The 57,145-nt window shown below is 75.8% G+C and carries 51 protein-coding genes and 1 riboswitch (1 of these 52 cut by a window edge); of the genes, 18 read left to right on the forward strand and 33 right to left on the reverse strand.

The genetic code is table 11. The features are described 5' to 3' along the window. The first annotated feature begins 94 nt into the window (after positions 1-94). The 4 genes from ACI8AB_RS11780 to ACI8AB_RS11795 all read left to right on the forward strand — a co-directional run bounded on the left by ACI8AB_RS11780 (position 95) and on the right by ACI8AB_RS11795 (position 4,965). Complete coding sequence (locus tag ACI8AB_RS11780) at positions 95-667, forward strand: dihydrofolate reductase family protein (RefSeq protein WP_387989105.1); 573 nt, start codon at positions 95-97, stop codon at positions 665-667. 17 nt (positions 668-684) lie between these two features. After that, entirely contained in the window at positions 685-1,380 is a 696-nt protein-coding gene (locus ACI8AB_RS11785) for a CPBP family intramembrane glutamic endopeptidase (RefSeq protein WP_456950285.1), read from the forward strand. A 182-nt stretch (positions 1,381-1,562) separates the two neighbouring features. Further along, positions 1,563-2,816: an alpha/beta fold hydrolase gene (locus ACI8AB_RS11790; protein WP_456950286.1), complete on the forward strand. Its 1,254-nt coding sequence runs from the start codon at positions 1,563-1,565 to the stop codon at positions 2,814-2,816. Positions 2,817-3,207: 391 nt separating this feature from the next. Continuing rightward, the gene (locus tag ACI8AB_RS11795; RefSeq protein WP_456950287.1) at positions 3,208-4,965 is read left to right on the forward strand and encodes a CDP-glycerol glycerophosphotransferase family protein; all 1,758 of its coding nucleotides are present in this window, start codon (positions 3,208-3,210) and stop codon (positions 4,963-4,965) included. Positions 4,966-4,983: 18 nt separating this feature from the next. On the opposite strand, the gene ACI8AB_RS11800 is transcribed toward ACI8AB_RS11795, so the two are convergent. The 4 genes from ACI8AB_RS11800 to ACI8AB_RS11815 form a co-directional block, all read right to left on the reverse strand. Next, the gene (locus ACI8AB_RS11800) at positions 4,984-8,313 is read right to left on the reverse strand and encodes a SpoIIE family protein phosphatase (RefSeq protein ID WP_456950288.1); all 3,330 of its coding nucleotides are present in this window, start codon (positions 8,311-8,313) and stop codon (positions 4,984-4,986) included. A gap of 216 nt (positions 8,314-8,529) precedes the next feature. Then, entirely contained in the window at positions 8,530-9,066 is a 537-nt protein-coding gene (locus ACI8AB_RS11805; RefSeq protein WP_456950289.1) for a DoxX family protein, read from the reverse strand. A 38-nt stretch (positions 9,067-9,104) separates the two neighbouring features. Continuing rightward, complete coding sequence (locus tag ACI8AB_RS11810; protein ID WP_456950290.1) at positions 9,105-9,524, reverse strand: hypothetical protein; 420 nt, start codon at positions 9,522-9,524, stop codon at positions 9,105-9,107. Position 9,525: 1 nt separating this feature from the next. Further along, positions 9,526-10,221, reverse strand: a complete 696-nt coding sequence (locus tag ACI8AB_RS11815; RefSeq protein ID WP_456950291.1) for a hemerythrin domain-containing protein — start codon at positions 10,219-10,221, stop codon at positions 9,526-9,528. Positions 10,222-10,508: 287 nt separating this feature from the next. On the opposite strand from ACI8AB_RS11815, the gene ACI8AB_RS11820 reads away from it, so the two are divergent. Continuing rightward, a complete protein-coding gene (locus ACI8AB_RS11820; protein ID WP_456950292.1) occupies positions 10,509-10,955 on the forward strand; it encodes a hypothetical protein in 447 nt (148 codons plus the stop codon). A 118-nt stretch (positions 10,956-11,073) separates the two neighbouring features. Here ACI8AB_RS11820 and glnA read toward each other — a convergent pair whose 3' ends face one another. After that, positions 11,074-12,507 carry a type I glutamate--ammonia ligase gene (gene glnA / locus ACI8AB_RS11825; protein WP_387989145.1) on the reverse strand — a complete coding sequence of 478 codons (1,434 nt, stop codon included), beginning with the start codon at positions 12,505-12,507 and terminating at the stop codon, positions 11,074-11,076. Positions 12,508-12,675: 168 nt separating this feature from the next. On the opposite strand from glnA, the gene ACI8AB_RS11830 reads away from it, so the two are divergent. Further along, the gene (locus ACI8AB_RS11830; protein WP_456950293.1) at positions 12,676-13,098 is read left to right on the forward strand and encodes an RDD family protein; all 423 of its coding nucleotides are present in this window, start codon (positions 12,676-12,678) and stop codon (positions 13,096-13,098) included. Next, positions 13,095-13,592: a GNAT family N-acetyltransferase gene (locus tag ACI8AB_RS11835; protein ID WP_456903971.1), complete on the forward strand. Its 498-nt coding sequence runs from the start codon at positions 13,095-13,097 to the stop codon at positions 13,590-13,592. The genes ACI8AB_RS11830 and ACI8AB_RS11835 overlap by 4 nt, the downstream gene beginning before the upstream one ends. Before the next feature lie 63 nt (positions 13,593-13,655). Here ACI8AB_RS11835 and ACI8AB_RS11840 read toward each other — a convergent pair whose 3' ends face one another. The 5 genes from ACI8AB_RS11840 to ACI8AB_RS11860 all read right to left on the reverse strand — a co-directional run bounded on the left by ACI8AB_RS11840 (position 13,656) and on the right by ACI8AB_RS11860 (position 21,221). Beyond that, positions 13,656-14,492: a DUF4191 domain-containing protein gene (locus ACI8AB_RS11840; RefSeq protein ID WP_387989154.1), complete on the reverse strand. Its 837-nt coding sequence runs from the start codon at positions 14,490-14,492 to the stop codon at positions 13,656-13,658. A gap of 51 nt (positions 14,493-14,543) precedes the next feature. Next, positions 14,544-15,518, reverse strand: coding sequence for a lipoyl synthase (lipA, locus tag ACI8AB_RS11845; protein WP_456950294.1), 975 nt, complete (start codon positions 15,516-15,518; stop codon positions 14,544-14,546). A gap of 82 nt (positions 15,519-15,600) precedes the next feature. Continuing rightward, the gene (locus ACI8AB_RS11850) at positions 15,601-16,767 is read right to left on the reverse strand and encodes a hypothetical protein (protein WP_456950295.1); all 1,167 of its coding nucleotides are present in this window, start codon (positions 16,765-16,767) and stop codon (positions 15,601-15,603) included. 88 nt (positions 16,768-16,855) lie between these two features. Next, positions 16,856-18,994, reverse strand: a complete 2,139-nt coding sequence (locus ACI8AB_RS11855; protein ID WP_456950296.1) for a GGDEF domain-containing protein — start codon at positions 18,992-18,994, stop codon at positions 16,856-16,858. Between the two features lie 4 nt (positions 18,995-18,998). Beyond that, the gene (locus ACI8AB_RS11860; protein WP_456950297.1) at positions 18,999-21,221 is read right to left on the reverse strand and encodes a putative bifunctional diguanylate cyclase/phosphodiesterase; all 2,223 of its coding nucleotides are present in this window, start codon (positions 21,219-21,221) and stop codon (positions 18,999-19,001) included. Between the two features lie 269 nt (positions 21,222-21,490). Here ACI8AB_RS11860 and leuS point away from each other — a divergent pair, with 269 nt between their 5' ends. Then, entirely contained in the window at positions 21,491-24,385 is a 2,895-nt protein-coding gene (gene leuS / locus ACI8AB_RS11865; RefSeq protein WP_456950298.1) for a leucine--tRNA ligase, read from the forward strand. Between the two features lie 80 nt (positions 24,386-24,465). Here the strand turns inward: leuS and ACI8AB_RS11870 are convergent, their stop codons facing one another. Genes ACI8AB_RS11870 through ACI8AB_RS11885 form a run of 4 tightly spaced genes read right to left on the reverse strand, consistent with a single transcriptional unit; the run spans position 24,466 to position 27,518 of the window. After that, positions 24,466-24,849 (reverse strand): PPOX class F420-dependent oxidoreductase, encoded by a 384-nt coding sequence (locus ACI8AB_RS11870; RefSeq protein WP_387989172.1) that lies wholly within the window; start codon positions 24,847-24,849, stop codon positions 24,466-24,468. Further along, positions 24,849-25,508, reverse strand: a complete 660-nt coding sequence (gene lipB / locus ACI8AB_RS11875) for a lipoyl(octanoyl) transferase LipB (RefSeq protein ID WP_456950299.1) — start codon at positions 25,506-25,508, stop codon at positions 24,849-24,851. Before lipB ends, ACI8AB_RS11870 begins: the two co-directional genes overlap by 1 nt. Positions 25,509-25,530: 22 nt before the next feature. Continuing rightward, complete coding sequence (locus ACI8AB_RS11880; RefSeq protein WP_456950300.1) at positions 25,531-26,265, reverse strand: Type 1 glutamine amidotransferase-like domain-containing protein; 735 nt, start codon at positions 26,263-26,265, stop codon at positions 25,531-25,533. Next, positions 26,265-27,518, reverse strand: a complete 1,254-nt coding sequence (locus tag ACI8AB_RS11885) for an NAD(P)/FAD-dependent oxidoreductase (protein WP_456950301.1) — start codon at positions 27,516-27,518, stop codon at positions 26,265-26,267. Before ACI8AB_RS11885 ends, ACI8AB_RS11880 begins: the two co-directional genes overlap by 1 nt. 118 nt (positions 27,519-27,636) lie before the next feature. On the opposite strand from ACI8AB_RS11885, the gene ACI8AB_RS11890 reads away from it, so the two are divergent. Then, positions 27,637-29,262: a serine/threonine-protein kinase gene (locus tag ACI8AB_RS11890; protein WP_456950302.1), complete on the forward strand. Its 1,626-nt coding sequence runs from the start codon at positions 27,637-27,639 to the stop codon at positions 29,260-29,262. A 14-nt stretch (positions 29,263-29,276) separates the two neighbouring features. Here ACI8AB_RS11890 and ACI8AB_RS11895 read toward each other — a convergent pair whose 3' ends face one another. The 4 genes from ACI8AB_RS11895 to ACI8AB_RS11910 all read right to left on the reverse strand — a co-directional run bounded on the left by ACI8AB_RS11895 (position 29,277) and on the right by ACI8AB_RS11910 (position 35,243). Next, positions 29,277-30,188, reverse strand: coding sequence for a TIGR01777 family oxidoreductase (locus tag ACI8AB_RS11895; RefSeq protein ID WP_456950303.1), 912 nt, complete (start codon positions 30,186-30,188; stop codon positions 29,277-29,279). 72 nt (positions 30,189-30,260) lie between these two features. Then, positions 30,261-32,150, reverse strand: a complete 1,890-nt coding sequence (gene sucB, locus ACI8AB_RS11900) for a 2-oxoglutarate dehydrogenase, E2 component, dihydrolipoamide succinyltransferase (RefSeq protein ID WP_456950304.1) — start codon at positions 32,148-32,150, stop codon at positions 30,261-30,263. A gap of 60 nt (positions 32,151-32,210) precedes the next feature. Further along, on the reverse strand, positions 32,211-33,590 hold the full coding sequence (gene lpdA, locus ACI8AB_RS11905; protein ID WP_456950305.1) for a dihydrolipoyl dehydrogenase: 1,380 nt from the start codon (positions 33,588-33,590) through the stop codon (positions 32,211-32,213). A 141-nt stretch (positions 33,591-33,731) separates the two neighbouring features. Then, complete coding sequence (locus tag ACI8AB_RS11910) at positions 33,732-35,243, reverse strand: leucyl aminopeptidase (protein ID WP_456950306.1); 1,512 nt, start codon at positions 35,241-35,243, stop codon at positions 33,732-33,734. Between the two features lie 102 nt (positions 35,244-35,345). Here ACI8AB_RS11910 and gcvT point away from each other — a divergent pair, with 102 nt between their 5' ends. Then, a complete protein-coding gene (gcvT, locus tag ACI8AB_RS11915) occupies positions 35,346-36,455 on the forward strand; it encodes a glycine cleavage system aminomethyltransferase GcvT (RefSeq protein WP_456950307.1) in 1,110 nt (369 codons plus the stop codon). Between the two features lie 23 nt (positions 36,456-36,478). Here gcvT and ACI8AB_RS11920 read toward each other — a convergent pair whose 3' ends face one another. Genes ACI8AB_RS11920 through ACI8AB_RS11935 form a run of 4 tightly spaced genes read right to left on the reverse strand, consistent with a single transcriptional unit; the run spans position 36,479 to position 38,830 of the window. Then, positions 36,479-37,615, reverse strand: coding sequence for a YihY/virulence factor BrkB family protein (locus ACI8AB_RS11920; protein ID WP_456950308.1), 1,137 nt, complete (start codon positions 37,613-37,615; stop codon positions 36,479-36,481). A gap of 41 nt (positions 37,616-37,656) precedes the next feature. Then, the gene (locus ACI8AB_RS11925) at positions 37,657-37,932 is read right to left on the reverse strand and encodes a DUF4235 domain-containing protein (protein WP_387989205.1); all 276 of its coding nucleotides are present in this window, start codon (positions 37,930-37,932) and stop codon (positions 37,657-37,659) included. Then, complete coding sequence (locus ACI8AB_RS11930) at positions 37,929-38,396, reverse strand: DUF3618 domain-containing protein (protein WP_456950309.1); 468 nt, start codon at positions 38,394-38,396, stop codon at positions 37,929-37,931. Before ACI8AB_RS11930 ends, ACI8AB_RS11925 begins: the two co-directional genes overlap by 4 nt. Then, positions 38,393-38,830, reverse strand: a complete 438-nt coding sequence (locus ACI8AB_RS11935) for a phage holin family protein (RefSeq protein ID WP_387989211.1) — start codon at positions 38,828-38,830, stop codon at positions 38,393-38,395. The genes ACI8AB_RS11930 and ACI8AB_RS11935 overlap by 4 nt, the downstream gene beginning before the upstream one ends. 124 nt (positions 38,831-38,954) lie before the next feature. Between ACI8AB_RS11935 and ACI8AB_RS11940 the strand changes: the two genes are divergently transcribed. After that, positions 38,955-39,167 (forward strand): hypothetical protein, encoded by a 213-nt coding sequence (locus tag ACI8AB_RS11940; RefSeq protein ID WP_387989214.1) that lies wholly within the window; start codon positions 38,955-38,957, stop codon positions 39,165-39,167. Between the two features lie 30 nt (positions 39,168-39,197). Here the strand turns inward: ACI8AB_RS11940 and ACI8AB_RS11945 are convergent, their stop codons facing one another. Further along, positions 39,198-40,181 carry an aldo/keto reductase family protein gene (locus ACI8AB_RS11945; RefSeq protein WP_456950310.1) on the reverse strand — a complete coding sequence of 328 codons (984 nt, stop codon included), beginning with the start codon at positions 40,179-40,181 and terminating at the stop codon, positions 39,198-39,200. A gap of 21 nt (positions 40,182-40,202) precedes the next feature. After that, entirely contained in the window at positions 40,203-40,817 is a 615-nt protein-coding gene (locus ACI8AB_RS11950; protein WP_387989220.1) for a DUF3043 domain-containing protein, read from the reverse strand. A 143-nt stretch (positions 40,818-40,960) separates the two neighbouring features. Here ACI8AB_RS11950 and ACI8AB_RS11955 point away from each other — a divergent pair, with 143 nt between their 5' ends. Further along, positions 40,961-41,317 (forward strand): HesB/IscA family protein, encoded by a 357-nt coding sequence (locus tag ACI8AB_RS11955; protein ID WP_089402984.1) that lies wholly within the window; start codon positions 40,961-40,963, stop codon positions 41,315-41,317. A gap of 64 nt (positions 41,318-41,381) precedes the next feature. Here ACI8AB_RS11955 and asnB read toward each other — a convergent pair whose 3' ends face one another. Genes asnB through ACI8AB_RS11970 form a run of 3 tightly spaced genes read right to left on the reverse strand, consistent with a single transcriptional unit; the run spans position 41,382 to position 44,047 of the window. After that, positions 41,382-43,316: an asparagine synthase (glutamine-hydrolyzing) gene (gene asnB / locus ACI8AB_RS11960; protein WP_456904093.1), complete on the reverse strand. Its 1,935-nt coding sequence runs from the start codon at positions 43,314-43,316 to the stop codon at positions 41,382-41,384. Between the two features lie 31 nt (positions 43,317-43,347). Continuing rightward, complete coding sequence (locus ACI8AB_RS11965; RefSeq protein WP_387989226.1) at positions 43,348-43,692, reverse strand: DUF3817 domain-containing protein; 345 nt, start codon at positions 43,690-43,692, stop codon at positions 43,348-43,350. Next, positions 43,682-44,047, reverse strand: coding sequence for a metalloprotease (locus tag ACI8AB_RS11970; RefSeq protein WP_387989229.1), 366 nt, complete (start codon positions 44,045-44,047; stop codon positions 43,682-43,684). The genes ACI8AB_RS11965 and ACI8AB_RS11970 overlap by 11 nt, the downstream gene beginning before the upstream one ends. 255 nt (positions 44,048-44,302) lie before the next feature. Between ACI8AB_RS11970 and ctaC the strand changes: the two genes are divergently transcribed. Next, positions 44,303-45,175 carry an aa3-type cytochrome oxidase subunit II gene (ctaC, locus tag ACI8AB_RS11975; protein ID WP_456950311.1) on the forward strand — a complete coding sequence of 291 codons (873 nt, stop codon included), beginning with the start codon at positions 44,303-44,305 and terminating at the stop codon, positions 45,173-45,175. 54 nt (positions 45,176-45,229) lie between these two features. Next, entirely contained in the window at positions 45,230-45,634 is a 405-nt protein-coding gene (locus ACI8AB_RS11980) for a cytochrome c oxidase subunit 4 (RefSeq protein ID WP_456950312.1), read from the forward strand. Positions 45,635-46,364: 730 nt separating this feature from the next. On the opposite strand, the gene qcrB is transcribed toward ACI8AB_RS11980, so the two are convergent. From qcrB to ctaE, 4 genes are read right to left on the reverse strand one after another with little or no spacing between them, the layout of a single operon-like run. Beyond that, entirely contained in the window at positions 46,365-48,065 is a 1,701-nt protein-coding gene (gene qcrB, locus ACI8AB_RS11985; RefSeq protein WP_456950313.1) for a cytochrome bc1 complex cytochrome b subunit, read from the reverse strand. Next, positions 48,065-49,177: a cytochrome bc1 complex Rieske iron-sulfur subunit gene (qcrA, locus tag ACI8AB_RS11990; protein WP_456950314.1), complete on the reverse strand. Its 1,113-nt coding sequence runs from the start codon at positions 49,175-49,177 to the stop codon at positions 48,065-48,067. The genes qcrB and qcrA overlap by 1 nt, the downstream gene beginning before the upstream one ends. Then, positions 49,174-50,055, reverse strand: a complete 882-nt coding sequence (qcrC, locus tag ACI8AB_RS11995) for a cytochrome bc1 complex diheme cytochrome c subunit (protein WP_387989243.1) — start codon at positions 50,053-50,055, stop codon at positions 49,174-49,176. The genes qcrA and qcrC overlap by 4 nt, the downstream gene beginning before the upstream one ends. Positions 50,056-50,062: 7 nt before the next feature. Continuing rightward, positions 50,063-50,677, reverse strand: a complete 615-nt coding sequence (gene ctaE, locus ACI8AB_RS12000; protein WP_456903167.1) for an aa3-type cytochrome oxidase subunit III — start codon at positions 50,675-50,677, stop codon at positions 50,063-50,065. A gap of 144 nt (positions 50,678-50,821) precedes the next feature. Between ctaE and ACI8AB_RS12005 the strand changes: the two genes are divergently transcribed. Beyond that, complete coding sequence (locus ACI8AB_RS12005) at positions 50,822-51,235, forward strand: hypothetical protein (RefSeq protein ID WP_387989249.1); 414 nt, start codon at positions 50,822-50,824, stop codon at positions 51,233-51,235. Continuing rightward, positions 51,232-52,290, forward strand: coding sequence for an anthranilate phosphoribosyltransferase (gene trpD, locus ACI8AB_RS12010; RefSeq protein ID WP_456950315.1), 1,059 nt, complete (start codon positions 51,232-51,234; stop codon positions 52,288-52,290). Before ACI8AB_RS12005 ends, trpD begins: the two co-directional genes overlap by 4 nt. Before the next feature lie 21 nt (positions 52,291-52,311). Here trpD and ACI8AB_RS12015 read toward each other — a convergent pair whose 3' ends face one another. Together ACI8AB_RS12015 and ACI8AB_RS12020 are read right to left on the reverse strand one after the other, a co-directional pair. Then, positions 52,312-52,596 carry an Lrp/AsnC family transcriptional regulator gene (locus ACI8AB_RS12015; protein ID WP_387989255.1) on the reverse strand — a complete coding sequence of 95 codons (285 nt, stop codon included), beginning with the start codon at positions 52,594-52,596 and terminating at the stop codon, positions 52,312-52,314. A 10-nt stretch (positions 52,597-52,606) separates the two neighbouring features. Next, on the reverse strand, positions 52,607-54,559 hold the full coding sequence (locus ACI8AB_RS12020) for a DEDD exonuclease domain-containing protein (protein WP_456950316.1): 1,953 nt from the start codon (positions 54,557-54,559) through the stop codon (positions 52,607-52,609). A 165-nt stretch (positions 54,560-54,724) separates the two neighbouring features. Here ACI8AB_RS12020 and ACI8AB_RS12025 point away from each other — a divergent pair, with 165 nt between their 5' ends. Further along, a complete protein-coding gene (locus tag ACI8AB_RS12025) occupies positions 54,725-56,455 on the forward strand; it encodes a D-alanyl-D-alanine carboxypeptidase family protein (RefSeq protein WP_456950317.1) in 1,731 nt (576 codons plus the stop codon). Positions 56,456-56,566: 111 nt separating this feature from the next. After that, positions 56,567-56,854: a hypothetical protein gene (locus tag ACI8AB_RS12030; protein ID WP_456903171.1), complete on the forward strand. Its 288-nt coding sequence runs from the start codon at positions 56,567-56,569 to the stop codon at positions 56,852-56,854. 156 nt (positions 56,855-57,010) lie between these two features. Further along, a riboswitch (cyclic di-AMP (ydaO/yuaA leader) is annotated at positions 57,011-57,145 on the forward strand (it continues 43 nt past the right edge of the window).

The raw sequence follows: 57,145 nt of genomic DNA on the forward strand, positions 1-57,145 counted from the left end.
CCGGGGACCCCTCGGGGTCCCCGGCCCGTCGCCGCTTGCGCACCGGTGCCGCACCACGGGAGCGTGACGTCGGCGACGACGGTGGAGGTGGGACGTGCGCGACCTCGTCTACTACGTCGGGGTGTCGATCGACGGCTTCATCGCCGGCCCCGACGACGAGGTGGACTTCTACCCGCTCACCGAGCCGTTCACCGAGTGGATGGCGACCGAGTACGCCGACGCGCTGCCCACGCACGTGCGCCGGGCGCTGGGGGTCGACGCCGCGCTCCGGCGCCGGTTCGACACGGTCGTCATGGGCCGGCGCACCTACGACCCCGGCCTCGCCGCGGGCATCGTCAGCCCCTACGCCCACCTGCGGCAGGTCGTCGTCTCCCGGTCGCTGGAACCCCCGGCCCCGGAGGTCACCGTCGTCCGGGAGGACCCGCTGGCCGCCGTGCGCGCCCTCAAGGAGGCGCCCGGCCTCGACGTCTACCTCGCCGGCGGCGGGCAGCTCGCCGGTGAGCTGCTCCCCGAGATCGACCGGCTGGTGCTCAAGCAGTACCCGGTGGTGGCCGGTGCCGGCCGGCCGCTGTTCGACACCGGGTTCGCCCCCACCGGGTTCGTCCTGGACGACGTGCGGACCTTCCCCGGCGGCCCCGCCGTCCTCACCTGGTCGCGCTCGCGCTGACCCGGCCGGGGGAGCACGTGACCGCCCGCCGCTCCGACGCCCGCCGGGCCGCCGGCCTGGCCGTGCTGCTCGCGGCCTGGAACGACCTGCTGGTGCCGCGGCTGCCCGAGCGGGCGTACGCGCCGGTGAACGCCGCGGCCGCGGCGACGCTGCTCGCGGCGGCCCGCGCCGGGGGGATCACCTGGGCCGAGCTCGGCCTGGACCCGCGGCGGCTGGGGGCGGGGGCACGGGAGGGCGGGGCCTGGGCCGCCGTCGTCGGCGCCGGGTACGCCACCGCGCTCGCCGTCCCGGCCCTGCGGCCCCTGCTCGCCGACGCCCGCGTGACCGGGCTCGGCGCGCGGGCGCTGGCCGTCCGGGTGCTGGTGCGCATCCCGGTCGGCACCGTGCTGTGGGAGGAGGTCGCCTTCCGCGGCGTCCTGCCCCCGGTGCTGCGGCGGGTGCTGCCCGCGCGGCAGGCGCGGGCCGCGGCGGCGGCGCTGTTCGGCCTGTGGCACGTGACCCCCACCGTGCGCACGCTCGCGCTCGACGCGCCGGCCGCGGACCGGCCGCGCCGGGCCGGCGCGGTCGGCGCCGCCTGCCTCGGCACGGCGGGCGCCGGCGTGCTGTTCGCCCGGCTGCGCGAGCGCAGCGGCAGCCTGCTGGCACCGGCGCTGCTGCACCTGGCGGCCAACGACCTCGGGGCGCTGGCGGCCGCGGCGGCCGGGCGCCGCTGAGGTCAGCCCAGCAGCCGCTCCACATCGGCCCACGAGTCCGCGACCGCGGCGACGCCGTCCTCCCGAGCCCCTCGCCGTGGGCCGGCAGGCGGCACGACCGCGCTGTGGATCACCCCTCGGCGCGGGGTAGGAGGACCGGGCCCTGAGCCCACGGGGTGTCCCACCTCTCCTCCGGAGGACCCGTGCCCGTCCTGACCTCCCTCCGCCCCGCCGGCCCGCCTCCGCGCCACGTGCGGACCGCCGTGCCCGCGATCGGCGCCCGGGTCCACTCCCGCACCTGGCGCTCCGGTGCGGGCGGCGAGCGGGTGCCGGTCGTGCTGCTGCACGGGCTGGGTCTGTCCAGCCGGTACCTGGTCCCGCTGGGACGGCGTCTGGCCGCCCTCGGGCACGACGTCCTCGCGCCCGACCTCCCCGGGTTCGGCCGCTCGCCGCGGGACCCGCACCTGCGCTGGCCCGGCGGCCCCGACGTCGCCACGCAGACCGGCCACCTGCTGGCCTGGCTCGACGCCTGCGGGATCCGCCGGGCGAGCTTCTTCGGCAACTCGATCGGCGCGCAGGTCGGTGTCGAGCTCGCCGCCCGCCACCCCGAGCGGGTGGAGCGCCTGGTGCTGTCCGGCTCGACGCCGGACCCCCGCTACCGCCGGCCCTGGCGGCAGTACCCGCAGGTGCTGCGCAACCAGGTCTTCGAGGTCCCCACGCTGCAGCCGGTGATGCAGGTCGAGTACCTGTCCACCGGCGTGGCCCGGATGGTGCAGCAGCTCGTCCGCAGCGCCGACGACCCGATCGAGCAGCGGCTGCCCGACGTCGCCGCGCCGACCCTGGTGGTGCGCGGCCGGCACGACCGGACCCTGGGCCAGGAGTGGGCCGAGGAGGTCACCCGGCTGCTGCCCGACGGCCGGCTGGTCGTGATCGAGGGCGCCGCGCACAACGCCCACTGGTCGGCGCCGGACGTGACCGCCCGGCTGGTGGACGTCTTCCTCTCCGGCGAGCTGGACCGCCGCGAGCCCATCGACGACGACGTCGTGCTGCCCCGGTCCCGGCCCGGTGACCCGCTGGCCCCGGTCCGGCCGCTGCCGCCGACGGTGCACGCCGTCCTCGACGTGGTGAGCACGCTGGCACTGCTCACCGTGCCGTGGACCCGGCCGTGGGGGCCGCGGACCCGCCTGCTGCTGGCCGCCTCCGGTGCGGCGGGGCTGGCCGACACGCTGCTGACGGACCACCCCGCCGGGCTGCTGCGCGTGCTGCCGCTGCCGGTCCACCTCAACCTGGAGGCGGCGGCCGGCTGGCAGCTGCTGGTCGCGGCCGCGACCTGGCTGCGGGGCGAGCCGGTGGCGGGGCGGTGGGCCGCCGCCGCCCAGGGCACCTACGAGCTCCTGCGCGCGGCGACGGCGCAGGCACCGGCCGGCCCGGCGCGGCTGGTCCCGGCCGGGCGCTGACCGGGACCCGGTCGTTCCGGGTCGGTTTCGTCCGCGACAGGAGGGGCATGGTGGGGCGGCACGGCCGGGTGCAACACGCCGCCTGACGAGCCGGGCACGCCCCCGGGTGGCGACCCATCGTGAGCACCAGTACGTCGCGGCGGCGGCCGTCGACGGCCGTCCCGACGATCACCGGCATCCCGTGGCAGCCACCGTCGGAGCACCAGCTGCGGGGCATGGACGCCGACGCCACCCTCGACCTCGGTTGGGGAGGCACGGTGCGCTACCTCGTGGCGGAGGACCGGCGCACCGGGCGGGTCGTCGGCACGGTCACCGGGGTCGACCACGTCCGGGCGTTCGGGGACCCGCGCCCTGCGCGCGGCTGCTCGCCGACGAGGCGCTGCGCCGCGGGGTGCGGGTCGAGGTCACCGACGCCGACCAGGGCGAGCTGCGCCTCACCCTCGGCGCCCGCGGCGCGCTCACCTGCGGGTCGATGCTCGAGCCCACCTCGGCCGTGGCCCTGAGCCGCTGCGCGGACCCGCGGGTGGCCCGCCGGGTCGCCGCCCGCGCCGGGGTCCGCGTGGCTGCCGACGCCGTGCCGGCGGGGGAGGAGCTGCGGGTCGTCGTCGTCGGCTCCGCGGTCGTCGCCGCGGGGGTGCGCCGGCCAGCCACGGTGGTCGGCGGCGGGGTCTCCGACGTCGCGGCGCTGGTCCGCCGGGCCGGCCGGCGCCGGGAGCGGGCCACCGGCGGGCGGTCCCGCATCCCGCTCGACGAGGGGACGGCCGCCGCCGTCGCCGAGGCCGGCTGGGCGATGGACGACGTCCCGCCGGCCGGCGAGCGCAGCACCGTCCGGCCGGGCCCTCGGGCTGCCCGTCGCGGGCCCGGACCTCCGCGTCCCCGACGCCGGGGCACCGGGGTACGTCCTCGTGGGCGCCACCCCGCGGCCGGACCTCACCGACCACCTCCCGCGACCGGTCGCCGCCCGCGTCCTCGACCTGCTTTTCCCCGAGACCCGCAGCCGCTGACCCCCTCGGTCCCCGACCGGGGCCGGATCGGTACCGCACGCCCCGACGACCCGAGGACACACGTGAAGATCGTCTACCGCAGCTTCGACGGCCGGTACTCCGACAACCCCCGCGCGCTGCACGAGGCGCTGCTCGCCCGCGGCGACGACGTCGAGCACGTCTGGATGCGCGCCGAGGCGCACGCCGACGAGTTCCCGGCGGACGCCGCGACCGTCCCGGTCGAGGGGGACGAGGCGGTCGCGGCGCTGGAGTCGGCGGACCTGGTCGTGTCGAACACCCACCTGTCCGTGGACTGGGACAAGCGGCCGGGAGCGACCTACCTGCAGACCTGGCACGGCACGCCCCTGAAGGCGGTGCACCGCGACGTCACCTTCGACCCGGAGGTCCCCGCGGTGATCGACCGGGACATCGCCCGGTGGGACCTGCTGCTGGCGCAGAACCCCGACGGCAGCACGCTGCTGCCGCGGGTCTTCGGCTACCACGGGCCTGTGCACGAGACCGGCTACCCGCGCAACGACGTGCTCTCCCGGCCGGACCCCGCGCGGGCCCGCGAGCTGGTCCGCGCCGAGCTCGGCGTCCCCGCCGACCGCACCGTCGTGCTGTACGCCCCGACGTGGCGCGACGACGAGCTGGCCGACGAGGAGGGCCCCTCCCACCGCCTGCGCCTGGACCTGCGGCGCTTCGCCGACCGGTTCGGGTCCGACCACGTCCTGCTGGTGCGGCTGCACTACCAGGTCACGGACGCGCTGGACGGCGTCGACGTGCCGCACGTGGTCGACGTGTCCGACCACCCCGACATCCGGGACCTGCTGCTGGCGGCGGACGTGCTGGTCACCGACTACGCGTCCCTGCAGTTCGACTTCGCCGTCACGGGCAAGCCGATCCTCTACTACACCTACGACCTCGACCACTACCGCGGCGACCTGCGGCACTTCTACCTCGACCTCGAGGAACTCGCCCCCGGCCCGCTGCTGGGCACCGTCGACGAGGTGCTCGACGCGCTCGGCGACCTCGACGCGCTGGCCGAGCGCCACCGCGAGCGCTACGACCGGTTCCGGGAGCGGTTCTGCTCGCGCGAGGACGGCCACGCCACGGAGCGCGTGCTGGACCTGGTGTTCCCCGCCCCGGCGGCCGCGGCCGGGTGAGCCGGGGCAGCGGGGACGTCAGGGGGCGGCGCTCCCGTCCCCGCCGGCCAGGACGTCGGTGAGCCCGGTGAGGTCGAGCAGCCGCCGGGCCGACCCGCCGGGCGGCAGCACCACCTCCAGGTGGCCGGCCGCGGCCCGGGCCGCCTCGAGCAGCAGGCCGGCGCCGACGCTCGCGACGAAGCCCAGCCGGGTGAGGTCCAGCAGGAGCGGCCGGCCGCCGGTGGCCTCGGCGAGCAGGGCCGCCCGGACCTCCGCGACGCCGGCGAGGTCGAGGTCGCCGGTCAGTTCCAGCCGGCGGCCGCGCGGCGCCTCCCCGGCCCGCAGGGACGCGGGGACGCCCGCCACCGGGGCCACCCCCGGCGCGGGCGGCGGCACCGGGGCCGGGGGCGCCAGCCGGAACCGCAGCGCCGTGCCCCGCGGACCGGGGACGACGTCGACGCCGCCGCTCAGCGCCGTGATCATGTCCAGCCCGCGGCCGCGGAAGCCGGGGTCGGCGGCCGCCGGCTGCCAGGTGCCGCCGTCGGTGACCGTGGCCGCCACCCCGCCGTCGGGGTCGGCGACCAGCTCGACCTGCACCCGGCCCGGTTCGGTGGCGTCGCGGTAGGCGTGCTCGACGGCGTTGGCGGCGGCCTCCCCGACCGCCAGCTGCAGGTCCCCGGTGGTGTCGGGGGACAGCGCGGCCGCGTGTGCCCAGCGGGACACCTCCCGCCGCAGCCGCGCCAGCTGCAGGGGATCGGCGGTCAGGTCGAGGCGCAGGGGAGCGGGGTGCCGCCGGGCGGCGAGCACGGCGACGTCGTCGTCGGCGCCGTGGCCGCCGCCGAGCAGGTCGGTGAGGACGCCGTCGAGCAGCGCCGGCAGCGGCGCCGTCGCCCGTGCCGCGGCCGCGGCCGCCAACCGCGCGAGCCCCTCGTCGAGCAGGCTGCCGCGCCGCTCGACCAGCCCGTCGGTGTAGAGCAGGAGGGTGGCGCCGGCGGGCAGGACGCTGACCGCCTCCGGACGCCGCCCGGAGCCGGACACGCCGAGCGCCGGGCCGTGCCCACCGTCGAGCAGCACGGCCGACCCGTCGGGGGTGACCAGCAGCGGCGGGGGATGGCCGGCGGTGCTGGCGGTCAGCCGGCCGGTGGCCGGGTCGAGGACCAGGCAGGCGACGGTGGCCAGCGCGGCGCCGTCGATCCGCCCGGCGAAGCCGTCGAGGAGCTCCAGCGCCCGCGCCGGCCCCTCCCCGGTGAGCAGCACGCCGGACAGCGCGCTGGACAGCCGCCCCATCACCGCCGCCGCCGAGGCGCCGTGGCCGACCACGTCGCCGACGACCAGCGCAGTCTGGCCGCCGGGCACGGGCACCACCTCGTGCCAGTCGCCGCCGGCGGACGTGCCCGTGACCGCGGGGAGGTAGCGGGCGGTCACGCCCAGCCGGTCGGAGGTGGGCAGGCGGGCGGGCAGCAGGCTGCGCTGGAGGGTGTCGGCCATCTCCCGGCGCACGTCGGCCAGCGCGGCCCGCTCCAGCGCCCCGGCGACCTGTCCGGCGACGGTGAGCAGGAACGCGCGCTCGGCGGCGTCGAAGGCCCGTGGCCGGTCGAAGACCACCGCCACCGCGCCGACCAGGCGGGGACCGGCCAGCAGCGGCAGCGACGCCGTCGCCTGGGTCTCCGGCCGCAGGAACGGCGCCATCTCCGGGTAGCCGGACACCAGGGCCTCGCGGTCGGGCAGCCACACCGGGCGGCGGGTGCGGGCGGCCTCGGCCAGCGGGGCCGGCGCGGACAGCCGGATGGTGCTGAACCCGGCGGTCCACCCGGGGGAGTCGCCGTGGACGTCGACGGTGTGCAGCAGGCCGTCCTCGCCGAGGGCGCACACCGCGACCACCGCCGCGCCCAGCGACTCGTGCAGGCGCGCGGTGAGCTCGGCACCGGCCTCCGCGGCGGTGCCGGCGGCGGCCAGGGCCACGGCGAGGTCGTGCAGCTGGCGCTGCCGCTCGGCCAGCCGCTCGGCGGCCACCGTCGTCGCGACCAGCCGGCCGAGGTCGCCGGCGAGCGCCCGGTCCGCGTCGTCGAAGCGGCGGCCGGGGTCCGCGACGGCCAGGGACAGCAGCCCGACCCGCTCCCCGCCGGTCACCAGCGGCACCACCAGGCGGGGGCCGACCGGCAGCGGGTCGGCGGGCAGCCGGACCGGCGAGCGCCCGGTGGCCTCGTCCCGCAGCGCCTCGGTCACCGTGCCGACGACGAACGGCTGCCCGGCCTCCACGGACGGGCGCAGCTCCTCGGGCACGACGAGCAGCGGCACGCCCGTGAGTCCCCGCGCCGCGTCGGCCGGGGCGGCGGCGACGACGCTGTGGCGGTCGTCGTCGCCGCGCAGCCAGACCAGGGCCCGGTCGGCCAGCTCCTCGACGGCGAGGGCGGCCACCGCGGCCAGCCGGTCCTCCACCGCACCCGGAGCGGCCAGCGCCTGGCCGGCGGCCGCCAGCAGCTCCGCGGCCCGCTCCCGGCGCCGGGCCGCGGTGACGTCGAACAGGACCGCGTGCAGCGTGCGGGCGGTGCCACCCTCGTCCCGGGCGACGTGGCCGAGGTGCTGCAGCCACACCCACCGGCCGTCGGCGGTGCACACCCGGTAGGTCAGCGTGAAGTCCACCGTGCCCGCGTCGACCTCGCGGCGCACCCGGTCCAGCACGGCGTCGTGGTCGTCGGGGTGCAGGATCCGCGACCACAGTCCCTCGTCGGCCAGCCACCGCGAGGCCGGGTAGCCGAGCAGCTCCTCGGCCCGCTCGTTGACGAAGGTCAGTCGCAGCGTGGCCGGGTCGCGCTCCCACACGACCGCGTTGAGGCCGGCGACGGTCGCCTGCAGCCGGGCCACGCTCGCCTCCGCGGCCCGCCGGGCGATCTGCTCCGCGATCCGGCGGGCGGCCTGCGCGGCGAGGGCGGTCTCCGTGGCGCGCCGCTCGGTGACGTCCAGGACGCTGCCACGGACCAGCCGCCGGTCGGGGTCGGGCAGCCGCAGCAGGGTGACCTCGCACGGGACGTCGGTGCCGTCGGCGCGGCGGTGGGTCCAGTCGAAGCGGGGCCGCTCGCCGGCCAGCGCCCGGTCGAGCTGCGCCGCCGCCGCTTCCCGCGAGGACCGCCCGTCGGGCTGCTCCGGCGGGCTGACCTCGACCGGCCCCACCCGCAGCAGCTCCGCCCGGCTCATGCCGAACAGCTCCTCGGCGGCCCGGTTGACCGTGACGAACCGGCCCGCGTCGAGGTCGAGGATCACGACGGCGTCCGGGGCGTACTCGACCAGCGCCCGGTACCGCCGCAGCTCCGCGCGGTCGTCGCCGTGCGCTGCGTCGTCAGGATGGTGCGACGCGTCGGACGCGTCCACGACGTCTCCCGTCGGTCGGGTGCCCGCTCCGCGTCTGAGCCGCTCCCCGGGATTCTGCCCCGCGCGACGCCGTCTGCGAACCCCCTGGTGGGAACCTCGGCCCCGGTGGGGCTCCTGGCCGCCGCCTCGCGACGGGACGCGGTCCCCGTCAGCAGCAGGAGGGCTCCCGCCCGCGGTCCCGGGGCGACGACGCCGGGCCGGGGCCCGGGCCCGCGGTCACGACGTCGCCCCGGCCAGGACCGTCTCCCGGTCGCGGAGCGGTGGCGCCGCCGCGTCCCGCAGCTGCGCGGCCCGGCTGCGGGCGAGCTGCCACGCACCGGGGACGGCCCAGAAGGTCCAGCCGATGTAGACGAACTGGAGGGGCAGCCGCAGCCACGGGTGCGAGGCGCCGGGGAGGCCCTCGATCCGGACGCCCGCCGCGGCGACGTAGACGTTGGCGGGGAACACGGCGACCAGGTAAGCCGCGAGGGCGAGAGCCACCTCCCGGCGCCGGCGGTGGGGTGCCGCCAGCCCCACGCCGAACAGCACCTCGAGCAGCCCGGTCCAGAGGATCACCCGCTCCCGCGCGGGCACGAACTCCGGCAGGTGCTGCACGAAGGGCTCGGGCTTCACGACGTGGGTGACCCCCGAGAAGGCCATCGCGGTGGCCATCGCCACCCGCGCAGCGTCCGGCGGCGGGCGGCGGCGGTGCAGCCGCGAGGGGAGCAGCCGGGCCAGGGCGTAGGTCCCGACCAGGACGACGAGGAGCACCATCGCTGGACCTCCCGGTCCGTTCTCCGGGTGACCGTCCCCTAGGGGACCGGGGACGGCGGCGGTGAGGAGCCGGCCGGTCGCAGCAGGCGCTCGACCGCGTCGTCCCACGCCACGGGGAGCTCGTCGCCGCGGACCGTCCACGACTCGAACCGCGTGGGCCTCATGTGCGGGCGCAGCGTCGCCATGACGGCCGCGTGCGGCATCTCCCGCGCGAAGCGGCCGAGCGCCGCGTCGTCGGTCCACGCGGACAGGGTCCAGAACGTCCTGGCGAGCGGCTGGGCCCGCAGGCTGTAACCGACCAGCCCCTCGGTGCGCTCCAGCTGACGGACGACCGCGACGGTCAGCCCGAGGAAACGCGGGACCTGGGCGAACGACCGGAGCGGCAGCCGGCTCGCCAGCACCACGTACTCGTCACCCGGGACCGGGGAGAGGCGGCGACGCCACGGCACGGTGGGCACGTCACGCCTCCGGTCGCGGTGACGCCGGGGGAGCCGGGACCCGCAGGGGGCGGGCCAGGCGCTCGTAGCGGGGGCGGAGCGCGAGCCGGTACAGGACCCGGAGCAGCATCGGCTGAGCGGCCAGCAGCTCCGCGCGCTCGGCCGGGGTCGCGTGGTCGAGCACCCACGGCCCGGCGAACACGACGGCGCGCGCGCCGACGACCTTCCACGCGGCCTTGCCCAGGGCCGTGAACTCCTCGGCCGTGAACTCCCGCTGGTACCGGGAGAAGGCGACGTCCTCCTCGTGGGGGAGGTGCACACCGAGGATCTCCTGCAGTGCCTCCGCGGCACGGACCGCCTCCTCCAGGTCCCGCTCCCAGCTGCCGCCCCCCGCCGCGGCGGGCAGTGCCTGCAGGCTCTGGCCCATGACCGCCAGGCGATCGGCCAGCACCCGGTGTTCTCCCTCCAGTTCGCCGTCCGCATCGGCGAAGGTCGGGTCCCGCTCCAGCAGCGCGGGATAGACGACCGCCTCCTCGGCGGTGTGGTGGTCGTGGATGGCGCCCTCGTACCTCGCGTACCAGGCGGCCAGCGCGGACAGCTGGTCCGCGTCGGCCGGGCGGGCCGAGGCGACGAGCGTCCGCAGCCGCTCCGCGTCCGTGCGCATCGCACGGTGCTCCAGGTAGCTGGGGCGGAGGTCCGGCCGGGTGTCGGCGGTCATGGGAGGCCCCGTCTCTCCCCCGTGGACGACCTGCTGCACGTCAGGGATTGCCGCGTGCCCACCCTGCCAGCGGGGCGTGGCGCGCGGAACCGACTTTGGACTCTGACCCACGCCTGCTGCGCGGACGCGGCGGTCCGCGAGCCGGCCGGACGGGAGGCCGAGGGCCGGCCCGGGTCGTCCCGGGTGACCGGGGTCGGCATCGGGTGCGGCGACCACACCGGTACCCACCGCGCGAGGTCCCGCCTACCCTGCGGTCGTCGATCGGCCGAGCAGGAGGTCCCGCCGTGATGGTCGGCCGCACCACGAGCCGGCGGGTCGTCGAGCCGCCGGGACCCACCGACAGGAGCGGCCGGAGGCTCGGGCTGGCCACCGCCGGCATGCTCCTGCTCGACGGCGTCGGCGGCGGCCTCGCCGTGGCGTCCGGCTGGAACACCCCGGCCGAGGCCTGGAGCGGACGGGCCGTCGCCGCCGCGCCCGCGCCGGTGATGGTCGCGCAGGCCGCACTCGCCGCGGCGGCGGTCCGCCGGCCGGGCCGGCGGGGGGCCGCGGCGGCCGGACTGCTCGCCGCCGTGTGCCTGCTCAGCAGCCTCTCCGGCTTCTTCGACGGTCAGCTCGGGAGACCGGGGCTGCCTCGCCACATCCTCGGTGTGCAGCTCCTGCTGGTCGGGGTGACCTCGGGTGTCGGGGCGCTCGCGGCGGTCCGGGCCCGCCGTCTGCTCCACAGCCCGGGGTGACCCGGAGGTGGTCGTCCGCGCCGAGCGCGGGGGCGAGGACGCGACAGGGGCCGGTGAGCCCGCTCGCGCGGGTCACCGGCCCCTGTCGCGTGCCGGGAGGGATCAGATGTCGTAGTACTCAGATGTCGTAGTACATGGCGAACTCGTGCGGGTGCGGGCGGAGGCGGATCGGGTCGATCTCGTTCTCCCGCTTGTACTCGATCCACGTCTCGATCAGGTCGGGCGTGAAGACGCCGCCGTCGATCAGGTACTCGTGGTCGACCTCGAGCCGGTCGAGGACGGCGTCCAGCGACGCCGGGACCTTCTCGATGCCCAGGGCCTCCTCGGGCGGCAGCTCGTAGAGGTCCTTGTCCACCGGCGCCGGCGGCTCGATCTTGTTCTTGATGCCGTCGAGGCCGGCCATGAGCATCGCCGAGAAGGCGAGGTAGGGGTTGGCCGACGGGTCGGGCACGCGGAACTCGATGCGCTTGGCCTTCGGGTTGTCGCCCGAGATCGGGATGCGGCAGCAGGCCGAGCGGTTGCGGGCCGAGTAGACGAGGTTGATCGGCGCCTCGTAGCCCGGCACCAGGCGGTGGTAGCTGTTCACCGTCGGGTTGGTGAAGGCCAGCAGCGACGGGGCGTGGGCCAGCAGGCCGCCGATGTAGTGGCGGGCGGTGTCGGACAGGCCCGCGTAGCCGGTCTCGGCGTGGAAGAGCGGCTCGCCGTCCTTCCAGAGGCTCTGGTGGCAGTGCATGCCCGAGCCGTTGTCGCCGAACAGCGGCTTGGGCATGAAGGTGACGGTCTTGCCGTGCGCCCAGGCGGTGTTCTTGATGACGTACTTGAACAGCATCAGGCTGTCGGCGGCGCGCAGCAGGGTGTCGAACTTGTAGTTGATCTCGGCCTGACCACCGGTGCCGACCTCGTGGTGACCGCGCTCGAGCTCGAGGCCCACGCCGGTGAGGTTGGACATCATCGTGGCGCGCAGGTCGCTGTAGTGGTCGAAGGGCTCGACCGGGAAGTAGCCGCCCTTGGCGCGGGTCTTGTAGCCCAGGTTGGGGCCGCCGTTCTCGCCGGTCAGGGCGCCCGAGTTCCAGGAGCCCTCGACCGAGTCGATGTGGTAGTAGCCCTCGTTGATGCCGGTCGAGTGCCGGATCGAGTCGAAGATGTAGAACTCCGCCTCGGGGCCGAAGTAGGCGGTGTCGGCGATCCCGCTGCTGGCGAGGTACGCCTCGGCCTTCTTCGCCACGTTGCGCGGGTCGCGGCTGTAGGCCTCGCGCGTGATCGGGTCGTGGATGAAGAAGTTGACGTTCAGCGTCTTGTGCTTCCGGAACGGGTCGAGGAAGGCGCTGTTGGCGTCGGGCAGCAGCAGCATGTCCGACTCGTTGATCGCCTGGAACCCGCGGATCGACGACCCGTCGAAGCCGAGGCCGTCGGAGAAGGTGTCCTCACCGAACGTCGACGCCGGGATGGTGAAGTGCTGCATGACGCCGGGCAGGTCGCAGAAGCGCACGTCGACGTACTCGACGTCGTTGTCGCGGATGTAGGCGGCGACCTCGTCGGGACTGGTGAACATCGATCCTCCGGTGTGGGGCGGACAGCCGACTCGCAAGCTATGACCGGGGAGTTGCCCCGGGGTGTCCCGTCTGTTTCGGGGCGGTAACAACGGCTCCGGCGTGTCGCACCGGACGCCGTCGCGCGCGAGCGGCCGGGCGTGCGGCGGGCGGGTCCTACGCTGGTGGGCATGGTCAGGGACGCACAGCCACCCTCTCAGGAGCGCCGGCGGGGTGCGTCGCTGGGCCTGCCGGAGAGCGGGCCCGGGTCGCTGGCGCCGTTCGGCACCCGGGTGCTGGCGTTCCTGGTCGACGCCTTCCTCTCCGCCGTCGTCGCGGGCCTGTTCACCGCCCCGGACCTGCCGGGCAACTGGAGCCTGCTGTCGTTCGCGGTGGTCTACGTCGTGTTCCTCGTGGCGGTCGGGCAGACGCCGGGGATGCGGCTGCTGGGCCTGCGGCTGGCGCACCCGCACCCCGCGTCCCGGCTGGCGCCCTGGCGGGCCGTCGTCCGCACCGGGCTGCTCATGCTGCTGGTGCCGGCGCTGGTGGTCGACGCCGACGGCCGCGGCCTGCACGACCGCGTCACCGACACCGCCGTCGTCCTCGACAGGTGATCGTCCGGCGCGAGCGGCCGGCCGACGCCGCCGCCGTCGACGCGGTGCACCGGGCGGCGTTCCCCACCGACGTCGAGGCCCGGCTGGTGCGGGAGCTCCGCGCGGACGCGGGCTTCCTGCCGCACCTGTCGCTGGTCGCCGCCGACGGGGACGACGTCGTCGGGCACGTGGTCGCCACCCGCGGGTGGATCGACCCCCTCGACGCCCCGGCGCTGGGGCTGGGCCCGCTCGGCGTGCGGCCGGACCGGCAGGGGAGGGGGGTCGGGACGGTGCTGGTGCACGCGCTGGTCGCCGTCGCCGAGGCGGCGGGGGAGCGCCTGGTGGCGCTGCTCGGCGACCCGGCCTTCTACGCGCGGGCCGGCTTCGTGCGCGCCTCGGACCTGGGCGTCGAGCCGCCGGACCCCGCCTGGGGCGGGCACTTCCAGGCCCGCCGGCTGGCCGGTCCGGAGCAGCGCGGCACCTTCCGCTACGCGGAGCCCTTCGGCCGGCTGTGACGGCCTCCCCGCAGGGGGCCCGCCGCGAGCGTGCGGGCCGGTGGGGCGCGGGGAGGTCCTCCCTCAGCGGCGGCGGACCTGCCGCTGGCTGACGGTCATCTGCCGGCCGCCGGGCAGCGGGCCGCCGGGGACCGGCGGGCGCGCGCCGCCGAGCGCGGCCAGTCGCCGGCCGAGGGTGTTGACCTCACCGGCGGACAGGTTGCGGGGCAGCTTCATCACGTGGGCGCTGAGCTTGCGGAGGGGGACCTGCCCCTCCTCCTCGCCGACGGTGACGTCGTAGATGGGGGTGTCGCCGACGACGCGGGCGATGCGCTTCTTCTCCTGCGCCAGCAGGCCGCGGACGCGGACCGGCGAGCCCTCGCCGACCAGGATGACGCCCGGGCGGCCGAGCACCCGGTGCACCGCGTCCAGCTGGGCGGTGCCGGCGACCCCGGCGGACACCCGCCAGTCACCGCGCATGCCCTCCAGCACCCACGCGGCGGCGCCGGGCTGGCCCTCCACCTGGCGGTAGGCCGAGCCCTGCGCGCGGCGGCCGAAGACGATCATCGCCGCCAGCACACCGAGGACGACCGCGATCGGCAGGAAGAGGAACGGCGCCCCGAACAGGATGGCCAGCAGCTCGACCACACCGGCCACCGCCACGAAGGCGATGAGCATGTACCACGGCAGCTTCGGGTCGTTCTTCCGCGTCAGCGAGTAGGCCTGCTTGATCATGCGGACCTGGTTGCCGACCTTCTTCAGCCGGCCGACCTTCGGCTCGCCGTCCTTGCCGGTCTTCGCGGGCTTGCCCGCCTTCCCCGCCGCGGTGGCACCGCCCGTGGACCGGCCGCGCCCCGCGGCGGGGCCCCGGCCGGCGTTGCCGGCGGGAGCGGGGGAGTCTGTGGGCTTGCTGCGTGCCATGTCCCCAGGATAGGGGCGTCGCGCAGCGGTCCCGGGGAGCCCGCGGGGCGGTCAGCCCCGAGTGGTGAGGCCGCGGGCCTCGACGGCCTGCTGGTAGAGCCGCCCGGCCCGGTAGGAGCTGCGCACCAGCGGCCCGGCGAGCACGCCCGGGAAGCCGATCCTCTCCGCCTGCTGCTGGAAGCCGACGAACTCGTCGGGCTTGACCCAGCGGACCACGGGGTGGTGCCGCGGCGAGGGCCGCAGGTACTGGGTGATCGTCAGCAGGTCGCAGCCGGCCTCGTGCAGCGCGCGCATGGTCTCGACCACCTCGTCGGGCTCCTCGCCCATGCCGAGGATGAGGTTGGACTTGGTGACCAGCCCGGCCTCGCGGGCGGCGGTGATCACCGCCAGCGACCGCTCGAAGCGGAAGCCGGGGCGGATGCGCTTGAAGATCCGCGGCACGGTCTCGACGTTGTGCGCCAGCACCTCGGGCCGGGAGGAGAACACCTCGGCCAGCTGGCCGGGGTCGGCGTTGAAGTCGGGGATGAGCAGCTCGACGCCACAGCCGGGGACGGCGGCGTGGATCTGGCGGACGGTCTCGGCGTAGAGCCACGCGCCGCCGTCGGGCAGGTCGTCGCGGGCGACGCCGGTGACGGTGGCGTACCGGAGCTGCATCGTCGCGACGCTCTCGGCGACGCGGCGGGGCTCGTCGGCGTCGAACTCGGCGGGCTTGCCGGTGTCGATCTGGCAGAAGTCGCAGCGCCGGGTGCACTGGTCGCCGCCGATGAGGAAGGTGGCCTCCCGGTCCTCCCAGCACTCGTAGATGTTGGGGCAGCCGGCCTCTTCGCAGACGGTGTGCAGGCCCTCGCGGCGGACCAGCGACTTGAGTTCGGTGTACTCCGGGCCGGTCTTCAGCCGGGTCTTGATCCACTCCGGCTTGCGCTCGATCGGGACCTGGCTGTTGCGCACCTCCAGGCGCAGCAGCTTGCGGCCCGAGGGACCGATCCGGGACGGCTCGGAGGTACTGGTCGCCACCGTCTCGCTCATGATCCCCACCGTACTCCCGGACGGCGATCGCCCCCGCCGCCTCGAGGGCGGCGGGGGCGATCGGCGTGCTGACGCCGGGCCGTCAGGCCTGGCCGGCGGCGGGCCCGGCGGTCGGGCCCTCGTCCGCCCCGCCGCCGCTGGTGAACGGCTCGGGAGCGGTCCGGGTCGGGTCGGTGGCGCCGGCGTCGTCGTCGCCGGCCACGTTCTGGGCATCGCGGATGCCCATGTCGGACTCGGGGGGCGCCGAGTCGCCGGCGACGAACATCGCGTCGGAGACGGTCTTGCCGGAGTCGTCGTTGCTCGGGGAGCTGGGCACGGGGTCCTCTCGGTAGCTGGGCACGGGCCCGTCGCCGGCGGGGGCCGGCGTCCACGGGTCCTCGGTCTTGCGGCGCAGGAACGAGAACGCCGCCGCGCCGACCGCCAGCGCGAGGAGCACCCACGGCCAGCGGCGCGGCTCGGATCCCGTACCCACCTTCCGCCTCGCCTGCGCAGCCTTCCTCGCGGTCTTCCGCGTGGCCTTCCGGCCGGCCTTCGTCGCCTTGCGGCCGGGATTCGCGGCGGCGCCGACGAGCTCGGCCCGGCGGTGCTCGAGCTCGCCGAGCGCGGTGCCGACGCCGGCCACCAGGCTGTCGCGGGCGCTGCCCAGGGCCGGGACGACGGTGTCCCTCGCGGCGGCCACCCGGGGGGCGACCTCGGTGGCCAGCGCCTTGCGGGTGGCGGCCGAGGCGGCCTCCACCCGGGGCGCGAGGTCCGCGGCGGCCTTGGCGGCGGCGGCACCGGCGGCGGTCAGCGCCGAGGTGACCGCCGGGCCGGCGGACTCGCGGGCGGCGGCCACGCGCGGGGTCAGCGCGTCGACGGCCGCGTCGACGCGCTCGCGGGCGGCGTCGAGGACGGGGTTGGCGGCCTCGCGGGCGGCCACGACGCGCGGGGTGAGCGCCACGACGGCGGCGTCGACGCGCTCGCGGGCGGCGTCGAGGACCGGGCTCGCGGCGCCACGGGCGGCGTCCACCCGCGGGGCCAGGGCCTCGCGGGCCGAGGCGACGGCGGGCGCGGCCACCGCGACGGCGGCGGCGACCCTGGGGGCGGCCGCCTCGCGCGCGGCGTCCACGCGGGGGGCCAGTTGCTCCGCGGCGGCCCGGCCGGCCTCCGTGACGGCGGCGCCGAGGTGACTGAGCCCCTCCTGGAGCTCGGCCCCGATGACCTGGCCGCGGGACTGTGTGACCTGGCCGCGGGACTGTGTGCGGGACACGGGATGCACCTCCGGGTTGATCGACTCCGGCCATCCTGCCCGCTCCGGCGGGAAGGCACATCCCCGGGCCGACCCGCCGCCGGGCCGGTCAGGACGCGCGCGTCCCCGGGGCGGCACGGTCCGCGCCGGCGGTCCGCAGCACGGGGCAGCCCGGCACGTCAGGGGGGTCGGCGTCGTCGGTCACGGCGACGACGCGGCCGCCGAGCGCGGTCACCAGCGCGACGGCGTGCGCCACCGCCGCGGCGGGCACGGCGCCGCCGGTGAGGTCGAGCCGCACGACGTCGGCGGGCAGTGCGCCGTCGCCGGCGTGGCCGAGGACCTGCAGGACGGTGCCGTCGACCGCCGTCCCCAGGCCGCGGGCGCGCAGCCCCGCCAGGAGGTCGGCCGCCGCGGGGAGCAGCGGGCCGGGCAGGTCGCGCGGCAGCACGCAGACCACCGACTCCGGCGGGACCCCCGACCGCAGCAGCGCCGCGGCCAGGGAGTCGGCGGTGCGCGTGCCCGCGACGTCGGCGGGCGACAGCGTCGTCCAGACCGGGGGAGCGGCGTCCGCGAGGCCGAGGAGGGGCAGGGCGCGCGTGAGGGCGGTCAGGTCGGCCGGGCGTCCTTCGGGCGTCCGCGCCTCCCGGGCGGCCGGGCGTCCCGACGGGTCGACCAGGGGCACGAGGACGACGTCGGCCGCGGCTGCGCCCTCGGGGTCCCGCGGCAGCGGCAGGAGGGTGGCGGGGTCGGCGGCGACCCCGCCGCCCCCGGCCTTGGCGGCGTACATCCCGGCGTCGGCGGCCGCGAGCAGGCTCTCGATCGTCCGCCCGTCGCCGAGGGTGGTCGCCAGGCCGATGCTGGCGCCGACCCGGACGACCCGCCCGGCGACCGCCACCGGCTCGACGAGGACGCGGTGCAGCCGGGCGGCGCACTCCCGCGCCAGGACGGCGTCGGCGCCCGGCAGCAGGACGGCGAACTCGTCCCCGCCGAGCCGGGCCAGGACGTCGGACGGGCGGAGGGCCCCGCGCAGCCGCGCCCCGACGGTCCGCAGCAGGTCGTCGCCGGCGGCGTGGCCGAGGCCGTCGTTGACCGCCTTGAACCCGTCCAGGTCGAGCAGGAGCACGCCCGCGGGCCGGCCGGGGGCCAGGTGCGCGGCGGCGCGCTCGCCCAGCGCCCGCCGGTTGGCCAGGCCGGTCAGCTCGTCGGTGTGCGCCTGCCGGCGGACCTCGGTCAGCGCTCGCAGCTCCCGCAGGGTCAGCGCCGTGCGGGCGAGCGACGCGGCCAGGCAACCCAGGGCGCACAGCTCCCCGAGCCCGGCGCCGGGCCGGCTCCACTCGACGCTCAGGACGAGCAGCGCCGCGACGTTGCAGCCGACCGGGATGCTCACCCAGCGCCAGCCCGTGCGGACCTCCGCGACCGGCTCCGGGGCGGCGGGCCGGGGGGCCGTGACGACCGCGACCACCGTGAGGGCCGCGTTGAGCACGCAGGCCAGGTCGCCCCAGCCGCCGGGGACGTAGGTGCCCCCGGCCTGGGCCGCGGCGATGAGCACGTCGGCGACCAGCTTCCCGGTCAGGACGGCGCAGAGCAGGAGGACGGCCCGGTCGACGCGGGCGCCCAGGACCGCGAACACCGCGCCGACGAGCGCGAGCAGCAGCAGGTCGGCCACCGGGTAGGCGAGGTTGGCGGCGACCGCCAGCGGGTCGTGCGCCGGGGAGGACAGCGTGGGCGCCAGCACCCAGGTCGCCGTGACCGCGGCGACCGCGAGCGCGCCGATCAGCCCGTCGAGCCAGCTCACCGCCGATGCCCGCGGCGCCCGGCTGCGGACGAGGAACAGGGGGACGGCGAACAGCGGCGGGTAGGCGGCCAGCCACCACGCGTCGGCCACCGAGGGGAACGGCGGCTGCGCCTGCGGGACCACGACCAGGACGTAGGTGAGGTTGCCGACCACGATCAGGCCCCACGCCACGGCCACCGCCTGCCAGGTGCGCCGCTCGGCGGGCGACCGGCCGCCGGTGCGCCAGCAGAGGAGGCCGGCCAGGACCGGGACGGCGTTGTAGAGGACGACGTCGTACAGCAGCGTCTCCGCCGGACCGCTGCGGGCCCGGTCCACGCCGGTGAGGTAGACGGCGACGAGGGCCGCCGTCAGCCAGACCACCGGGCGGCGGGTCCCGGTCCGCTGCCCCCACGCGGCGACCACGGCGCCACCCCGCCACGGCGCCGGCCGGCCGGCGGCGGACCGGCTCGGCACCGTCTCAGTCCCGGACACGGGCGGCGGCGGCGCGGTGGGCGGCCAGCCAGCGCAGCAGGTCGGGAACCGGCATGGGCCGGGCGACGGCGTAGCCCTGGGCGACGTCGCAGCCCAGCGCCGCGAGCCGGGCGGCGGTGGTGAGGTCCTCGACGCCCTCGGCGACCAGGCTCAGGCCCAGGTCGTGGGCGAGCGCGACGGTGTGCCGCACGATCGCGGCGGCCCGCTCGTCGCGGTCGACGTCGGCGGTGAGGCTGCGATCGAGCTTGAGCTCGTCGGCGGGCAGCCGGCGCAGGTAGGCCAGCGAGCTGTAGCCGGTGCCGTAGTCGTCGATGGAGGTGCGCACGCCCAGGCGGCGCAGCTCGCCGAGCACGGTGCGGCCGCGCTCGGGATCGGCCATGAGGGTGTCCTCGACCAGCTCCAGGGTCAGCGCCGCCGGGGGCAGCCCGCGCCGGGCCAGCTCCGCGGCGACCTTGCCGGGCAGGTCGAGGTCGGCGACGTTGGCCGCGGACAGGTTCACCGACACCGGCACCCGGTGCTCGTCCCACCAGCGGGCGACCGCGTCCAGGGAGCGCTCGAGCACGGTGTCGGTCAGCGGGCGCAGGAGGCCGGCCTGCTCGGCGGCGGGCAGCACCTGCGCGGGGCCGAGCAGCCCGCGCCCGGGGTGGTGCCACCGCAGCAGCGCCTCGACGCCGACGGTGCGGCCGTCGTCCATGGCGACCTGCGGCTGCAGGTGGACGTCGAGCTGGTCCTCGGCCAGCGCGGTGCGCAGCTCCTCCATCGTGCGCAGCCGCTCGCCCGACCCGCTGGTCGGGTCGGGGACGTAGACGTGCACGCCGGCGCGCTCGGTCTTGGCCGCGTACATCGCCACGTCGGCGCAGCGCAGCAGCTCCTGGACGTCGTCGGCGGGGACCGGCGCGGTCGAGACGCCGATGCTCACGCCGACGTGCAGCCGGATGCCGTCCACCTCGAACGGCTGCCGCAGCAGGTCGTGCACGACGCCGGCGCGCTCGGCGGCGGTGTCCAGGTCGACGGCGGGCAGCAGGACGGCGAACTCGTCGCCGCCGAGCCGCGCGAGCACCTCGCCGGGCCGCAGCGCGGGGGCCACCCGCGGGCCGACCTGGCACAGCAGCTGGTCGCCGGCGCCGTGCCCGAGGCTGTCGTTGACCTCCTTGAACCCGTCGAGGTCCAGCAGCAGCAGCGCGGCGGGGGAGGCGGTGGTCGCCCCGGCGACGACGGTGCGGGCGCGCTCGAGCAGCGCGCGCCGGTTGGGCAGGCCGGTGAGCTCGTCGGTGCGCGCCTCCTGCCGGACCACCGCGAACGTCCGCACCTCGCGGAAGGTGACCGCGGTGCGGGCCAGCGCGGCGAGCACACAGCCCACCGCCAGCCACCCGGCGCTGTCGGGCAGGTCGTCGCCGTAGCCGGCGGCGAGCACGGCGAGGGCGGCGAGCGTGCCGGCCAGCGGCAGCGCGACCAGCCGCCAGGTGATCCGCACGCCCTCCTGCCCGGCGGCGCGCCGCGGGTCGCCGGTGGTGCGCCACGCGGCGACGGCGGCCAGCAGCACGCCGGCCTGCCACACCAGCTCCAGCGGCCCGCCGTCGGCGTAGCGGCCCTCGGCGCTCAGCACGAACAGGGCGGCGTCGGCGACGCAGAACAGCGCGATGGCCCCGGCGATGCACAGCAGGGTGCGGTCCAGGTGCACGCCGAGGATGGCGCTGACGCCGACCAGCAGCGACAGCAGCAGCACGTCGGCACCGGGCCAGGCGAGCTGGGCGACCGAGACGTGGCTGCTGTCGGTGAGGTAGGGCCCGAGCAGGAACCCGGTGCCGACCGCCGTGGTGCCGAGCGCGGCGACGACGCCGTCGAGCCACATGCTGGGCAGGAACCGCGCGACGCGGGCGCGGATGAGCACGAACAGCGCGACGTAGAGGCTGCCGTAGGCGACGGCGACGCAGGTGTCGGCCACCGGGGACGGCGTGGTGCCCGCCTGGCCGGTCTCGAGGATGCGCGCGACGTTCCCGGCCGCGCCGGCGACGAGCGAGGTGGCCAGCGCCCGCCAGGCGAGGGCCTCGCGGGGAGCCCGCGGGGCGGTCAGCCAGCAGGCGGCGCCGGCCGCCAGCCAGGACAGGTGGTAGAGGACGACGTCGTAGAGGACGTCCCAGGCCTGTCCGGGCGGGCGGGGGCCGACGCCGGTGGCGAAGAGGGCAGCGGCGAGCGCCGCGACCACCACGAGGGGGCCGCGGGGACCGGTCCCCGCCCGCCGGAGGGACACCTGAGCGCGCCGCACGAGGACGACAACGGCTCGTCCGCCGTCCGGGTGCAGCCCGGAGCGCCCGACCGACCCGTCCGGGTGAGGCCCCGGGCGGTAGACTCGCGGGCGTGACCGGCGGACGCCTGCTTCTCCGGCCGTGCTGACCTGAGCAACCAGTCAGCACGGCGACCCCTCCTGTGTGAGGGGTCTTTTCATGTCCGCCGACGGATGACCCCGGGAGCACCGCGATGAGCCAGACGGCCAGCCAGCCCACGACCGAGCCGGCCGAGGAGGGCGTCCCCCCGCACCGCTACACCCCGGCCCTCGCCCAGCGGATCGAGCTGGAGTGGCAGGACCGGTGGGAGCGGGAGGGGACGTTCCACACGCCCAACCCGGTGGGCCGCCTGTCCGAGGGCTTCGAGCGGGTCGAGGGCCGGCCCAAGACCTTCATCATGGACATGTTCCCGTACCCCTCGGGTGCGGGCCTGCACGTCGGTCACCCCCTGGGCTACCTGGGCACCGACGTCACCAGCCGGTTCCGCCGCATGGACGGCGACAACGTGCTGCACCCGATGGGCTACGACGCCTTCGGCCTGCCCGCCGAGCAGTACGCCGTGCAGACCGGGCAGCACCCGCGGATCACCACCGAGGCCAACATCGCGGCGATCCGGGCGCAGCTGCGCCGGCTGGGCGTCGACCACGACGAGCGCCGCACCTTCGCCACGATCGACCCGGGCTACTACCGGTGGACCCAGTGGATCTTCCTGAAGATCTTCGGCGCCTGGTTCGACGAGCAGGCCGGTCGCGCCCGCCCGGTCGAGGAGCTGGTCGCCGAGCTGGACGCCGGCACCCGCGAGCCCGCGCCGGGCACCAACCCCTCGGGGCGGCCGTGGGCCGAGCTGTCCGACGTGGACAAGCGCAAGGTCGTCGACGCCCACCGGTTGGCCTACCTGCACGAGGCGCCGGTCAACTGGTGCCCGGGCCTGGGCACGGTGCTCTCCAACGAGGAGGTCACCCCCGACGGCCGCTCCGAGCGCGGCAACTTCCCGGTGTTCCGGCGCCCGCTGACCCAGTGGATGATGCGGATCACCGCCTACGCCGAGCGGCTGCTGGCCGACCTGGACCGGCTGGACTGGTCGGACTCGGTCAAGCAGATGCAGCGCAACTGGATCGGCCGCTCGACCGGTGCCCGCATCCGCTTCGCCGCCGGTGACGAGACCATCGAGGTGTTCACCACCCGACCCGACACCCTGTTCGGCGCCACCTACGTGGTGCTCGCGCCCGAGCACCCGCTGGTGGGGACGCTGACCGCCGACGCGTGGCCCGACGGCACCGACCCGCGGTGGACCGGCGGCGCGGCGACCCCGGCCGAGGCGGTGCGCGAGTACCAGCGGCAGGCGTCCCGGCGCTCGGAGCTGGACCGGCAGAACGAGAGCCGGGAGAAGACCGGCGTGTGGCTGGGCACCACCGCCGTCAACCCGGTCACCGGGGCGGAACTGCCCGTCTTCACCGCCGACTACGTGCTGACCGGCTACGGCACCGGCGCGATCATGGCCGTCCCGGGCGAGGACACCCGCGACTGGGAGTTCGCGCTGGCCTTCGGCCTGCCGATCGTGCGCACGGTGCAGCCGCCCGCCGACTTCGACGGCGGCGCGTACACCGGCAGCGGCCCGATGATCAACTCGTCGAACGAGCACGTCTCGCTGGACGGGCTGACCGACAAGGCCGCCGCCATCGCCCGGGTGACCGAGTGGCTGGTGGCCGCCGGGCACGGCGAGGCGACCACCACGTACAAGCTGCGCGACTGGCTGTTCAGCCGGCAGCGCTACTGGGGCGAGCCGTTCCCGATCGTCTACGACGCCGACGGCCTGCCGCGCGCGGTGCCCGAGTCGCTGCTGCCGGTGCTGCTGCCCGACGTCGACGACTACTCGCCGAAGACCTTCGCCGACGACGACGCCGACTCCCAGCCCGAGCCGCCGCTGTCGCGGGTCACCGAGTGGACGACCGTCGAGCTCGACCTGGGCGACGGGCCGAAGCCCTACCGGCGCGAGACCAACACGATGCCCAACTGGGCGGGCTCGTGCTGGTACTACCTGCGCTACCTGGACCCGGGTGACGACACGCAGATGGTCGACCCCGAGCTGGAGCGGTACTGGCTGGGCCCGCAGTCGCCGGGCGACGTCGGCGGCGTGGACCTCTACGTCGGCGGCATGGAGCACGCGGTCCTGCACCTGCTCTACGCCCGCTTCTGGCACAAGGTGCTGCACGACCTGGGCTACGTGTCCAGCGAGGAGCCGTTCCGTCGGCTGGTCAACCAGGGCTACATCTCCGCCTACGCCTACACCGACGAGCGCGGCTTCTACGTGCCCGCGGCCGACGTCGTCGAGCAGGACGGGCAGTTCCTGTACGAGGGCAGGCCGGTCAACCGCGAGTACGGGAAGATCGGCAAGTCCCTGAAGAACATGGTCACGCCCGACGAGATGATCGGCGCCTACGGGGCCGACACGTTCCGGGTGTACGAGATGTCGACCGGGCCGCTGGAGCAGTCGCGTCCGTGGGACACCAAGGCCGTCGTCGGCTCGCAGCGGCTGCTGCAGCGGATCTGGCGGGTCGTCGTCGACGAGGAGACCGGCGCGGTCCGGGCCGCCGACGACGCCGCGCCGTCCGAGGACGTGCTGCGGGCGCTGCACAAGGCGATCGCCGGCGTGCGCGACGGCATGGCGACGCTGCGGTTCAACGTCGCCATCGCCCGGATCGCCGAGCTGACCAACGCGCTGACCGCGGCCTACGGCGCCGAGTCCCCGGTGCCGCGGGCGGTGGCCGAGCCGCTGGTGCTGCTGGTGGCGCCGCTGGCCCCGCACCTGGCCGAGGAGCTGTGGGCCCGCCTCGGGCACCCCGACTCGGTCGCCTGGGCGCCGTTCCCGGTCGCCGACGAGCGGTGGCTGGTCGAGGACACCGTGCAGGTCGCGGTCCAGGTCAACGGCAAGGTGCGGGCGCAGGTGACCGTGCCGGCCGACGCCGACGCCGCGGCCCTGGAGGAGGCGGCGCGGGCCGACGAGAAGGTCGCCGCGCAGCTGGACGGCCGCACCGTGCGGCGCGTGGTCGCCGTCCCCGGCCGGCTGGTCAACTTCGTCGTCGCCTGACCGAGGACCCCGTCCCCCTCACCGCTCGCGAGCCCGCGGCGAGCCTCCGGACGGGGCCGGCCCAGCCCCGGTACCCCGGTTCAGGCGGGGCGGACGCGGATGACCGCGTGCCGCTCGGTGCCCGGCCGGGTCAGCCGCTGCCACAGGCGCGCGCTGCCGTAGGAGACCCGCCACCGCCAGCCGTACCGGCGGGCGAGCGCGGCCCGCGCCTGCCGCCACTCGTGCGGCTGCAGCAGCTCGGCGGTGGCCTCGACGACCGGCCCCGTCACCCGGCCGCGGACGTCGCACGGCGCCACGGTGACCCGAGCGGTGTGCCGCAGCCGCTTCACCTTGCCGGAGTCGGCGCGGGTCCAGACGACGAGCGTGTCGCCGTCGGGTGCGGCCCACACCGGCGTGGGCACCGGCTCGCCGGTGCGGCGGAACGTGGTCAGGCTGACGTACGTGCTGTCCGGCAGGCCGGCCATCAGGCGGCGGGGGCGAGGGTGAGCACCCGCCGCATCGCCGCCTCCACCGTGTCGACCACCTCGGCCACCGGGACGTCGCGCCCCAGCTCGGCGCTCAGCGAGGTGACCCCGGCGTCGGCGATGCCGCACGGGACGATCGCGCCGAACGCGCCGAGGTCGGGGTCGCAGTTGAGCGCGAACCCGTGCATGGTCACCCCGCGCGCGACCCGCACGCCGATCGCGGCGATCTTGCGCTCGGGCCGGAACCGGCTGCCGGGCCCGGGGGCGTCGGCGGCCACCCAGACGCCGCTGCGCCCGTCGACGCGCATCGTCGCGACGCCGACCGAGGCGGACACCTCCATGAGCGCGTCCTCGAGCCGGCGCACGTGGGCGACGACGTCGACCGGGTCGGGCAGGGCCACGATCGGGTAGCCGACGAGCTGGCCGGGCCCGTGCCAGGTGATCTTGCCGCCGCGGTCGACGTCGACCACCGGCGTGCCGTCGAGCGGGCGCTCGTGCGGCTCGGTGCGCCGGCCCGCGGTGTAGACCGACGGGTGCTCGAGCAGCAGCAGCGTGTCCGGCGCCTCCCCGGCGATCCGCGCGGCGTGGATCTCGCGCTGGCGCGCCCAGGCCTCCTCGTAGGGGACGGTGCCGGCCCGGACGACGCGCAGTTCGGTCACGGGACCCAGCCTATGCCCGCGATCACCGCAGCCGGCGGGGCTCGAGGCGGGTCTCCACGGCGGTGCCGTCGGGACCCCGTTCCACCCGGTGGGCCGCCTTGCCCGGCCGGTCGGCGACCGCCTCGACCAGTGCCGTCCCCCGGTAGACCAGGCCCACGCCGTCGTCGGTGGCGTGCCCGGCGGGCAGGGTGCCCTCGGCGACCAGCCGCCGGTACAGCGGGCGGCGCTGTTCCTCGGAGTCGTGGTGGACGCCGTTGGAGGTGGGGATCAGTCCCAGCCCGGTGGTGACCGGCCGCAGGTCGGGGCCGAAGGAGTCGGTGGTGCCGCCGACGTGCCAGCACAGCGACCCCGCCGACACCCCGCCGAGCACCACCCCGGCCCGCCAGCACTCGGCCAGGACCTCGTCGAGGCCGTGCACCCGCCACACCGCCAGCAGGTTGGCCACGCTGCCGCCACCGACCCAGATCACGTCCTGCGCCAGCAGGTGCGCGCGCACGTCGGGGACGGTGGGCATGGGGAACAGGCTCAGGTGGCTGAGCCGGACCGCGCTGCCGGCGAAGGCGCCGTACACGCCGGCCAGGCGCGCGGGGTCGTCGCCGGTGGCGGTGCCCAGGTAGCACAGGCGCGGCTGCGCGGGCGCCCCGGCGAGCTCGACGGCCAGGTCGAACACCGGGCCCGGCGCCCAGTCGTAGGGGCCCCGGCCGCGGGAGTCGAAGCCGATGCTCGTGGCCACGATCGTCGGGGCGGTGGCGGCCATCAGGCCGCCCCGGCCGCGGCCGCGGCCGCGGGCCGCAGCCGGCGCAGCACCGCGACGGCGGTGCGGCGACCGCTGGCCATGGCGCCCTGGATGGACGGGGTGTCCCGGTGGTCGCCGCAGACGTACAGGCCGCCGCCGAGGTCGACCGGGCGGCGCAGCCGCAACGGGGGCAGCGCGGCCGGCTGCGCGCCGGTCACGGTCACCGATGTCAGGTGCCCGAGGTCCGCCGTCGCGACGTCGTGCAACCGGGCCACCTCCCCGCGGACCTCGGCCTCCGGCGTCGGCGCCAGCGAGCTGCTGGCCACCAGGGCGCGGCCGTCGGGGGAGTAGGCCGGCTGGGCGTCGGTGAGCACCACGCTGTTGACCAGGCGGCCGCCCGGCGTCCCCAGGACGATGAGGGGCTCGGGCCACGGCGAGGCCGGCAGCACGTGGTAGTGGGTCGTCACCTGGCGGGGCGCGGCGGCCTCGACCGCCGGCACGAGGACGGCGGCGGTGTCGGGGTCGGTGGCCACCACGACGGCGTCGGCGCGCACCGGACCGGCGTCGCTGTCGACCGAGGTGCCCGAGACCGCGGTGACCCGGACCCCGTGGTGGACGCGCCCCTCACCGACCCGGGCGGCCAGCTGCTCACCGATCGCCTGGATGCCCTGCGCCGGCAGGCCGGTGCCGCCGCGGACGAAGCTGCGCCACAGCAGGTCCAGGTAGCGGCTGGAGGTCTCCAGCCGGTCCTCGAGCAGCACGCCGGCGAAGAACGGCCCGAAGAACCGCTCCAGGGCCGTGGCGCCGACGCCGGCCCGCCGGAGGTGCTCGGCCGCGGAGGTCTCCGGGGCCGCCAGCAGGCTCGGGACCGGCCGGTACCCGGCCCGCGCGGAGAACGCGGCGATCGCCGCCTTGTGCCTCAGGGACCCCACCGGTGCCCGCAGCGTGTCGGCCACCGCGGACGGCCGGCGGCGCGGGTCGGCGACCCGGTGCACGCGGTCGCCGACGCGGACGACCGCCCCGGGGGCGAAGAAGCCGAGGTCGAGGGCGGGCAGGTCGAGGTCGGCGGCGCGCGGGTAGCCGGTGTTGAACACCTGGAAGCCGCGGTCGACGACGAACCCGTCGACCCGCTCGGTGGCCAGCCGACCGCCCGCGGAGGCGGAGGCCTCCAGGAGGTGCACGTCGATCCCCGCGGCGGCCAGGCGGGTGGCCGCCGACAGACCGGCCAGCCCGGCGCCCACGACGACGACCTCGGCACGGGCGGGCAGCGGCATGCCCCGAACCTAGGTGCAGTCGGCGCCGGGCACCCGTCCGGGACGGCGCCTGTGGACGCCGCCCGGGCCTGTGGACGGCGGGGGCGGGGCGGGGCCGGTGCGGCCTACGGTCCCCGCCGTGCCCACCACCCCCGCGCCCAGCGCCGGCCCCGACGACGCCCCGGCGCCGCCGGTCGTGCCCGGCTACCGGCTCGACCGGCTGCTCGGCCGCGGCGGGTCCGGCGAGGTCTGGCGCGCGAGGCCGCGTGACGGCGGCGCGCCGGTGGCGGTGAAGCTGCTCGTGGCCGGCGACGCCGGGCGGCAGGCACGCGAGGCGGCGCTGCTGGGTGCTCTCGACCACCCGCACCTGGTCCGGCTGCACGAGGTGGTGCACCAGCCCCGGCGCGGCGGCCCGGCCCGGGTGGCGCTGGTCCTCGACCTGCTCGAGGGCGGCAGCCTGGCGGCGCTGCTGGCCCGCCGCGGCCGGCTGCGCCCCGGCGAGGTGGTCACCGCGCTGGCGCCGGTGGCGGCCGCGCTGGCCTGCGCGCACGAGCAGGGCGTCGTCCACGGCGACCTGTCCCCGGGGAACGTCGTCTTCACCGCCGAGGGGCGCCCGGTGCTCACCGACCTCGGCGTGGCGCGGGTCCTCGGTGAGGACGCGGCCGGTGAGGTGACCCCGGCCTACGTCGATCCCGCCGTCGCCCGCGGGAGCGCACCCGGCCCGGCCTCGGACGTCTTCGGCGTCGCCGCGGCCGCCTTCCACGCGCTGACCGGTGTCCCGCCGTGGAACGCCGCGACCCCTGCCGACATCCTCGCCGTCGCCGCCGCCGGCGAGCTGCCCGACCTCGCCGAGCTGGCTCCCGGCACGCCGCGCGCGCTGCTCGAGGTGGTCGGCCGCGGCCTGTCGGCCGATCCGCACGCGCGGGGGTCGGCGGCGGCCCTCGCGCTCGACCTGCGGCACGCCTGCCGCCCGGAGCCGGTGCGGCTGCCGACGCCGGGGGTCCCCGACGCCGACCTGACCCGGACCGGCCGCGGGCCGCGCACCGAGCTGACCCACCAGGTGCCCGGCCGGCGCCGCCGGCCCGCGCCCGCCGAGGTCCCCGCACCGTCGGCCCGGTCCTGGCGGCCGGGGGGACCGTTCGTGCGGCGGGCTGCCGCGGGCATCGCGGTCGCCGCCCTGGTGCTGGGCGCGGTGGCGCTCGGGCTGGCGCTGACCCGCTCCGGGCCCGGCGGACCGGCGGCGGCCGCTCCGGCTCCGGCGTCCGCCGGACCGGCGCCGTCCGCGGCGGCGGTCCCGTCGCCCGCGGCGACCGCGTCGTCGGCGCCGGTCCCGTCCTCCGCGCCGGCCCCGCCGCCGTCGGCGGAGCAGGTCGACTGGAGCGCCGTCCTCACCGACCTCTACGACCGCCGCGCGCGGGCGTTCGCCACCGGCTCACCGGCGCTGCTGGACGAGGTCTACACCGCCGACAGCCCGCTGCTGGCCGCCGACCGCGCCCACCTGAGCTCCCTCACCGCCGCCGGCGAGGTGCTGCGCGGCTTCACACCCTCGGTTTCCGGCGTGACGGTCGGGGCCGCGACCACCGGGGACGGGTCCGTGCAGGTGCGGCTGGTCGACAGCTGGCCGGAGTACGCGGTCGTGGCGGCCGCGTCCCCGGACGGCCCGGTGCTGCGCATCGAGGCCGGCCGCGGGGAGACGCCGGTGACGATGGTGCTGGTCCCCGGGAGCGGCGGCTGGCGGATCGGGACCGCGGAGCGGCTGGCGTGAGCCCGGCGGAGGCGTCAGCCGCGGTCGAGCGCCTCGCGGAGGGCGGAGGGCAGGTCCCGGTGCCGGAACGGGTAGCCGGCCGCCAGCAGCCGCGCCGGCACGGCCCGCTGCCCGGCGAGGACGTTGGAGCGCCCGAACTCGCCGAGCGCCGACCGGATGGCGAAGCCGGGCACCGGCAGGACCGTCGGACGGTGCACGGCCCGGCCCAGCTCCCGGACGAACTCCTCGTTGCGCACGGGGTCGGGACCGGTGAGGTTGACCGGCCCGGACACCTCTCCGGCGGTCAGCAGGAAGCGGATGGCGCCCACCTCGTCGTCCAGACTCACCCACGGCCAGTACTGCCGCCCCGACCCCACCCGGCCGCCGAGGCCGAGCCGGAAGACCGTGCCGAGGATGCGCACCAGCATGGCGCCGCGGCCGATGACCAGTCCGGTCCGCAGCGTGACCACCCGGACGCCGGCCTCGGCTGCGGGAGCGGTGGCGGCCTCCCACTGCACGCACACGCGGGCGAGGAAGTCGTCCCCCGGCGGGGCGTCCTCCTCGACCACCCGGTCCCCGGTGTCGCCGTAGTAGCCGACCGCGGAGGCCGACAGCAGCACCCGCCTGCGCGAGGGGTCCTCGGCGGCCGCGGTGGCGAGCGCCTCGGCGATGGTGGTGGTGCTGTCCACCCGGCTGGCCAGCAGGTCCCGCCGGTACGCCTCGGTGAACGGGCGCGGCCGGATCGGCGTGCCGGCGAGGTTCACCACCGCGTCGACGTCGCGCAGCAGCGCCGGGTCGATCCGCCGGTGCTGGGGGTCCCAGCGGTGTTCGTCGGCGGTGCGGGGGGTGCGGCGGACCAGCCGGATGACCTCGTGCCCGTCGGCGCGCAGCTCCGGCACCAGCGTCGACCCGATGAGCCCGGAGGCCCCCGTGACGGCGATCTTCATGACCCTCCTCGTCCCCCCTGCCCGGTACGACGTCGGGCCCCGGCGCGTGCGCCGGGGCCCGACCGGGGGACGTCAGCTCAGGCCGAGCTCACCCTCGAACTGGCCGGCCTCGAGCCGCTCCTTCACCGTGCCGAGGAACCGGGCGGCGTCGGCGCCGTCGACGATCCGGTGGTCGTAGGTGAGGGCCAGGTAGACCATCGAGCGCACCGCGATGACCTCGCCGAGGTCCGGGTCCTGCACGACGACCGGGCGCTTGACCACGGTGCCGGTGCCCAGGATCGCCACCTGCGGCTGGTTGATGATCGGCGTGTCGAACAGGGCGCCGCGGCTGCCGGTGTTGGTCAGCGTGAACGTGCCGCCGCCCAGCTCGTCCGGCGTCACCTTGTTCAGGCGGGTGCGCTCGGCGAGATCGGCGATCTTGCGGGCGAGCCCGCCGATGCTCAGGTCACCGGCGCCGTGGATGACCGGCACGAGCAGGCCGCGCTCGGTGTCGACGGCGACGCCCAGGTTCTCCTGGTCGTGGTAGGTGACCGTGCCGGCCTCCATGTCGACCGAGGAGTTCACGGCCGGGTGGGCCTTGAGCGCCTCGACCGCCGCCTTCGCGAAGAACGGCAGGAACGACAGCTTGACGCCCTCGCGGGCCTCGAAGTCCCGCTTGGCCCGGTCGCGCAGCTTGGCGATCCGGGTGACGTCGACCTCGACGACGGTGGTCAGCTGGGCGCTGACCGCGAGCGACTCGACCATCCGCCGGGCGATGACCCCGCGCAGGCGGGACATCTTCTCGGTGCGGCCGCGCAGCGCGGTGTCCGGCCGGGCAGCCGGCGACGGCGTGGTGGGCCGGCCGGCGGCGGCCGGGGCCGGAGCGGCCGCCGGAGCCGCGGCCGGGGCGGAGGCGGCCTCCGCGGCGGCCAGGACGTCCTGCTTGCGGATGCGGCCGCCCACGCCGGTGCCGGTGATGCCGGCCAGGTCGACGCCGTGCTCGGCGGCCAGGCGGCGGACCAGGGGCGTCACGTAGGTGCCGCCACCGTCGGCCGGGGCCGCGCTCGCCGGAGCCGCGCCTGCCGAGGACGGGGCCTCGGCCCGCGCGGGCTGGGAGGGCTGGTTGCTCTGCTGCGCGCGGACGGTCTCGGCCTCGCCGGACCCGTAGTCGGCCCCGGCGGGGACCGACGGCGGCGCGGCCGGCGGCTGGGGCGCGGGCTGCTCCTGACGCGGCGCCGGAGCGGGAGCCGGAGCGGGGGCCGGGGCCTCCTGCGGGGCGGGTGCCGGCGCGGCGGCGGCGGCAGCGGGGGCACCGCCACCGGCGGCACCGGACCCGATCACCGCCAGCTGGGCGCCGACCTCGACGGTCTCGTCCTCGTTGACCGTGATCGACAGCAGCGTCCCCGACACCGGGGCCGGGATCTCGGTGTCGACCTTGTCGGTCGAGACCTCGAGCAGCGGCTCGTCGGCGGTGACCTCGTCGCCGACCGCCTTGAGCCAGCGGGTGACGGTGCCCTCGGTGACGCTCTCGCCGAGCGCCGGCATGGTCACCGGCGTCCCCTCGCCACCGCCCTGACCACCGCCCTGACCACCGCCCTGGTCGGCGGGGGCGGGGGCCTCGGCGGCGGGGGCGGGCTGCGGCTCGTCGGCGGCGCCAGGGCCGGCGTCCTCCACCTGCTCGACCGGGGTCTGCGGGGTGGTGGCGTCGTCGGCGGAGGCCGGACCGCCGGCACCCGCGCCGTCACCCTCGCCGCCGATCACGGCCAGCTCGGCGCCGACCTCGACGGTCTCGTCCTCGGACACGAGGATCTTGGTGAGGACACCCGCCGCGGGGGAGGGGATCTCGGTGTCGACCTTGTCGGTCGAGACCTCGAGCAGCGGCTCGTCGGCCTCGACCTGCTCACCCTCCTGCTTCAGCCATCGGGTGACCGTGCCCTCGGTGACGCTCTCGCCCAGGGCGGGCATGGTGACGGAGGTCGGCATCGGGGCGGGGCTCCTTCGTGGTGGCGCGGGTGGGGGAGACGGGGAGCGGAGCCGGCCGGCTCAGCTGTGGGCGTGCAGCGGCTTGCCGGCCAGGGCCAGGTGGGCCTCGCCGATCGCCTCGCTCTGCGTGGGGTGCGGGTGGATCAGGGAGGCGACCTCGTCGGGCAGGGCCTCCCAGTTGAAGATCAGCTGCGCCTCGGCGACGAGCTCGCCGACCCGGCTGCCGACCATGTGCACGCCGACGACCGGGCCGTCCTTCTGACGGATCAGCTTGACCGCGCCCTGGGTCTTGAGGATCTGGCTGCGGCCGTTGCCGCCCAGGTCGTAGACGAGGGTCTCGACGTCGCCGTACTTGTCGCGGGCCTGGGTCTCGGTCAGGCCGACCGAGGCGACCTCGGGGTCGGAGTAGGTGACCCGCGGGACGCCCGCGTAGTCGATCGGCACGACCGGGAGGCCGGCCAGCCGCTCGGCGACGAGGATGCCCTCGCCGAACCCGACGTGGGCCAGCTGCAGGGTGGGGATGAGGTCACCGACGGCGGAGATGGTCGGGACGTTGGTCTGGCAGTACTCGTCGACCAGCACGTAGCCGCGGTCCATCGCGACGCCGGCCTCCTCGTAGCCCAGGCCCTGGCTGACCGGGCCGCGGCCGATGGCCACCAGCACGATCTCGGCCTCGAACTCCTTGCCGTTCTGCAGGCTGACCTTGACGCCGTTCTCGGTGGACTGCACCGAGGACACCATGTTGCCGAGCTCGAAGTTGATCTTCCGGCGGCGGAAGGCGCGCTCGAGGAGCTTGGAGGAGTTCTCGTCCTCCAGCGGCACCAGGTGCTTGAGGCCCTCGATGATCGTGACGTCGACGCCGAAGGACTTCCAGGCGCTGGCGAACTCGCAGCCGATGACACCGCCGCCCAGGATGATCGCCGAGGTCGGGACGCGGTCGAGCGCGAGGGCCTGCTCGCTGTCCAGGACGCGGACGCCGTCGAGCTCGACGCCCGGGATGGAGCGCGAGTAGGAGCCGGTGGCCAGCAGCACGTGGCGGCCCTCGTAGGTCTGGCCGTCGACCGCCACCGCGGTGGGGGAGACCAGCCGGCCCTCGCCCTCGACGTAGGTGATCTTGCGGCTCCTGATCAGGCCCTGCAGGCCCTTGTACAGCCGCGAGACGACGCCGTCCTTGTAGGAGTGGACGCCGTCCATGTCGATGCCGGCCAGCGAGGTCTTCACCCCGAACTGCTCGCCCTCGCGGGCCAGGTCGGCGACCTCACCGGCGTGCAGCAGGGCCTTGGTGGGGATGCACCCGCGGTGCAGGCAGGTGCCGCCGACCTTGTCCTTCTCGATCAGGACGACCGACATCCCCAGCTCCGCGGCCCGCAGCGCGGCGGCGTAGCCACCCGAGCCACCACCGAGGATGACCAGGTCGGCGGGGGTGGTGGGTGCGCTCACGACGTGCTCCTCGATGCTCTCGGCCTGCCCCACCGGAACGGGTGGGGGATGGTCCTCGACCATCCTGCCACTCCAGGTGACGGCGCAGGCCGAGGGCGGTTGCGCGCCGCGTGCGGCCGGGGTCCCCGGCCGCACGGGCGGTCAGCGGGTCAGCAGGTCCTCGATGGTCGCCAGCAGGGTGCGGACCGGCACCCCGGTGCCGCCCTTGGGCGTGTAGCCCCAGGGCGCGCCGGTGTTGAAGCTGGGGCCGGCGATGTCGACGTGCGCCCAGGGCAGCCCGGCCGGGACGAACTCGGCGAGGAAGTGAGCCCCGACGAGCATGCCGCCCATCCGGTCGGCGTTGGCGTTGACGAAGTCGGCGACCGGCGAGTCGATGCCGCGCCGCAGCTCCTCGGGCATCGGCATCGGCCACATCGGCTCGCCGCTGCGCCGGCTGGCCGCGACGACGGCGTCGCGCAGGTCGTCGCTGCCCATGACGCCGGCGGTGCGCGCGCCGAGGGCGACCAGCTGGGCGCCGGTGAGGGTCGAGGTCTCGAGCAGGACGTCCGGGGAGTCCTCGGCCGCGCGCGCGATGGCGTCGGCCAGGATCACCCGGCCCTCGGCGTCGGTGTTGGTGATCTCGGCCTTCTTGCCGTTGCGGAAGGTGACCACGTCGGCGGGGCGGTACGCGGTGCCGCTGGGCAGGTTCTCCGCCATCGGGACGGTGGCGGTCACCTCGACCGGCAGGCCGAGCTGGGCGACCAGGCACACGGTGGCGATCACGGCCGCGGCGCCGGCCATGTCGCTCTTCATCTCGTCCATCTTCGCGGCGGGCTTGATCGACAGGCCGCCGCTGTCGAAGGTGATGCCCTTGCCGACGAGAGCGACCTTCTTCTGCGCCCTCTTGCCCGTGTAGGTCATCCGCAGCAGCCGCGGGCCGCGCGCAGAGCCGGCGCCGACGGCCAGGATGCCGCCGTAGCCGCCGGCGACGAGGTCGTCCTCGTCGAGCACCTCGACCTTCAGGCCGGCCGCCTTGCCGGCCGCGGCGCCGCGCGAGGCGAGCTCGGCCGGGTGGAGGTCGTTGGGCGGGGTGTTGACCAGGTCCCGCACCAGCGCGACCGCGTCGGCCACGGCGCGGACCCGCGCCAGCGGGGCCTTGGCCGCACCGGCGTCGGGGACGACGACCGTGAACTCGCGCGGTGGGGTGGGCCGGTCGGCGGGCAGGTCGGACTTGTAGGCGGTGAACTCGTACGCGCCCAGCAGGGCGCCCTCGCCGACGGCGTGCAGCCGCCCGGCGTCGGGGGTCCCGCCGACGGCGGCCAGCAGGGTCACGACCGAGCCCCGCCCGGTCAGCGCGCGGCTGGCGGCGCCGGCGGCACGCCGGATCGCCTCGGGGGAGTACCCGCCGGTGGCCTCGGGGGCGCCGAGCCCGACGGCGGCGACGACCGGGAACGGCCCCTGCCCGAGGCTGGCCACCCGGGTGACCTCGTCCTGGGCGCCGCGTGCCCCGAGGTCGGCCAGGGCGGGCAGCAGCCGGCCGCCGAGCAGCCGGTCCACGGCCTCCGCGCCCGGCGTGGGCAGCGGGCCGGCGGACCCCTTCCCGATGCCGACGACGACGGCGTCGGCGGGCGTCTTCTCGAGCGGGCGGTCGGTGGCGGTGATCGTGGGCGGCACCGCTCGATCCTAGAAGGACCCCCGTGTGCCCCACGCCTCGCCGGCCCGGCGCGGGTCCCTGCACGGGGGCCGTTCCAGCAGGTCGCCGGATAGCGTGCGGGGGTGACCGCGCGGACCTCGCCCCTCCACGACCGCCACGTGGCCGCCGGCGCCAAGCTGGCCGACTTCGGCGGCTGGTCGATGCCGATCGAGTACGCCGGCGGCGGGGTGCTCGCCGAGCACGCCGCCGTGCGGGAGGCGGTGGGCCTGTTCGACGTCTCGCACCTGGGCACCGGCACCGTGCGCGGGCCCGGCGCCGCGGCCCTGGTCGACGCCTGCCTGACCAACGACCTCGGGCGGATCGGGCCGGGGCAGGCGCAGTACACGCTGTGCTGCGTCCCCGACGGCGAGGCCGACGCCGGCGGCGTGGTCGACGACCTCATCGTCTACCTGCACTCACCCGACGACGTGCTGCTCGTGCCCAACGCCGCCAACGCGCAGGAGGTCCTCGCGCGGCTCGCGGCCGCCGCGCCGGACGGCGTCACGGTGACCGACCGGCACGAGGAGGTCGCCGTCCTCGCCGTGCAGGGGCCGCGCTCCGCCGCCGTCGTCGAGGCCGCCGGACTGGCCGCCGGACTGGACTACATGGCGTTCGCGGGCGGGGAAGGGCAGGAGGTCACCGTCTGCCGCACCGGCTACACCGGCGAGCACGGCTACGAGCTGCTCGTCGCCGCCGAGCGGGCCGGCGCGCTGTGGGACCGGCTGCTCGAGGCCGGCGCCGCCGAGGGGATCCGCCCGTGCGGGCTGGGCGCGCGGGACACGCTGCGCACCGAGATGGGCTACCCGCTGCACGGGCACGAGCTGTCCCGCCGGATCACCCCCAACCAGGCGCGCAGCGGCTGGGCGGTCGGGTGGAGGAAGCCCGCGTTCTGGGGGCGGCAGGCGCTGCTGGCCGAGCGGGAGGCCGGCGCGACGCGGCTGCTGTGGGGCCTGCGCGCCACCGGCCGCGGCATCCCGCGTCCCGGCATGGACGTGCTCGACGAGTCCGGCCGCCGCGTCGGCGAGGTCACCAGCGGCACCTTCTCCCCGACGCTGCGCACCGGGATCGCGCTGGCCTTGCTCGACGCCGCGGCCGGCATCGCCCCGGACACCCCGCTCGCCGTCGACGTCCGGGGCCGCCCGCAGCCCGTCGTCGCCGTCCGGCCGCCGTTCGTGCCCTCCCACGTGCGCTGAGAGCAGGACTGCCGGGGAGGGGCTCAGGCCTTCTGCTTCGACTCCTTCGTGGGCTCGGGCGAGTCGGGCAGCTCATCGGCCATCGTGGCGTTGCGCTGGCCCATGGGGACCGGCGGGCCCTCGGTGGTGTCCTCGGCCGTCTGGTGCTCGGCCTCGGAGTTGATCTCCGCGCCGAGCAGGACCAGGTAGCAGGTCAGGTACAGCCACAGCATCAGCACGATGACGCCGGCGATGGCGCCGTAGGTCTTGTCGTACGAGCCGAAGTTGTTGACGTAGAAGCTGAAGCCCAGGCTGACCAGCGCCCAGATGACCGTGACGACGATCGCGCCGAGGCTCACCCACTTGAGCTGCGGTGCGTCGCGGTCGGGAGCGACCCGGTAGAGCACCGCCAGCGAGCCGGCGAACACCCCGAGCAGCAGGACCCACCGCAGGACCTGCGCCAGGACCGTGCCGACGACGCCGAGGGGCAGCGCGTCCATCACGACCGGCACCACCGCGACCAGCGCGAAGGTGACCAGCACGAACACGATGGCGCCGAGCGTGAGCCCGAGCGCCATCGCCTTGCGCTTGACGAAGCCGCGGGTCTCCACCTCGTCGTAGGCGATGTTCACCGCGGTGATGACGTTGCCCGTGCCGCCGGACGCCGACCACAGCGCCGCGAGCACCGAGACCACGAGCGACAGCGACAGCGCGCCGCCGCTGTTCTGCGTGATCGCGGTCAGCTGGTCGCCGATCAGCGCCGCCGCCTCGTCGGGCAGCTGGGCCGAGAGGCTCTCGACCTGCCGGGCGACGGTCTCCGGCGAGGCCACGAGCCCGTAGATGGAGATCGTCGCGATCAGCGCCGGGAAGATCGCGAGGAAGGCGAAGAACGCGACGCCGCCGGCGATGATCGGCATGTTGTCGGCGTTGTTCTCCGCCCACGCCCGCTTGACGATCTGCTTCCAGCCCCGGGCCGGGATCTCGGTGGGCTTGTCCGCGTGCATCCCGGGGAGCTCGGCCGGCGTCGGGCCGCCGGGTGGCACCCGGCCCGGACCGGCGGCCTCCTCACCCCGGGCGGCCCGCTGCGCCGCCTCCCGCGCGGCCGCCCGCCGGGCGGCCTTCTCCTCGACCCGCTCGCGGATCCGGTCGACCGCGCTGTCGCGCTGCCTGGTCCCGCCCATCTGCGGCCCCCTCCCGTCGGTCGCCGTCCGGCCGGGCGGCGTCAGTCGCCCGGCCAGCTGCCGGTGAGCTTGGTGAAGCCGCGCGCGCCGGCGCGGTCGATCGCCGCCTTGGTGGCGGCGAAGATCGCGCCCTGGATCGCCGCGGCGAGGACCACCTCGCGCATGCGGTACTCGCTCTGCAGCGCGTCGGGGGCGTCGTCCTCCCCGGAGATGCGCTTCCACACCTGCTTGAAGACCGCCCCGGAGACGACACCGGCGAGGATGCCCCCGACCAGGCCGACCGGGCGGTAGACGAGCTTCGCGCCCTTGCTGCTCACTTCCGCACCCTCCTCGCGGCCTTCCGGGTCCGCTGCCTCGTCCTCCGCGCGTTCCTCGCCACCGCCCGGCGGGCCCGGGCCGCCTCGCGGGCGGCCTCCTTGCGGGCCCGGTGGGCCTCGGCGCGGGCCTGCGCCACGGCGGCCGTCGACCCGGTGGCGGCGGCCGCGGCCCGGCGGTGCCTGCGCCGCCGCCGCCAGACGAGCAGCCCGACCAGGCCTGCGAGCGCGGCACCGGCGCCGATGACGGTGGGCGGGCTCTCACGGTAGGTCTCGACGGCGGTGTCCTTGGCCCGAGCCGCGCCCTCCTTGGCCCGGGCGGGGACGTCGAGGCGGTGGCTGAGCTCGTCGACGGTGCGGCCGAGCTGCTCCCGGGTGGCCTCGATCTCGGCCTTGATGGCCTCGGGGTCGGTGGGGCCGTTCGCGGCGGCGTCGTCGGGCCGGGAGCCGCCGGTCGGGGTGCTCATCGGCGCGCACTCTCCTTCACCGTCGCGATGTCGGCCTTGGTGCTGGCGATCGCCTCGGTCGGCACCGGCGGCGTGCCCTTCTGCACGTCCTTCTTGCCGACCAGCGCCAGGACCCCGGCGACGGCGAACAGCACCACCGCCACGATCAGGGCGGCGAGCCAGGCGGGCAGGACGACGTCCAGGGCCAGGACGGCGGTGGCGACCAGCACGCACAGCCCGAGGAAGCCGAACAGCCCGGCGCCGCCGAACAGGCCGGCGCCGATGCCCAGGCGCTTGGCCTTCTGCGTCATCTCGGCCTGGGCGAGGCGCGCCTCGTCGCGGACCAGGCGGGAGACCTGCTCGGTCAGCTGGCTGATCAGCTGGCCGGTCGAGGCCTCGTCGGTCGACGGCGGCGGGGGTGTGGCGCGCGAGGCGCCCGCGGGGGGCACGGTCATCGGTCCTCCGGGGAACGGGGCGGTCGATGACCTCCCATGCCCGGGGAGATCGGCGGCGTAACCCCGCGGGTGGTCACACCCCGGACACGACGCGGGCGGACGGCGCGGTCACTACCCTCGCGCCATGAGCTGGACGTGGCGGCTGGAGGACCCGACCGGCGCGACCCTGGACCCGGCGGCGCTCGGCGTCGAGGTGCCGCCCGCGGACAACCAGGGCGACGCCGAGTCGTGGCTCGGGGAGAACTGGCGGGACCTGCTGGCCCGGGGCGTGGCCACGGTGAGCCTGTTCGACGGCGACACCAAGGCGTACGGGCCGATGGCGCTGGCCCCGGCCTGAACCTCGACCTGAGGTCCAGGCCGGGGTCGGTCAGCCCCGGGCGGTCTTCGCCGGGTCGCGCTCGACGACGTCGCCGAGCACCTCGTCGATGCGCGCCATCACGTCGTCCTCGAGGTGCACACCCGCGGCCTTCACGTTGTCGTGCACCTGCTCCGGGCGGGTCGCGCCGATGATCGCCGCGGCCACGTTGTCGTTCTGCAGCACCCAGGCGACGGCGAGCTGGGCCATGGACAGGCCGAGGTCGTCGGCGACGGCCCGCAGCTCCTGCACGCGGCTGAGGACGTCGTCGCGCAGGAAGCCGCGCATCGACTGCCCGGCCTCGCTGTGCCCGGCCCGGCTGTCGGCCGGCGGCTGCTCGCCCGGCCGGTACTTGCCGGTGAGCACGCCCTGGGCCAGCGGCGACCAGACGATCTGCGACACGCCCTCGCGCTGCGACGTCGGGACGACCTCGCCCTCGATGACCCGCCACAGCATGGAGTACTGCGGCTGGTTGCTGATCAGCTGGATGCCGAGGTCGCGGGCCAGCGCCGCGCCGGCGGCGATCTCCTCGGCCCGCCACTCCGAGACGCCGACGTAGAGGACCTTGCCCGCCCGCACCAGGTCGGCGAAGGCGGTCATCGTCTCCTCGAGCGGCACCGTCGGGTCGTACCGGTGCGCCTGGTAGAGGTCGATGTGGTCGGTCTGCAGCCGCCGCAGCGAGGCGTCGCAGCTCTCGGTGACGTGCTTGCGGCCCAGGCCGCGGTCGTTGGGGCCGGGGCCGGTGGGCCAGTAGACCTTGGTGAAGATCTCCAGGCCCTCGCGGCGCTGGCCGGCCAGGGCGCGGCCGAGCACCGACTCGGCGCGGGTGCCGGCGTAGACGTCGGCGGTGTCGAAGGTCGTGATGCCGGCGTCGAGGGCGGCGCGCACGCAGGCCTGCGCGGCGTCCTCCTCGACCTGGCCCCCGTGGGTGAGCCAGTTGCCGTAGGCGATCTCGGAGATGGTCAGGCCGGAACGGCCGAGGCGTCGGTACTCCACGTGCCCCGACGCTAGTGCCGGCTAGACCTCGGCGCCGACCGCGACCTCGGGCTTCGGGAACCGCCAGCGGCGGATCATCGTCGCCCGGCTGACGCCGTACCAGACCAGGCCCTTCATCCGGTGCGGCTGGTCGGGGAAGCGCCGGCGGACGGTCCTCGAGATCCGCCGGCCCAGGAACACCGAGTCGACGATGATCACCAGGAAGAACAGGAACCAGACGAAGACCGTGTAGTTCTGCACCGCCGGGTTCGGGATGAAGTACCCGACCAGCACCAGCGCGGCGACGGGCAGGAAGAAGCTGCCCGCGTTGCGGCGCGCGTCGACCAGGTCGCGCACGAGCTTGCGCACCGGGCCGCGGTCGCGCGCCGGGAGGTAGGCGTCGTCGCCGCGCGCCATGCCCGCCCGGGTGTCGGCCCGCCGCTGCGCCTGCTGCTGGCGCATGCGGGCGTAGGCCTCCTTGCGCGTGGTGGGCGGCGGCGGGGGAGGACCGGGACGGCGGCCCTGCGCCTCGGCGCGCCTGGGCGTCGGGCGACCCTTGCCGCCGGCCTTCACCAGTTGCTGCTCGGTCAGGTCGGCGGCGGTGTCCGGGGCGGTCTCGGCGGCGCGGTCCCGGCGCCCGGGCAGGCGGAGCTTCACGGCTGCGAGTCTACGTGCGGCCCCGCGGGGGACTGGCCTCCCGCGGTGCGCGCCGTACAGTGGGAAGAGGGCCCGCCACGGCGGTGTTGACCCGCGGCAGGGACTGCCGCAACGGACGCCCTCGGATGTGGGAGGACAACGACATGACGGTGCAGGACACCGAGACCACCGGCAGCACCGGCGTGCTGCTCAGCGAGCCGGCCGCCTCGAAGGTCAAGGCGCTGCTGGACCAGGAGGGCCGCGACGACCTGCGTCTGCGCATCGCCGTCCAGCCCGGTGGCTGCTCCGGCCTGCGCTACCAGCTCTTCTTCGACGAGCGGTTCCTCGACGGCGACCAGACCTACGAGTTCGGTGGCGTCGAGGTCATCGTCGACCGGATGAGCGGCCCGTACCTGGGTGGCGCGGTGATCGACTTCGTCGACACCATCGAGAAGCAGGGCTTCACGATCGACAACCCGAACGCGCAGGGCTCCTGCGCGTGCGGCGACTCGTTCCACTGAGCGCCCGCGCCTGAACGCGAGAACGGCGCCCGTCCCCCGTGGGGACGGGCGCCGTTCCGCGTCCTCAGAGCTTGACGGGGTAGACCGTCTCCGGGACGTCGACGACGATCCGCTCCTCGACGAAGATCCCGTGCCACACCATGAAGACCAGCACCGACCACAGCTGACGGGCGATCCGCTTGCTCGGCACCTCCTCGGCACGCAGCCGGTCCAGCAGGCCGAGGACGACGTCGCGGTCGAGCCACTCCTGCGTCTGGCTCGAGGTGACGATCTCGCGGGCCCACTCGTGCAGCGGCCCGGCGAGGAAGTCCGCCGTCGGCACGGGGAAGCCGAGCTTGCGGCGGTTCATGATCCGCGGCGGCACGATCTGGCGCATCGCCTGGCGCAACGCGTACTTGGTGGCGTCGCCGCGGCGCGGCACCCGCTGCTCGACCGGGAGCGTGCTCGCGACCGCGAACACCTCGGGGTCGAGGAACGGCACCCGCAGCTCCAGCGAGTTGGCCATGGTCATCTTGTCGGCCTTGACCAGGATGTCGCCGCGCAGCCAGGTGAACAGGTCCACGTACTGCATCGCCGTCACGTCGTCGTAGCCGGCCTCGCGGGTGCGCCGGTACAGGTCCTCGGTGACCGCCACGTGCGACAGGTCGGGATCGCGGCCGGGCAGCAGCGCGGCCAGCTCGTCGTCGCGCAGGTTGCGGGCGTTGCCGTAGTACCGCTGCTCGAGCGGGATCGACGCCCGGCGCAGCAGGTCCTGGCCGCGGACGCCCTCGGGCAGCACGTCGGCGATCCGGGCCATCGCCCGGCGGGCGGCCGGCGGCAGCTTCGACGCCCACGCGAGGCTGATCGGCTCGCGGTAGATGGTGTAGCCGCCGAACAGCTCGTCGGCGCCCTCGCCGGACAGCACGACCTTCACGTGCTTGCGCGCCTCGCGGGCCACGAAGTACAGCGGCACGAGCGCGGGGTCCGCGACCGGGTCGTCGAGGTACCAGACCACCTCGGGGATGGCCGCGGCGAACTGCTCGGCGCTGACCTCGACCGGCACGTGCTTGACGCCGAGGATCGACGCCGACTCGGCGGCGATCTCGATCTCCGACTGCGCCTGCCGCTGGAAGCCGACGGTGAACGTCAGCAGGTCCGGGTTGTACCGGTGCGCGAGCGCGGCGATCGCGGTGGAGTCGATGCCGCTGGACAGGAACGACCCGACGGTGACGTCGGCCCGCATGTGCTTGGCCACCGACTCGTCGAGGACCTCGGCGATGCGGTCGTAGAGCTCCTGCTCCCGGCCGGCGGGCACCGGCTGCGGCGTCCAGGCGGGGTGGAAGTAGCGCGCGGTGGACAGCTCGCCGTCGACGACGGTGAAGCTCGTGCCGCTCTCGATCCGGCGGATGCCGCGGTGCAGCGTCGCCGGCTCCGGCACGTACTGCAGCGTCAGGTAGTGCTGCAGGGACGCCGGGTCGACCCCACCCGCGGCCGCGCTCCCGCCGAGCAGCTGCAGCAGCGCCTTCTTCTCCGAGCTGAAGACCAGCCCGCCGTCGGCCAGGCGCGCGGTGAACAGCGGCTTGATGCCGAACGGGTCGCGGGCGCCGAACGCGGTGCGGGTCTCGGTGTCCCAGATGACGAAGGAGAACATCCCGCGCAGCCGCCGGACGACGTCCTGGCCCCACAGGTGGTAGCCCGCGACGATCGTCTCCGTGTCGCCGTGCGTGGCCAGCTGCGCGCCGGCGGCCTGCAGCTCCTCGCGCAGCTCGACGTAGTTGTAGATCTCCCCGTTGAACAGGATCCGGTAGCGGTCACCGGCGTAGGGGAGGGGCTGGGGGCTGCCCTCGACGTCGATGATCGACAGCCGGTTGAAACCCAGGACGACGTTCTGGTCCGACCAGACCGCGGTGTCGTCGGGGCCGCGGTGGTGCAGGCAGTGCAGCGCCTCGCGGACGTCGTCGACGTGCCTCTCGGCGACCCGGGGCGCGTCGGTGGACAGGTAGGCCAGCAGGCCGCACATGCGGGGGTTCTCCCGGGAGTGAGGAGGACGGTCAGAGGGGCCGGCCGGCGCGGACGCGGGTGGTCACCCGGCGCTCCGCGACGAACGACACGAGGGGGACGACGCCGGCGAGCAGCACCAGCAGGGTCCCCTTGGCGGTGAACCGTGCCTTGAGGGCCAGGTCGAACGCCGTGACGAGGTAGACGATGTAGAGCAGCCCGTGGACGGGCGAGACGACCGCGGACACCTCGGGGATCCCGGCCGCGTAGCGCAGCGGGATGGCGACGGCGACGAGCACCAGGAGCATCACGCCGACGGCGTAGGCCATGACGCGGTAGCGGGTGAGCGCGCCGGCCACCTGGGGGGTCAGCGTTCCCTGCTGCGGCTCAGCGGCCACTCGGACCCCGCTGACCGAGCGCCCGCTCGTTGAGCTCGGCGAGGTAGGCGTTGTAGGCGGCCAGCTCCGGGTCCCCGCTGGTGTCGACCCGCGGCCGCTGGTACAGCACGACGGCGGTGGTCGGCTCGTCCTCGTCGGGGTGCCGGTTGAGCTCGACGCGGACCATCCGGACGTAGAACCACAGGCCCATGAGCCCGTACAGCGGCCACTGCAGCGCGTAGCTCCAGTTGACCGCGCCGCCGCCGGCCTCGGCCTTGGTCAGCTGCCAGTACCCGAGGAAGAACGTGGCGACGAACAGGGCGGCCACCAGCAGGTGCAGCAGCACCCAGCGGGGGGTCAGCAGCCGCGTCCACACGCCCTCGACTCTAACCGCCCCGGCCGCCGGCGAGGCGGCACGGTGAGGAGGGCCACGAGCGGCCCCGTCACCGGCGTCCCGGCGGTCCCGGCCGACCCGCCGGTACCGGGTCTCCGGTGGTCGGCCGCCGTGCGGGGTCGGCTAGTCTCGGCCCAGACTGAGGTCGGCGCACGGACCAGGGCGGGCTCCCGCCCGTGGCCGCGCCGGGAGAGCCGCCCGGGAACCGCCGGGCGGAGGACGAGGAGGCAGCGAGCAGTGGCTCGACGCAGCAGGCTCGCGCGGGTCGCCGCGCTCGGTCTCCTGGGGGTGCTCACCCTCACCGGGTGCGACCTCAACAACGAGTTCTGGCGCTTCGGGTTCCCCGAGGGCGTGACCGAGGAAGCCACGGCGATCCGTCAGCTGTGGACCGGGTCGGTCATCGCGGCGCTGATCGTCGGCTTCATCGTGTGGGGACTGATCATCTGGTCGGTGATCGTGCACCGGAAGAAGGGCGACGACCTGCCGCGGCAGACGGCGTACAACCTGCCGCTGGAGATCGCGTACTCCATCTTCCCGTTCATCATCATCGCCGCCCTGTTCTTCTTCACCACCTCGGTGCAGAACGACGTGCAGAAGCGCAGCGACGACCCGGACACGACGATCGCGGTCAACGCCTTCAAGTGGAACTGGCAGTTCGTCTACCCGGAGACCACCGGTCCCGACGGCGAGCCGGTGAACACGGTCGGCTCGACCGACGAGATCCCGATCCTCGTGCTCCCGGTCGACCAGGACATCCGCTTCGAGGTCGCCTCCGCCGACGTCATCCACTCGTTCTGGGTGCCGGAGTTCCTCTTCAAGCTCGACGTCATCCCGGGCAACGAGAACGGCCGGGACAACGTCTTCGAGCTGCACCCGAACGAGACGGGTGCCTACGTCGGGCGCTGTGCGGAGCTCTGCGGCTCGTACCACGCGTACATGAACTTCGAGGTCCGCATCGTCAGCGCCGAGGACTACGAGGCCTACCTGGCCGCCCGTGAGGCGGGTCAGAGCACCCGCGAGGCGCTCGAGAGCATCGGCCAGGACGGCGAGGCCACCACGACCCGGCCGTTCCGCGTGGGCGACGGCTACTACCAGCGTGCGGCCGACTGACGTGTCCGCCGGCACCGAGGACCACCGCACCGACGCTGCGCAGGGAGGACGGCCGTGAAGGTCGAGGCGCTCATCTTCAACCTCATCGCGGTGTTCTGCATCGTCGCCGCGGCCGTCTACGGCTTCTGGTCGCAGGAGCCGATCGGCACCACCGCGCTGATCCTGTCCGGAGGACTCACCGGCCTCATCGGCGGCTTCTTCTGGTTCATCTCCCGCCGCATCGACGCCCGCCCCGAGGACCGCAAGGACGCCGACATCGCCGAGGGCGCCGGCGAGCTGGGCTTCTTCCCCCCGGCCAGCTACTGGCCCTTCGGCCTGGCCTCGGCCGCGGCCGTCACGGGCCTCGGCCTGGCCTTCTGGTACGACTGGCTGATCATCATCGGGGTCGTGAGCCTGCTCGTGACCATCGGCGGCCTGCTGTTCGAGTTCTACGTCGGGCAGAACGCGCAGTCCAGCTGACGGCCGCTCGCTGACGAGGGCCCCCTCCCGCACCGCGGGAGGGGGCCCTCGTGCGTTCGCGGCGCCGGGACGCCGGCGGCTCCGTGGCGGCCGGGGATCCACCCCACGGGGCGTCGCGTACGGGGTCCGGGCCGGCCTCCCGGGCGCTCCGGGAACGCCGTGTGGCCGCCGTGGCAGCGTCCGCGGTCACCCCTGCCCCGTGCCCGCCGGGGGCCGCCGACGAGCGGCCACCGGTCCGGGCCGACGATGCACGGGGCGGAGCGCGGTGGCCGTCGCCGGGAGGAAGCATCCGGCCGCGACGGGCGGGCGTTGCGGCCGGCCGCGATCGCCGCTCGCCGCGGTGGGGGAGTGGCCCGCGTGCCGTCCTCCGACACGGCGCGACGGGCGGAGGACGACCGCCGTCGCCGCCGCGGGCGACCGGAGGCCGCACGGGCCCCCGGCGCTTCCTGCGCCCCCGTGCCGTCACGCCGGCCGCGGGACCGTCGTCCCGGTCGACGCCGTGCGGGTCCGCCGCCCGCGGTCCCGCCCAGGGCCCTCGTCGCGGCCGACGCCGCCCGGGCTGCCCGGGGGACCGGCCCGGGCTGCCCGGGGACCGCCCTGGTGTCGTGCGGCCAGGGGCGCCGCGCCCGGGCTCGGCGTGGCCGCCTCGTGTGGGCGCACTCGTGCCCGGAGATGCAGCAGGGCCCCGGTGGAGTGCTCCACCGGGGCCCTGCGTGCGCTGTGCGTCGCGTCAGTCGCGCGGTTCCTGCGGGCGTCCGCCCTCGGAGGGGCGTCCGCCCTCGGCCGGGCGCCCGCCGTCGGCGGGACGGCCGCTGGTGGTGAGCTCGCGGCCCGGCTCGGCCGCGGACAGGCCCCGCTCCTCGCCGCGCTGCTCGAGCTCCACCGCGGTCGGCTCCTCGATCGGCGAGAAGAACCCGCGGATGGCGCGGCGGGCGCCACCGACCTGGTTCATCTTCTTGGGCACCGGAGCACCGCCGTAGGCCAGCTGGCTGTGGCCGTGCGCGTCCACCGGGCCGAGGGGCTGGTGCACCTCGATGAACTCACCGTGCGGCAGCCGGCGGATGACACCGGTCTCGATGCCGTGCTCGAGGACCTCGCGGTCGTGCTGCTGCAGACCGAGGCAGATCCGGTAGGTGAGCACGTACGCGATCGGCGGCAGGACGATCAGGCCGATGCGGCCGATCCAGGTCATCGCGTTGAGGCTGATCTGGAACTTGTCGGCGATGACGTCGTTCGCACCCGACAGCAGCAGCACCACGTAGAAGGCGATCGCCATCATGCCGAGCGAGGTGCGCACGGGCACGTCGCGCGGGCGCTGGAGCAGGTGGTGCGAGGCGGTGTCGCCGGTCAGCTTCCGCTCCAGCATCGGGTAGGCGAGCAGGAGCGTGAAGATGATGCCGGGGAGCACGACCGTCGGCCAGAACAGCGCCGGGATGTTGTAGTTGCCCGGCAGGTAGATGTCCCAGGCCGGGAACAGGCGGGTCGAGCCGTCGAGGAACATGACGTACCAGTCGGGCTGCGACGCCGAGGACACCTGCGCCGGGTTGTACGGGCCCCACAGCCACACCGGGTTGATCTGCACGAGGCCACCGAGGGCTGCGCAGACACCGAAGACCACCAGCAGCAGACCGGTCGCCTTGCCGGCGAAGGTCGGGAACAGCCGGTTGCCGACCACGTTGTGCTCGGTGCGGCCCGGGCCGGGGAACTGGGTGTGCTTCTGCTTGACCAGGATCAGCAGGTGCACCGCGATCAGCGCCAGGATGATCGCCGGGATGAGCAGCACGTGGGCGATGTAGAGCCGCCCGACGATCAGCTCGCCGACGTAGTCGCCGCCGAAGACCGCCCAGTGGACCCAGGTGCCCACGACCGGGATCGACAGGATGATCGCCGACATGATCCGCAGGCCGGTGCCCGAGAGCAGGTCGTCCGGCATCGAGTAGCCGGCGAAGCCCTCGAAGATGCCGAGGATCAGCAGGGCGACACCGATGAGCCAGTTGGTCTCGCGCGGCCGGCGGAAGGCGCCGGTGAAGAAGATCCGCAGCATGTGGCAGACGATCGCGGCCATGAACAGCAGCGCCGCCCAGTGGTGGATCTGCCGCATGAGCAGGCCGCCGCGGACGTCGAAGGAGATGTCCAGCGTCGAGGCGTAGGCGATCGACATGTGCACGCCGCGCAGGGGCGCGTACGAGCCGTCGTAGGTGACCTCGGTCATCGAGGCCTGGAAGAAGAACGTCAGGTACGTGCCGGTGAGCAGCAGGATGATGAACGAGTAGAGCGCGATCTCCCCGAGCAGGAACGACCAGTGGTCGGGGAAGACCTTGTTCAGCGTCCGGCGGGTCCAGCCGGCGACGATCAGACGGTCGTCGACCTCGAGAGCGGCCTTGCCGATGCGGGTGGTGGGCGCTCCCGGCGCGGTGGCGGTGCGAGCCATCAGATGCGCTCCCGGTTCCAGTAGGTGGGACCCACGGCTTCAATGTAGTCGCTGCGCGCGACGAAGAATCCCTCGTCGTCGACCGTGATGGGCAGCTGCGGGAGCGAGCGGGTGGCGGGCCCGAAGACCGGCTTGGCGCCCTGCGTGACGTCGAACTGCGACTGGTGGCACGGGCAGAGGATCCGGCTGGTCTCCTGCTCGTACAGCGACACCGGGCAGCCGGCGTGCGTGCAGATCTTGGAGTAGGCGACGTAGTCGCCGTAGCCGAAGTCCTCCTGGCCCTGCCGCGGAACCGACTCCTCCTGCTGCGAGGGGCGCAGCCGGATGAGCATCGTGGCGGCGTCGGACAGCCGGTTCCCGCCGGGGACGGCCGGGAAGACGGTCTCCAGGGAGCCGGGCACCTGGTCACCGGGCCGGATCGGGGTGCCGTCGTCGCGGACGAGGCGGACGCCCTCGGCCCACTCGGTGGTGCCCAGCGGGTTGCCCCGGTTCGGGTTCTTGATGAGGCCACCCAGCGGGGCGACCAGCATCAGGCCCAGGCCGCCGCCCATGAACAGGAGGCTGCGGGTGAGGAGCTTGCGCCGCTTCAGGCCGCTGTTGTGCAGCCCGCCGACGAGGGTGGCGCCGGTGGTGACGCGGTCGAAGTGCGAGCCGTCGTGCTTGTCCTGCACCGCCGTCTCGTGCGGCAGCAGCTTCTTCGTGTAGAGGACCAGGCCCACGCCGAAGAAGGTGAACGCCAGGCCCATGAGGGCGCCGAGCAGCGGGGTGTAGAGCGTGCTGAAGGTGCTGCTGCCCAGCTCCCACTGCCAGTCGGGCAGGAACCAGCCGGCGCCGGCGTAGACGACGACGAAGGCGAACGCCGACAGCCCGGCGAGGCCGAACATCAGGCCGACCTGGCGGACGGCGCGCCGCTCGATCGCCGACCCCGGCTCGGGGCCCGGCTCGACGTGCAGGATCTGCACGCCGTCGTACCGGGCGCCGAGGCGGTCGAGCTCCTCGCGGGGGAGTGCCGCGAGCTGCTCGGGGGTGTAGTCGTCGTCCGGGCCGCCGTGCAGCGGGCCCGGGGTGTCCGCCCCGCCGGTCGAGCCGGGGCGGGTGTCGTGCGTGGTCACGCCTTGCTCCCCATCCAGAAGATCCCGAACATCAGCGCGGAGATCGCGACGGTCCAGATGACCAGGCCCTCGCTGACCGGGCCGATGCGGCCGATGCCCGCGCCACCCGGGTCGGGCATGTCGGTGATCGTCTGCACGTAGTTGATGATCGCCCGCTTCTCCTCGGGGGTGATCTGGTTGTCCCCGAAGACCGGCATGTTCTCGGGGCCGGTCAGCATGGCGGTGTAGATCTCGAGGTCGTTGGAGTCCTCGAGGCTGGGCGCGTACTTGCCGGACGAGAGCGCGCCGCCCTGGCCGACGAAGTTGTGGCACTGCGAGCAGTTGAGCCGGAACAGCTCACCGCCGGCGGCCAGGTCGCCGTCGCGCAGGTCCCCGGAGGGGAGGGTCGGGCCGCCGCCGTTGGCCTGGACGTAGGCCATCAGCTGGTCGATCTCCTCGTCGGAGAAGACGGCCGGCTTGTCGGGGCCCTGCTCCGCCTGGCGCACCAGCGGCATGCGGCCGGTGTGCACCTGGAAGTAGACGGCGGCCTCGCCGACGCCGATGAGCGACGGGCCGCGGTTGGGCACGCCCTCGAGGTTCTCGCCGTGGCAGCTGATGCAGCTGCGCTCGTACAGCTCGCGGCCGGCGGCCTCGGCGCTGGACTCGCTGCCCTCGTCGGCGGCCTGGGCGCCCGGGGCGAGGGTCGAGTAGAGCGCGCCGGTCAGGACCAGCCCGGCCATGAGCGCGGCGACGTTGCCGATCCGGCGGCGCTGCTTGGAGCGGCGGCGGGCGCGGGCGGCGGCGGCCGGGGTCCCCTCGGCCGGACGGCGGCGCGACCAGCGCGACCGCCGCGGCTCCTCGTCGGGCAGGGTGTCGGACTGCGGGTTCGTGGTGGACACCGGTTCCCTAGCGGATCAGGTAGATCGTGGCGAAGAGCCCGACCCACACGACGTCGACGAAGTGCCAGTAGTAGGAGACCACGATCGCCGAGGTCGCCTGTGCCGGCGTGAAGCGGCCCATGGTGGACCGGATGAGCACGTAGACGAAGGCCACGAGGCCGCCGATGACGTGCAGGGCGTGGAAGCCGGTCGTCAGGTAGAAGACCGAGCCGTAGGTGCTGCTCGAGATGGTGGTCGCGTGGTCGGTGACGAGCACCCGGTACTCGTTCGCCTGGCCCAGCACGAAGACCAGCCCCATGACGAAGGTGATCGTGAACCACCGGCGCAGGCCGTAGACGTTGCCGCTCTCGGCCGCGAACACGCCGATCTGGCAGGTGACCGAGGAGGCCACCAGGATCAGGGTGAAGACCAGCGCGTACGGCAGGTTCAGTTCGGTGGGTTCCGGGGGCCAGCCCTCGGTCGAGCGCGCCCGCGCGGTGAAGTACATGGCGAACAGCCCGGCGAAGAACATCAGCTCGCTGGAGAGCCAGATGATCGTGCCGACGCTGACCATGTTCGGTCGGGTCAGGGAGTGCACCCGCGAGGTGTCGAAGGTGCTGCTCGCCACGGGGGCCGTTGTCACGCCGCCCATCATGGCATCGGCCGCCGACGTGCACAGACCGTGGGTGGCACGGCGTGGCCGCGCCGTGACCGGCCCGAGACCGTCCCCCGGACGGGGGTCCGCGTCGACCCGGACGGGAGCCGCCCGGGCACTAGGCTGCCGGGCGTGAGCGACGCGCCGGCCACCGTCCTGGTCTACAGCTCCCGGCCCGAGGTCCGCGAGGCCGTCCGGACCGCCGTCGGCCGCCGGCCGGCGCCCGACGTCGGGCCGCTGACCTGGATCGAGTGCGCCACCGGCGAGGACGTGGTCGACACCGTCGACGGCGGCGGCGTGGACCTGTGCATCCTCGACGGCGAGGCGCAGCCGACCGGCGGCCTGGCGCTGGCCCGGCAGCTGACCGTCGAGGTCGCCGACCGGCCGGCCCTGTGCGTGCTGATCGCCCGCCAGCCCGACCGCTGGCTGGCCCACTGGTCGCAGGCCGACGCGACGCTCGCGTTCCCGGTCGACCCGCTGGTCGCCCCCGAGGTCGTCGCCGGCCTGCTGCGCGCGCACGCGGGCCGCCGTCCCGTCTCGCGGTGAGCGCGGGCACCACCGCCGGGCCGACGTGGCCCGGCCTGCTGACGCGCCTGCTGGCCCGCCAGGACCTCACCGCCGCGGACACGGCCTGGGCGATGCGCGAGGTGATGTCCGGCGAGGCGACGCCGGCGCAGGTGGCCGGCTTCGCGGTCGCCCTGCGCGCGAAGGGCGAGGCGCCGGAGGAGGTCGCGGGGCTCGCCGCGACGATGCTGGAGCGCGCGACGCCGGTCGAGGTGCCGGTCCCGACCGTCGACGTCGTCGGCACCGGCGGCGACGGCGCGCACACGGTGAACATCTCGACGATGGCCGCCGTCGTCACCGCGGCCGCGGGGGTGCCGGTGGCCAAGCACGGCAACCGCGCCGCGTCGTCGTCCTCGGGGGCCGCCGACGTGCTGGAGGCGCTGGGCGTCGTCATCGACCTGCCGGCCCCGGCCGTCGCCCGCTGCGTGCAGCAGGCCGGCATCGGGTTCTTCTTCGCGCCGGTGTTCCACCCCAGCTTCCGGCACACCGCGGCGCCGCGGCGGGAGCTGGGCATCGGGACCGTCTTCAACTTCCTCGGGCCGCTGACCAACCCGGCGCGGCCGGTGGCCGCCGCGATCGGCTGCGCCGACCCGCGGATGGCGCCGGTCCTCGCCGAGGTGGTCGCCGGCCGCGGCGCCCGTGCGCTGGTCTTCCGCGGCGACGACGGGCTGGACGAGCTGACCACCGCGACGACGTCGAGCGTGTGGGTGGCCCGCGACGGCGCGGTGGCGCCCGGGCGCGTGGACCCGGCCGCCCTGGGCATCGCCCCGGCGGGGCCGGACGCGCTGCGCGGCGGTGACCCGGCGCACAACGCGGCGGTCTTCCGGCGGGTGCTCGACGGCGAGCGGGGACCGGTGCGCGACGCCGTCCTGCTCAACGCCGCCGCGGCGCTGGCCGCCTTCGACGAGCGCGGCGGCGAGCTCGGGGACCTGCTCGGCGCGGGGATCGAGCGGGCCGCCGCCGCGGTCGACGACGGCCGGGCCGCCGCGCTGCTGGACCGGTGGGTGGCCGTCAGCCGCGAGGCCGCCGGCCGCTGAGGCCGGTCACCCGCCCTCGAGTCACTGGTTCTCGAGGCCCAGCGAGAACGCCGCCTCCAGGTCGTGCCGCGAGTAGGCGCGGAAGGCGATGTGCGTCTCGGTCTCCAGCACGCCGGGCACCTTGTTGACGCGCCCGGCGATCACCTCGGCCACCTGGTCGAACTCGCGGACCCGCACGATCGCGATCAGGTCGACCTCCCCGGCGGTCGAGTAGACCTCGCTCACGCCGTCGAGGTCGGCGATCGCCGCCGCCACCTCGGGGATCGCGTCGGTGGCCGCGTCGATCATCACGATGGCGGTGATCACGCCCCGGATGCTAGTTGAAGGGCCCTCCTGCCCCCCACGCCTCGCTCCGCTCGGCGCGGGCCCCTGCAGGAGGGCCGTTCCAGGACGTCACCGGGCCGCCGGGCGCCGGACCCGCGGCGGCCGGACCCTCGGGGGAGACACGCTCGGGGCGGGTGCGGGTGCCCAGCTGCCGGCCGTCGTGGAAGGGGTCGCGCAGTGCCCGGCCGGCCTCCACCCGGGCGAGGAACCCGCTGAGCCCGCCGGTGCCCGGCGCGGCGCAGGCGAGCGTGCCGGTGACCTCGACCAGCCGGGTGCCGGGCTTCTCCATCCACCGCATGACCAGCTCGGTCTCGTCGACGGTGGCGGCCAGCCCGCCGTCGTCGGGGGTGGTCTCGGCGGTGGCGCGCAGGACGGCGAGGGTGTCGCGGACCGACGTCCCGCGCGGCGCGCACCCGGCCGCGACCAGCCGCCCCCTCCGGACGACCGACAGCGCCCACCCGCCGGCGCCGTCGGGCCGGGCGATGACCATCTCCGGGACGGCGGCCAGCGACTCCAGCCGCTGCCGCCGGCGCACCGCGCGCACGAGGACCGCGACCCGGTCGCGCAGCACCCCGGCGTCCTCGAACCGCTGGGCGGCCGACAGCCGGTCGACCCGGTCCAGCAGCGGCGCGACCAGGGCGCTCGGGTCGCCGGCCACCGCCGCGCGCAGCACCGCGGCGACCGCGGCGTACTCCTCGACCGACTGGTGGCCCCCGCACGGGCCGCCGCAGCGCCCCATGCCGAACAGCGCGCAGGTGCTCGTGCGCACCCGCGGGGACAGCCGGGCGGTGCACTGCCGCAGCGGGAGCGCCTCGTGGATGGCGGCGGTGGCCATCTCCGCGGCCCGCCGGTCGGCGAACGGGCCGAGGAAGAGCCCCGCGTCGGGGCGGACCCGCCGCACGGTCGACAGCCGGGGGAAGGGCTCCTCGGTGAGCCGCAGCCACAGCGCGCGCTCGGGGAAGCGGGAGCGGCGGTTGTAGCGCGGCTTGTGCTCGGCGATCAGCCGCAGCTCCCGGACGGCGGCCTCGAGGTCGTGCGCGCACGGGACGGCCTCGACGCGCTGGGCCAGCGCCACCATCTCGGTCATCCGGCTGCGCTGTTCCCCGGAGGAGAAGTAGCTGCGGACGCGGGTGCGCAGGTCGTTCGACGTCCCGACGTACAGCGGCTCCTCGCGCGGCCCGCGGAAGACGTAGACGCCCGGGCCGGACGGGACGCCGTCGGCCAGGTGGCGCTTCCCCCTGCGGACGGGGTCGACCTGGCGGGTGAGCCCGTGCAGCTCCTCCAGCGACGTCACCCCGAGCGGGCCGAGTCGTTCGAACAGGCCGTGGAGGACGTCGACGGTCGCCCGGGCGTCGTCGAGGGCCCGGTGGCAGGGCGAGGTGGAGGCGGAGAAGTAGGGCGCCAGGGTGGCGAGCTTGCAGTTGGGCACCTCGTCGCGGGAGAGCAGCCGCCGCGCGAGGACCGCGGTGTCGACCGAGGCGGCCGCGGGCCACGGCGTGCCGGTCTGCTCGCAGGCCGCCTTCAGGAACCCCAGGTCGAAGGGGGCGTTGTGCGCCACGAGGACGGCGCCGCGGGCGAACTCCAAGAAGGCCGGCAGCACGGCGTCGATCCGCGGGGCGGTGGCGACCATCGCCGTGGTGATCCCGGTGAGCACGCTGATGTAGGGCGGGACCTCGCAGCCGGGGTCGACCAGCGTCTGGAACTCCCCGAGCACCTCGCCGCCGCGCACCTTGACCGCCCCGATCTCGGTGATCGCGCTGTCCTTCGGCGACCCGCCGGTGGTCTCCAGGTCGACGACGACGAAGGTGACGCCGGCCAGTGGCGTGCCGAGGTCGTCGATGCTCGCCTGGACGTAGGGGCTGCGGGGGAGCGGCCGCGCGCCGTGGGCGGGTGCCTGCTCGTGGCGCGGCACCGAGGAGCCCGTGCCGCTGGCGGGGAAGAGCACGGCGGGACGGTAGGCCGGGGGTCGGACAGTCCCGGGGACGCGCGCCCGGGGGAGGCCTCGCCCGACCGGGGGACCGGCGGGGCGCGTCGCGCTTGCGGCAGCGGCTCCGCGGAGATGACGATCCCCGGGCGGACCGGCGGGGTCCGGAACTGCAGAGGTGGTCCGATGCGCGCGCGTTCCCTGGGGCGCACCCGGCGGGGCGTGGTGTCCGTGCTGGTCGCGGCGGTGGCGGCCGTCCTGCTCGCCGCCCCGGCGGCCGCCGCGCCCAGCGACCAGCCCGGCGGGACCAGCGGGGTCCTCGACAGCGAGGCGCTGGACCGGCTGCAGCGGCGCGCCGCCGAGGTCCAGGCCGACCTGCAGCAGCGGCAGACGGAGGTGGCCGCCGCCCGGCAGCAGCTGGCCGACGCGCAGGCCGACGTCGACGCCGCCCGCGCCACGGTCGACGCCGCCGAGGGCGAGCTGGCGCAGCACCGGTCGGTGGTGGCGCGGTACGCGTCGGCGGTCTACCGCGACGGCGGCGCGCTGACCCCGTTGACCGTGCTGCTCACCGGCGGCGACCCGGCCGACGTCGTCGCGGCGCTGGGCTACCTGGAGGCCGTCGACGCGCACACCACCGAGGTGGTCGGTGCCGCCGAGCAGCAGCGGCGGACCGCGGTCGACCGGCAGGCCTCCGCCGACGCCGTCCTCGCCGAGGCGCGGCAGCAGGCCGACCGGCTGGCCGCGGAGGTGGCCGAGCTGGAGGCCTCCGCCGACGCGGTCACCGCGGAGCTCGACGTCGCTCTCGGCGACGTCGACCGGCAGCTGTCGGACCTGCAGCGCCAGCAGGTGGACGTCAACACCCAGACGGCGGCCAACTGGCGGGCCTACCTCGGCCAGCTGCGCGAGGCCGGGGTGACCGCGCCGCCGGCGGCCGAGCTGCTCGACCCGGTCCGGGGCCTGCCCGCGGGGCTCACCCCGATCGGCGCGGCCGCCGGCGGCGCCCAGCGCGGCGCCGCGCAGCTGCCGCGCCGGCCGGTGTCGCTGCTCGTGCTGCCCGCCGAGACGCTGGCCGCGGTGACCGCGGCCATGGACGCCCTCGGCCGGCCCTACGCGCCGGGGACGGCCGGCCCGGACTCCTGGGACTGCGGTTCGCTGGTCTCCACCGTCTACCGGGACGCGGGCATCGACCTGCCCGCCGACCAGGCCGGCCTGTTCGCGGTCAGCACGCCCGTCGACCCGGCCGACGTCCTGCCCGGCGACCTGGTCTTCCTCGGGACCCCCGAGGCGGGCCTGGGGCACGTCGGCATCGCGCTGGACGCGCAGACCGTGCTCGCCGCCGACGCCCGGGCCGGCGCCGTCGTCGTCCGCCGGCTGCCGGCCGACCAGGTGGTCCACGTCGGGCGGCCGAGCCTCGGCCCGCGGCCGGAGGTGCCCGCCCCCGGTCCGGTCGGCGGAGCCCTGCGGGTCGAGTGCGGCAACACCGTCTACCCGCCGAGCTTCGACGGCGCCCGGGCCTGGGGCGGCTACCCCAACGGCCTCATCCCGCCGAGCGCGCTGTGCCCGATCGGGGTGGGCGGCCACTCGCTGCGCTGCGACGCCGCGGCGGCCTGGCGGGCGATGAGCGCGGCGTTCGCGTCGGCGTTCGGGCAGCCGATCTGCATCACCGACTCCTACCGCACCTACGCCGGCCAGGTCCGCCTGTACGGGGAGAAGCCGGCGCTGGCCGCGGTCCCGGGCACCAGCAACCACGGCTGGGGGCTGGCGGTCGACCTGTGCGGCGGCATCGACGGCTTCGGCACACCGCAGTACGCGTGGATGGTCGCCAACGCCGGCCGGTTCGGGTGGCTGCACCCGACCTGGGCCGACCCGGGCAACGGCCGCGAGGAGCCCTGGCACTGGGAGTACGCGGGCGGCTGAGCCGGGACTGTCGGTGGCCGTCCCTAGCGTGCTGGTCAACCGACAGGGAGACCCGTCCCGACCGCGGCCCGGCACCGGGCGGCGCGGCCGGAGAACCGGAGGGACACGGCCATGCTCATCGACTGCGACTCGTGCACCGCGCGCGGCGCCGGCTGCGCCGACTGCGTCGTCACCGCCCTGCTGGGCGCCCCGCCCGCGGAGCGGGACACCGGCCCCGTGCTGCTGCCGGTGCCACCCGTCCCGGCGGCCCGGACGGCGGACGGCGCACTGCCGCGCCCGGGCGTGGTCGTGGAGCTCGACGACGTCGAGCGGCGGGCCGTGCGGGCGCTGGCCGAGGGCGGCCTGGTGCCACCCCTGCGGCACCGGCCGTCGCGGGACGGGCGCCGGCGCACGGGCTGACCGGCGCGGACACCCGATCGGGTACGCACCGGAGTGGCGCGGCTGCTGACCGTGTGTGTTCTCACAGTTCCCGCACCTCCCGTTTGTCACAACTGCATCACGTCCGTACTGTGGCGCCGTCCGGCCGGGTGGTCGTCACCCGACGCAGGGTGACCTCGGCCGACACCGCCGAGTCACCGGACGCCCTCCCGGAGGTGCGCGAGGTGAGCCGGGGACCCACCGCAGCACTGGGGTGAGTTCTCGCGCGCCGGTCCCGACCGGGGCGCGGAGATAGGGCACGTCTTCCCAGCC

This window comes from Geodermatophilus sp. SYSU D00698 (genome assembly GCF_054050335.1).

Coding starts and splice junctions, on each gene's coding strand:
- ACI8AB_RS11805 (WP_456950289.1), bottom strand. CDS start 9,066: ATGGTGCTCCTCGTCGTCCTGGTCGGGACCTACGCCCTGGCCCGGCTG.
- ACI8AB_RS11815 (WP_456950291.1), bottom strand. CDS start 10,221: ATGACCGCCGACACCCGGCCGGACCTCCGCCCCAGCTACCTGGAGCAC.
- ACI8AB_RS11820 (WP_456950292.1), top strand. CDS start 10,509: ATGGTCGGCCGCACCACGAGCCGGCGGGTCGTCGAGCCGCCGGGACCC.
- glnA (WP_387989145.1), bottom strand. CDS start 12,507: ATGTTCACCAGTCCCGACGAGGTCGCCGCCTACATCCGCGACAACGAC.
- ACI8AB_RS11830 (WP_456950293.1), top strand. CDS start 12,676: ATGGTCAGGGACGCACAGCCACCCTCTCAGGAGCGCCGGCGGGGTGCG.
- ACI8AB_RS11840 (WP_387989154.1), bottom strand. CDS start 14,492: ATGGCACGCAGCAAGCCCACAGACTCCCCCGCTCCCGCCGGCAACGCC.
- lipA (WP_456950294.1), bottom strand. CDS start 15,518: ATGAGCGAGACGGTGGCGACCAGTACCTCCGAGCCGTCCCGGATCGGT.
- leuS (WP_456950298.1), top strand. CDS start 21,491: ATGAGCCAGACGGCCAGCCAGCCCACGACCGAGCCGGCCGAGGAGGGC.
- ACI8AB_RS11870 (WP_387989172.1), bottom strand. CDS start 24,849: ATGGCCGGCCTGCCGGACAGCACGTACGTCAGCCTGACCACGTTCCGC.
- ACI8AB_RS11880 (WP_456950300.1), bottom strand. CDS start 26,265: ATGGCCGCCACCGCCCCGACGATCGTGGCCACGAGCATCGGCTTCGAC.
- ACI8AB_RS11885 (WP_456950301.1), bottom strand. CDS start 27,518: ATGCCGCTGCCCGCCCGTGCCGAGGTCGTCGTCGTGGGCGCCGGGCTG.
- ACI8AB_RS11895 (WP_456950303.1), bottom strand. CDS start 30,188: ATGAAGATCGCCGTCACGGGGGCCTCCGGGCTCATCGGGTCGACGCTG.
- sucB (WP_456950304.1), bottom strand. CDS start 32,150: ATGCCGACCTCCGTCACCATGCCCGCCCTGGGCGAGAGCGTCACCGAG.
- ACI8AB_RS11920 (WP_456950308.1), bottom strand. CDS start 37,615: ATGGGCGGGACCAGGCAGCGCGACAGCGCGGTCGACCGGATCCGCGAG.
- ACI8AB_RS11930 (WP_456950309.1), bottom strand. CDS start 38,396: ATGAGCACCCCGACCGGCGGCTCCCGGCCCGACGACGCCGCCGCGAAC.
- ACI8AB_RS11935 (WP_387989211.1), bottom strand. CDS start 38,830: ATGACCGTGCCCCCCGCGGGCGCCTCGCGCGCCACACCCCCGCCGCCG.
- ACI8AB_RS11940 (WP_387989214.1), top strand. CDS start 38,955: ATGAGCTGGACGTGGCGGCTGGAGGACCCGACCGGCGCGACCCTGGAC.
- ACI8AB_RS11955 (WP_089402984.1), top strand. CDS start 40,961: ATGACGGTGCAGGACACCGAGACCACCGGCAGCACCGGCGTGCTGCTC.
- asnB (WP_456904093.1), bottom strand. CDS start 43,316: ATGTGCGGCCTGCTGGCCTACCTGTCCACCGACGCGCCCCGGGTCGCC.
- qcrB (WP_456950313.1), bottom strand. CDS start 48,065: ATGGCTCGCACCGCCACCGCGCCGGGAGCGCCCACCACCCGCATCGGC.
- ACI8AB_RS12025 (WP_456950317.1), top strand. CDS start 54,725: ATGCGCGCGCGTTCCCTGGGGCGCACCCGGCGGGGCGTGGTGTCCGTG.
- ACI8AB_RS12030 (WP_456903171.1), top strand. CDS start 56,567: ATGCTCATCGACTGCGACTCGTGCACCGCGCGCGGCGCCGGCTGCGCC.